Here is a 55,710-nt window from a genome sequence, read left to right on the forward strand (position 1 = left end):
ACCTCGAATTCGACAAGCACGGCACCTCCTATGACCGCGGGGTGTCGGAAACCCTTCGCGCACACGGCGTTCAGGTCGAGGACGGTCCGTTCGCGGCGGGCGAGGTCAGCTTTCACGGCGCCAATTGCTTCCACACTGCCGGCGCCAACCGCACCACCGCGGCACGCATGGTGCTCGCCAACACCTACTTCGCCGACGGCGTGCGGGTGGTGCCGAGCCCGACCATGGTGAGCGGTGACTGGCGCAAGTTCATCCCCGGCGCCGAACCGGGCCAGGTGGTGGCCAGCCCTCGTAATCCGCTGCTCGCACCCTGCGTCTAGGGTTCGGCGTCGAGCTTCTCGACGTCGGTGATGCCGGGCCCGCGGATCCCCAGGGCCCGGTTGATCGCCAGCGTGACGCCGAACAGGACGACGCCGAGTGCCACCAACGCGATCGCCAGCACGTACTGCTGCAGCGGCCGGCCAGAGAGCGGCAGCACCAGGTAGGCCGAGGCGACGAAGCCCACCCACGGCAGCCAGGTCGGAGTCCGAAAGTGCGCCTCCCGGTGAACGTCCTTGCGCAGCACCAGGACCGCGATGTTGACCACCGCGAAGACCGCGAGCAACAGCAGCGACGTCGTGCCACCGAGGGTCGAGATCGCCTTGTCGTTGGCGAACGCCGTGACGTAGAGAATCAGCGCGAACGCGATCGAGGTGGTGAACAGGATCGCCACCCACGGCGTGCGACGCGAGGCGTGGACGGTGCCCAGCACCGGCGGCAGGACGTGCTGCTTGGCCATGCCGTAGATCAACCGGCTCGCCATCAGCATGTTGATCAGCGCGGTGTTGGCGACGGCGAACATCGAGATGAAGGGCAGGATCTTCTCGATCGGCAGACCGGGCGCACCGGCCTTCACCACCTCGACCAGTGGCGTCTCGCTGGCCTCCAGCGCACCCACCGGCACCAGTGCCACCGCGACGATGGCGACCACGATGTAGACGACGCCCGCGATGCCCAGCCCGGTCAGCAGCATCTTGGGAAAGATCTTGACCGGATCCTTGGTCTCCTCGGCCATATTGACCGAATCCTCGAACCCGACCATCGCGAAGAACGCCAGCGAGGTGGCAGTCGTGACGGCAAGGAAGGCGTTCTTGTCCTCCGCGGTGTCGAATGCGATCACCCGGGAGAAGTCGACGGCCTCACCGCCCTGGGTGAACGCCCAGAACCCGACGAAGATCACCAGCATCAGCCCGGTGATCTCGACGATGGTCAGCACCACGTTGAGCTTGACGCTCTCGCCGACGCCGCGCAGGTTGACCGCGGCCACCATCAGCATGAAGAGCATTGCGACGGCGACGATTCCGGCCGTGCCCCAATCGAAGCCGAAGCCCTTGAAGAAGTTGGAGGCGAAGAAGCGCGACGCGGTGGCCGCCGAGGTGATGCCGGAGCACATGACGATGAACGCCACCAGGAACGTGACGAAGTGGATGCCGAACGCCTTGTGCGCGTAGAGCGCAGCGCCGGCGGCCTGGGGATACTTGGTGACCAGTTCCAGATAGCTGAACGCGGTGACCATCGCGATGAGGAACGCCACCAGGAACGGCAGCCACGCGGCACCACCCACCTCGGCCGCGACGTCGCCGGTCAAGGCGTAGACCCCGGTGCCGAGGATGTCTCCGACGATGAAGAGGAGCAGCAGGCCGGGACCCATCACGCGTTTCAGTTCGGGCTGGTTCTCCACGGTGGCCTGAGCCATGACGCCTCCCTGATAGTCAGCTGTGAGTCAGGGTCCAACCATTGCAGGAAAAGATCAAGCACGCAGCGCTATCCAATTGCGCGACGTGTCCGTCATGGCGGAGACCCCGTCGAGGAACGTGGCGACCACGGCGGGATCCTGCGGACGCTGCCAGCCGAACGTCGTCGGCCGTTGCGCCCGATCGTGCCAGAAGTGCGGAGACTGCGACCGGGGGCGGGTCGCCAGCAGCCAGACGGCAGTGTCGGCGCCACCGGCCGCATCGCGCAGGATCGGCCCGGTGAGTCGTTGAAACGTCGGAAGGGCTTCGGCGACACCGGGAGTCCTCGCCCACCCGGGATGCATGCTCTCCACGCGTACGTCCGTCGCCTCCAGTCGCCTGGCCCACGCGTCGGCCAGCACCACCTGCATCCTCTTGGTCTTGGCGTAGACCCGAACGCCGTCGTAGTCACCGCGGGCCGACTCGAGGTCGCCGACGGACAGCGGCGCGCTGTACATCCCCCCGGAGGAGACGAACACGACCGACGCCCCGCCGGCGTTGCGCAGCAGGGGCAGAAGGCGTTCGGTCATCAGGTGCGGACCGAGTACGTGACAGGCGAACTGCAATTCGTGGCCTTGCGGTGTCACGTCGCGTCGCTTCGGCATGGCGCCCGCGTTGTGCACCAGGCCGTGCAGGGCGTCGACGCGGCCGGACAGGTCCTCGGTCCACGCCCGCACGGCGTCCAGATCGCCGACGTCGCAGACCTCGTCGACGATCACCGAGCCGGGGACGGCGCCCCGGATCACCCCCACCGAGTGTCTGACCTTGTCGGGGTTGCGACCCAACAGGTGAACGATGGCGCCCAGCTCTGCGAACGATCGTGCCATTGCCTCGCCGAGACCAGAGGTGGCCCCGGTGACGACGACCCGCTTGCCGGCCATCGAGTTGGCGCCGGGATCGGCGGGCCACCAGAGCCGTCGTACCCCGGAGCCGATCTTCGAATAGCCCAGCAGCACCGATCGGTCCAGAGCGGCGTCGAGCAGATCGGTGACGTTCATGGCACCGAAGGTACTCAGCCGAAGGGCGCCAGCACGTCGATGACGTCGACGAGCGTCGCGCGGGCGGCGGCCCTCGGTCCGTCCCCGACACCGACGAGGGACGCGACGACCGCGCCGTCGACGGCGCAGACCAACGCCGTCATCAACTCCGACCGCACCGACCGACCGGAGCGTTCGATCACCTCGACGACGGCCTCGGTTCGCTGCTTCATGATGCGGCGCTGCACGTCTCGTAGACCGGGCTGTCGCGCGCATGCGATGTACCGCTCGTAGCGGGAGATCAACTGCTCGGAGACCCGAGTGTCGGGGCCGTCGCCGACCAGGAAGTCGACCAGGACGTCGGCGGTCGACTCGGCCCCGCGGCGGCGCCTCGGCAGGGCTGCGACCCTGGAGTCCAAGACCTCGGCGTCCCGGATGCCGACGTACTCGACGGCCCGCTCGACGAGGTCGTCGAGGGAGGAGAAGTAGTACGTCGTGGAGGCCAGCGGCAGGCCCGCCCGGCGGGCGACGGCGCGGTGCCGGACCGCGTCGAAGCCACCTTCGCACAACAGCTCGGCGGCCGCGCTGACCAGCGCGTACCGTCGCCTCTCCCCCTTGGGGGTGACCGCTGCCGTCACGTGTTGCATGCTGCCAGCAACGGCCCCACGGTATGGGGCTTTCGACCAACTACTAGGGCTCCACGACCGAAAGGCGACCGTGTTCTCACCCGCGTCGAACCCACCCGCCACATCCGCCCCGCGCGTACTCGCCAGGGTGCTGTTGGGCGCCGCCCTCGTCTTCGCCGGAGTCAGCCATCTGACCTTCGCTCGCAGGGCCTTCTACGCCCAGATTCCGCCGTGGCTGCCGCTGGACGCCACCTTCGTGATCATTGCCTCCGGCGTCGTCGAGATCGTCCTCGGCACGGCCATCGTGGTGTTGCCGCGGTACCGCGTTCCGCTTGGCTGGGCGGCCGCCGCCCTCTTCGTCGTCGTCTTTCCCGGCAACGTCTCGCAGTTCCTGACCCACAGTTCCGCCTTCGGTCTGGACTCCGACCTGTCCCGCGGCGTCCGCTTGTTGTTTCAACCGCTTCTGGTGGCATGGGCGCTGTGGTGCACCGGTGCGTGGTCCTCGCTGCGGAGGTCGCCACCCCAGACGCCAGTGGCATGATGGCCCGCATGTCTGAACTGAGCCGGCGCGCCGTGCTGCGCCTCGGCGCGGGGGTCGCCGCGGGTGCGGCCGGGGCGTACGCCCTGGGCTCGACCCCGAACCCGGCCCCGGTGACGCAGCCGCCCGTCGCGATGACGGGGATCGGCGCACCGCTGGCACCGCCGCTGCCCCTCGAGCCGACGGCCCCCGCCCCGACCTACGTCACGGGATCGTTCGTGTCCGCGGCGCGGGGCGGCGTGCCGACCAACTGGGCGATCGCGCGGCCGCCCGGCCAGACCGGTCCGCTGCGCCCGGTGATCGCCCTCCACGGCAAGGGCCAGGACGCCGCGGGCGTGATGGCAGGCGGCGTGGAGCAGGGCCTCGCCCAAGCGGTCGCGGCGGGTATTCCGCCGTTCGCCGTCGTGGCCGTCGACGGCGGCGGAAGCTACTGGCACGCACGGACCTCGGGCGAGGACTCCGGCGCGATGGTCCTGAACGAACTGATTCCACTGCTGGGCCAGCAGGGCCTGGACACCTCTCGGGTCGGGTTCCTCGGTTGGTCGATGGGCGGCTACGGCGCGCTGCTGCTCGGCTCGAGACTCGGTCCGGCCAAGACCGCGGCGATCTGCGCGGTCAGTCCGGCACTGTGGACGTCCGCGGACGCGACGGCCCCCGGTGCGTTCGACGGCGCGGCCGACTACGCCGCCAACAGCGTGTGGGGCCTGCCGAACCTGGCGTCGATCCCGATCAGGGTCGACTGCGGCGACAGCGATCCGTTCTACGCCGCCACCAAGCAGTTCATCGGGCAACTGCCCAACCCGCCTTCGGGCGGGTTCTCCCCCGGCGGCCACGACGGCGCCTTCTGGAGCTCTCAGCTTCCCGCCGAAATCGCCTGGATGGCACCGCTTCTCGTCGCCTAGCTGGCTACTGCCCCGGGTCGCTTCGCTCCTGCCCGCCGGTGAGACCGACGCGACCTTCGGCAGCAGCCAATCCGATGTCGGAGCGAAAGTGGCTTCCGGGCAGGCGGATGTCGGCCATGACGGCGTAGGCCGCCTCGCGGGCCGCCACGAGGTCGGCGCCGGTGCCGACGGCGGAGAGCACCCGGCCGCCCGAGGACATCACCGCGCCGTCCTCACGTCGGGCGGTACCCGCGTGCAGCACACCGGGCGCGTCCGACCCGGTGATGACGTCACCCACCCGAGGACGCCCCGGGTAGTTCTCGGCGGCCAGCACGACCGCCACCGCGGAACCCTCGGACCACTGCAGGGCCGGTTGGTCGGCCAGCTCACCGACGGCGGCGGCGTGCAGCAGCTGCCCAAACGGGCTCTGCAGCAGTGCCAGCACCGCCTGGGTCTCGGGATCGCCGAAACGGCAGTTGAATTCGACGACGGCCGGACCACGGGAGGTAATCGCCAGCCCGGCGTAGAGCAGTCCGGAGAACGGACATCCACGCGCGACCAGTTCCGCGGCAACGGGTGTGACGACGTCGTCGACGATGGCCGCCAGAACGTCGGACGGCAGCCACGGCAGGGGGGTGTAGGCACCCATGCCGCCGGTGTTGGGGCCGGCATCGCCGTCGCCGACTCGCTTGAAGTCCTGAGCGGGTAACAGCGGCACCACCGTCTCGCCGTCGACGATGCAGAACAGCGAGACCTCCGGGCCGTCGAGGAAGGACTCGAGCAGCACGGGATGCCCAGAATCCAGGAGGCTGGCCGCGTGCGCGCGGGCCGCGTCGCGGTCCGCGGTCACCACCACGCCCTTGCCTGCGGCCAACCCGTCGTCCTTCACGACCCAGGCTTCGTCGCCGGCGGGCGGGCCGAAGCGGTCCAGGGTGGCGTCGAGGCGGGCGGGATTGTCGACGATCTCGCTTCGCGCGGTGCGCACGCCCGCGGCGTCCATCACGTCCTTGGCGAAGGACTTCGCGCCCTCGATGCGGGCGGCGTCCTTGGACGGTCCGAAGCACGCGATTCCCGCCGCGCGCACGGCGTCGGCGACACCGAGGACCAGCGGCACCTCGGGTCCGATGACGACGAGGTCGGCTTCGACGCGCTTGGCGAGTCTCACCACCTCGTCCGCGGAGGTGACGTCGACGTCGTATTGGTCGGCGACGGACGCCGTACCGGCATTGCCGGGCGCCACCGCGAGGGCGTCCACCTCGGGGTCGCGACGCAACGCCAGTAGCAGCGCATGTTCACGGGCACCGGATCCGATCACGAGGACTCGCACGGTCGTCAACCCTAAACCTTCAGATTCGGCCATACACTTTCCAATACGGTGTATGGTCTGGCACATGGCGACCGCACCAAGCGCATGCCCCTTTGGGGCGGGGTATGACTTCACCGATCCCGACGTCCTGCTCCGGGGCATCCCGGTCACCGAGTTCGCGCAACTCCGCAAGACCGCCCCGGTCTGGTGGAACGAGCAGCAGGAGTCGATCTTCGACGACGGCGGCTACTGGGTGATCAGCAAACACGAGGACATCAAGGCCATCTCGCGCAACGGCGACCTCTGGTCGACCAACCGCAAGGGCGCGGTCATGCGGCTGCCCGACGGCGTCACCGCCGAACAGCTCGACCTGACCAAGGCGCTGCTGATCAACCACGACGCACCCGAGCACACCCGGTTGCGCAAGATCGTCTCGCGCCTGTTCACGCCACGATCGGTGGCCGCGCTCGAGGAGAAGCTGGCCGCGGCCGCCCGCCAGATCGTGGCAGAGGCGGCAGCGAAGGACGGTGGCGACTTCGTCGCCGACGTTGCCACCAGATTGCCCCTGCTGGCCATCGCCGACCTGATTGGCGTGCCGGAGTCCGATCGCGAACGGCTATTCCACTGGACCAACTGCATCATGAACACCGACGACCCCGACTTCGACTCCGATCCGACGACCGCGAATGCCGAACTGATGGCCTACGCCTACTCGATGGCCGAGGAACGCAGGCGCTGCCCGGCCGACGACATCGTCACCCGGCTCGTCCAAGCCGACGTCGAGGGCAACGCCATGGATGACATCGAGTTCGCGTTCTTCGTCATCCTGCTCGCCGTGGCCGGCAACGAGACCACCCGCAATGCCATGACCCACGGCATGAACGCGTTCTTCGACAACCCCGACCAGTGGGAGCTGTTCAAGAGGGAGCGACCGGCGACCGCGGTCGACGAGATCGTCCGCTGGGCCACCCCCGTGCACTGCTTTCAGCGCACCGCCCTGGCCGACGTGACGGTCGGCGACGTGACGATCGGAGAGGGCCAGCGGGCCGGTCTCTTCTACAGCTCCGCCAACTTCGACGAGACCGTCTTCGACCGGCCCTTCGAATTCGACGTGCTGCGCAACCCCAACCCGCACTTGGCCTTCGGCGGCAACGGCGCGCACTTCTGCATCGGCGCCAACCTGGCCCGCATGGAGATCAAGCTGATCTTCGACGAGCTCGCCGACCAGATCCCGGACATCGCCAAAGTGGCCGAGCCGCAACGGCTTCGATCGGGGTGGATCAACGGCGTCAAGGAGCTGGCGGTCTCCTACCGGGGCTGACTCGGCGTCCGGTTACGATTCCGTCGTGCGCACCCACGGCTGGTCGGGATCGGCGCCGGCGACCGACGAGGAGGCCGTGGCGCGGATCCTGGCCGCCGCGAGCAAGGCCGTCGACGAACGCGGTGCCGACGTGGGCATCGCCGACGTCGCCCGCACCCTCGGCGTCACCCGTCAAACCGTCTACCGGTACTTCGCCAGCACCGAGGCGCTCCTCGTGGCCGCCGCCGTGCACGCCGCCGACGACTTCCTGGAACGGCTGGCCGAACACCTTCGGGGCCGTAGCGACCCGGTCGACGCCGTTGCCGAAGCCATCGCGACAGCGCTGGAATGGCTGCCCGAGGACAAGCACATCGGTCTGCTGATCGCGCCGGGCCGCGCCGACGAACACACGGCCTCGGTGACCTCCGACGTCGCCCTCCGGTTCGCCAACGCCATGCTGCGGCGGTTCGACGTGGATTGGGCCGGCCGCGGCTTCTCCGAGGCAGACCTCGACGACCTCGCCGAGTATCTGCTGCGGATCATTCAGTCCTTCGTCATCGACCCCGGCCGGCCGCCCCGGACGGGTGAGGCGCTGCGGGGTTATCTGAGACGGTGGGTCGCCGGCTCGATCGTGCCGAGCACGCTCACACCACCGTGAGCGGCAACGACTTTCGTTCCTCGAAGACCCAGTTGGCACCGCCGCTGAACTTCGTCACCGCCACCTCACCGAGTTCCTTGGTCGGCGAATCGGATTCGATCACGCGCACCGTCCAGTCCGATTCGGTGCCGGAGACCTCGGCCCGCAGGTACGGGTCGACGGCGGCGGCGACGGCCTGCAGCGGCAGATCCGCCACCGGCGACACCAGTGAGATCCACGCGCCGTCCTCGTGGGCCGGTGAGCGCCGGACGTGAAGGGACTCCGAGTCGACGTCGACCGACACGTACGCCGCCGGATTCAGCAGCGGGTGTAGTTCCAGGACACGAAGTGCACCCTTGGCGTCACGCGAGATCCCCAACGCGCGGTGGATGCGCTCGGCGGCCACCCCGGCGATCCCGATCAGCTGCTTGTAGCGGATCGACTGCTCCAGCGCCACGTCGTCCTTCGCGCGAGCCTTCACCGCGAGGGTGAACGACAGCACCAGCAGGTGCATCTGCAGGCACACTTCGTCGGCGATCCGGACCAGCGCCGAATGCGAGAACGCACCGAAGTCGACGTCGGCCAGCAGCTCACCCGAGTAGTCGGCGGCACCTTCGTCGTCCGGGTCGATGGGATCCAGCTCGCAGGCATGAGCGCGGCTTGCCGCGACGACGTCCATCGCCGGGATGAACGGAACCTCTGGGTACGACTCGTCGATGATCACCGTCCACGCGCAATGCGGAGTGCGCCCGGACGGCACCCGTGGCGGCCGGTGGATCGGGCGCACCTGCGCCTTGCGGTTGGTGGCCAACGCCGTGGCATCGAAGGTCGGGTCCTCGATGTCATGGCACATGCCGTGGACGTAGTCGTCGCCCATCGGCTCCACGTCGAGCAACGCGCCGCAGTGGTCGAGGTGGAACTCACCGTGCCAACGGTCGTGCACCGTGTAGCGGAAGTCCATGAACTGCGGCGGGGCCCCGATGTCGAGCTGTAGCCCCTTGAACAGCGTGAAGATGTCGACGCCTTCGTACTTCAGCGCCTTCTGCATCCGCCTGGTGTAGAGCGGGCTCGACGCGGCCCACTCCTCGATCGCGATCTGCAGCATCTCCTCGCGTCCCCACGCGCTGATGCAATGCGCCATCCCGGACCGGTCGATCAGCTGGCCGATCAACAGCAGCTCGGGCACCAGGGTGGCGAGCTCCTCGCGCGAGAGCGCGGCATATCTACTCGTCATCGAGTGTCTTCCCCGTGCTCATCTTGACGGCAGTGTTGACGTTGCCGCGCTTGTCCTCAGGAGAACCCTTGTCTGCCGCCTTCTTTCGCTTGGCGGCCACCTTGCCCACCACCCCATTCAGACCAGCGCCTCGCGGGAAGCCGACGTATTGGGTCAGGAAGATGGCCATCTCCTTCAGCTCGTCCTCGGTTAGCTCGCCATTCGCCATGGCAGCGTTCACCTGGATTTCGGCCAGACCCTGTTCACCGAGCGCGGTCACGACGGCCAGCGTCATCAACCTCTTGTCGCGCATCGATAGGCCGGGCCTGGTCCAGATCGTGCCGAAGAGATGGTCGACGGTGAGGTCGAAGAAGGCATCGCCCTCGATGTTGGGCATCTCCCATGAATAGACCTCGTTCATCTTCTCGAGGCCCTTGCGGCGTAATTCGTCCATCGTCTAACTCCTCTCGTGCGCCACGCCGAGGCCGTCGGCCAGGTCTCTCAGCGCGATCTCGGCCAACGGCAGGTCCACGCCGGTGGCCTCGCCCAATCCCAGGGCCAGCCTCAGGTCCTTCTCGGCCAGCCCGCGGGTGTGGACGAACATGTCGTACAGAAAGTGGTCGGCTGCCAGCGGCGAGGTGTCGTCGCGCACCATGATGGCGCCCGGTCCGCCGCTCTGGGCGTCGCTGTGCCGCACCACCCGGCCGAGCTTCTGCAGATCGAGGCCCGCGGCCTCGGCCAGCTTCTGCGCCTCACACGCGGCGGCGAAGCCGATGAACGTCAACATGTTGCGAGCCAGCTTCATACGAGTTCCCGCCCCGGGCTCGCCGGCGCGGACCACCATCGACGCCCATTGCTTGAACACCGGCTTGACGAGCTCGTAGGCGTCGTCGTCGGCACCGACCATGACGGCGAGTTCACCCTTGGCAGCAGCGCCCGCACCACCACTCACCGGTGCGTCCACGACGTGGATGCCCTTGGGTCGCAGGGCCTCGGCGAGCTCGGCGGCGGTGTTCGGCTCGATGGTGGAGTGGATCGCGACGACGGTGCCGGGCCTGGCGTGCTTCGCGAGTTCGGCGACGACGTCGCGGACCTGCGCGTCGGTCAGGACGGTGACGCTGATGACGTCGGCCGCCGAGACGCCGGCGACGTCGTCGGCGAGCTTGGCTCCCAATTCCGCGAACGGCGCCATCGACTCGGCCCGCACGTCGAACACGATCAGTCCGCCGGGCCAGTCGACGAGGCGCGTGGCCATCGGGGCGCCCTGATTGCCCAGACCGATGTAGCCCAGCTTGAGCTCCGTCATCGGATGATCTGGCCGCCGTCGACGTTGAAGATTTGCCCCGTGATCCACTTCGCCTGGTCCGACAGCAGGAACAGACACATGCCGACGAGGTCTTCTGGCTCACCCATGCGCGACAACGGGATTCGCTTGACGATGTCGGCGACCATCTCCTGCGGGGTGGTGCTGCGGTTGGCCTCGGTGTCGATGGGGCCGGGCGCGATCGCGTTGATCCGGATGTTCTGCCCGCCGAGTTCGGTCGCCAACTGCTGGGTGAGCCCGTTGACGCCAACCTTCGCCAGACCGTAGAAGTTCGAGTACAGCCATGCTGCCGTGGAGGATTGGTTGACGATGGCCCCGCCCCCGCGCTTGGCCATCTTCCGGTAGACCGCCCGCGTGCACAGCAGCGCCCCGTCGAGGTTGACGCTCATGAACTTCTTGTAGTACTCCCAGTCGACGCTGACCAGGAAGTCGAGCTTCATCCCTCCGAAGATGGCGGCGTTGTTGACCAGGTAGTCGATGCCGCCGAACTCCGAGAGCGTCTGTGCGGCCATCTCCTTGGTCGACTCGGGATCGCTCACGTCGACGCGCACGGCGAGCGCAGTGCCGCCCTCGCCCTTGATGGCGTCAGCCACCTTCTGAGCACCCTCGAGATTGATGTCGGCGACCACCACGGCCGCGCCCTCGCGGGCGAGCGCCTCCGCGTAGGCCTGCCCGATGCCACCGCCCGAACCGGTGACGATGGCCACCTTCTCCGTGAACTGATCTCCGTACAGACCCATCTCAATCCCTCCTAGACGCCGACTGTGGTGTTGTTGCACGCTCTTCGGCGATTGGCGTGACATAAGTGCACACTCGGCGCACTGGCTAATTCGCTGCCGTGGCAATGGCCTTGGTCTCGAGGTACTCCTCGAAGCCGGCGATCCCCATCTCCCGGCCGATGCCGGATTGCTTGTAACCACCGAAGGGCATGTCCGCCGAATACCAGACGCCGCCGTTGACGTTGACCGTCCCGACCCGCATGCGAGCCGCCACCGCCGCGGCACGCTCCTCGTCACCGGAGAACACCGTGCCCGACAGACCGAACGGCGAGTCGTTGGCGATGCGCACCGCGTCGTCGTCACCGTCGTGCGCGATGACCGTCAGCACCGGCCCGAAGATCTCCTCGCGTGCCACTCGCGCACCGTTGTCGAGGCCCGCGATGACCGTCGGGTCGATGAAGAAACCCGTGTCGCGGTCGGCGGGACTGCCTCCGCCACACGCGACCGTGCCGCCCTCGGCGATCGCCGAGTCCAGGTACTCCTGGATGCGGTCGCGCTGGCGCGCGGAGATGACTGGGCCACAGACGGTTCCGGACTTCGTCGGATCACCCGCCTTCAGTCCGGACATGGTGCCCGCCGCCGCGTCGACGGCCTCGTCGTAACGATCCCGGGGCACCACCAGGCGGGTGGTGATCGCACACCCCTGTCCGGCGTGCATCGACGCGGTGAACGCCGCCATGGAGCATGCGCCCGCCAGATCGGCGTCGTCGAGCACCACGAAGGCCGACTTGCCACCGAGTTCGAGGAACACCTTCTTCAGGGTCGCGGCAGCGTCGGCCATCACCGCCCGGCCCGTATTCGTCGACCCGGTGAACGACACCATGTCCACGCGCGGATCCTTCGACAGCATCGCACCGACGCCGTGGTCGCTGGAGGTGACGATGTTGACCACGCCCGCGGGGAAGTCGGTGTGCTCGACGATCAGCTCCCCGAGCACCGCGGCGCACCAGGGCGTGTCGGGTGCGGGCTTGAGCACCACGGTGTTGCCCGCCGCAAGAGCCGGACCGAGCTTGGCCAGGTTGATCTGGTGGGGAAAGTTCCACGGCGTGATGGCCCCGACGACACCGACGGCCTCGCGCGCAATCGTGCGGTGCGTCTTGATGCCCATCGGCGTGGCGTAGCCGAGATCGGTGGTCCACGAGTAGTTCTCGGCGGTGTCCGCACAGAAGCTGAGGTCTTCGATCGGGCCCTCCAGTTGCGCCATGGAGGTCAGCATCACCGGGGCGCCGACTTCGGCGACGGTGATCTCCCGAAGTTCCTCCACGTGGTCGCGCATCGCCTGTTGCAGTTGACGAATGCACCGCACCCGCAACTCGACGTTGGTCGACCAGTCGGTCTCGTCGAACGCCCGCCGCGCCGCACCGATCGCAGCGTCCATGTCGGCGTCCGTGGCGTCGGCCGCGACGCCGAGCACCTCCTCGGTCGCGGGGTTGAGTGTCGGGAAGGTACCCCCGCTGCCCGTCACCAACTTGCCGTCGACGAGCAACCGGCTCTCTCGATCGCTCAGCAGCGCCATCGCGCCTCCCGTTCCCGTCCTGGACACCTGTCCGGTAATCACGGTTCGAACGATAACCGCAGGTGCGCGGCCAAGGCAAGGGCGATCCTGCCGCCGACTCCGAAAGTGCCTCTTCACGCGATGTTTTGCGCCGAAATCGCCGATCAGCTTGCCGTGCGGCGACATCGTCGGATAACTTGGACATGTGTCCAGTGATGCCGCGGCCCAGCTTGCCGACTCCACAGAGTCGGCGCACGACGAGCCGCCGCGCAACCGGCGGCAGGAGGAGACCTTTCGCAAGGTCCTCACCGCCGGAATGGAGATGTTGCGGGAATCGTCCTACGCCGACCTGACGGTGCGGGCCGTGGCGGCGCGGGCCAAGGTGGCGCCAGCCACCGCGTACACGTACTTCTCGTCCAAGAACCACCTCATCGCCGAGATCTATCTCGACCTGATGAGCAAGGTGCCCTACTACACCGACGTCAACGAGCCGATGCCGATTCGCGTCGAGAAGGCGTTGCGCAACCTCACGCTGGTGGTCGCCGACGAACCCGAGGTGGCCGCCGCCTGCACGACTGCCCTCCTCTCGGGAAACGACCCCACGGTACGTCGCGTCCGCGACCGCATTGGTTTGGAGATCCACCGCAGGATCAAGTCCGCCGCCGGACCCGACACCGATGCACGCGTCGTGTCCGCATTGGAGATGACGTACTTCGGCGCGCTCGTCAACGCCGGTAGCGGCGCCTTCACCTATCACCAGATCGCCGACCGGCTGAGCTACGTGGTCGGCCTCATCCTCGGAGAACACCCATGACCGCCAGCACCTCGGACGTCCTCCTGGACCCGTACGACTACGACTTCCACGAAGACCCCTACCCGTACTACCGACGGCTGCGCGACGAAGCGCCGCTGTACCGCAACGACGACCAGAAGTTCTGGGCGCTGTCCCGGCACTCCGACGTCGTGCAGGGTTTTCGCAACAGCACGTCGCTGTCGAACAAGCACGGCGTCTCCCTCGACCCGATCTCACGCAACGAGCATGCCCATCGGGTGATGTCGTTCCTGGCCCTCGACGATCCCGGACATCTGCGACTGCGGACGTTGGTGTCGAAGGGGTTCACGCCCAGGCGCATTCGCGAGCTCGAGTCGCGCGTCACCGAGATCGCCGTGTCGCACCTGGACGCGGCGTGTGCGTCCGACCACTTCGACTTCGTCGACGACTTCGCCGGCAAGCTGCCGATGGACGTCATCTCCGAACTCATGGGGGTGCCGGAATCGGACAGGGTCCGCATCCGGGCGCTGGCCGACGGTGTGATGCACCGCGAGGACGGCGTGAAGGACGTGCCCGCCGAGGCGATGCAAGCCTCGGCCGACCTGATGGTCTACTACGCCGACATGGTCTCCTCCCGGCGCACGAAGCGCACCGACGACCTGACCTCGGCGCTGGTCGACGCGGAGATCGACGGCGACAAGTTGACCGACGAGGAGATCATCGCCTTCCTGTTCCTCATGGTCGTCGCCGGTAACGAGACCACGACCAAACTTCTTGCCAACGCGGCATACTGGGGTTTCAAGAACCCAGATCAACTGGCGCCGGTCTTCGACGACCACTCCCTGGTCAAGCCGTGGGTCGAGGAAACGCTGCGTTACGACACCTCCAGTCAGATCCTGGCCCGCGCCGTCTCCGCAGACATCACGATGTACGACATCACCATCCCCGAGGGCGACGTGCTGTTGTTGCTACCGGGATCGGCAAACCGCGACGACCGAGTATTCGACAACCCGGACGAGTACCGAATCGATCGCGAAATCGGCTCCAAATTACTCAGTTTCGGCAGTGGCGCCCACTTCTGCCTCGGCGCCCACCTCGCCAGAATGGAGGCGCAGGTGGCCCTGACCGAATTCTTCACCCGCGTGCGCGGCTACGAGGTCGACGAAGCCAACTCGGTTCGCGTGCACTCCAGCAGCGTTCGCGGCTTCGCCCACCTGCCCATCACCGTGAAGGCCCGATAGATGCCACGTTTCGCTCCGCTCCCCGACCGCAGACCCGCCATCGTCGCGGGCGCCTCCGCAGGTATCGGAGAGGCCACCGCCATCGCGCTGGCGGCGCGTGGTTTCCCCGTCGCCCTCGGCGCACGCCGGGTCGAGAAGCTCGACGACCTCGTCGGCAAGATCCGGGCCGACGGTGGGGAGGCCGTCGGCTTCCACCTCGACGTCACCGATCCGAACTCCGTGAAGTCGTTCGTGGCCAACGCCGTCGATGCGCTCGGTGACATCGAGGTGCTCGTCGCCGGCGCTGGTGACACCTACTTCGGCAAACTGGCCGAGATCAGCACCGACGACTTCAACTCCCAGTTGCAGATCCACCTGGTGGGGGCCAATCGCCTGGCCACCGCGGTGCTCCCCGGGATGCTGGAACGGCAACGGGGCGACCTCATCTTCGTCGGCTCCGACGTCGCGCTGCGACAGCGTCCCCACATGGGCGCCTATGGGGCGGCCAAGGCGGCGCTGGTCGCCATGGTCACCAACTTTCAGATGGAGCTGGAGGGCACCGGTGTCCGCGCGTCGATCGTGCATCCCGGCCCCACCAAGACGTCGATGGGTTGGAGCCTGCCCGCCGAACTGATCGCTCCGGCGCTCGAGGATTGGGCCAAGTGGGGCCAGGCCCGCCACGACTACTTCCTCCGTGCGTCGGACTTGGCGCGCGCGATCACCTTCGTCGCGGAGACCCCGCGCGGCGGATTCATCGCCAACATGGAGCTTCAGCCCGAAGCGCCGCTCGCCACCGTCACGGACCGCCAGCAACTCAAAGTCGACGAAGAGGCCTTCAAGCCATGACCATTGCAATCGTTCCCCGCGTCTCCGGCGGTGAGGAAGAGTACGGCCATCTCGAGGAATTCCGCACGGACCCAATAGGTTTGATGCATCGCATCCGCGAGGAGTGCGGCGACGTCGGGTGGTTCCAATTGGTCGACAAGCAGGTCGTCATGCTGTCGGGGTCCGACGCCAACGAGTTCTTCTTCCGCTCCACCGACGCCGAACTCAATCAGGCCGAGGCCTACCCCTTCATGACACCGATCTTCGGCGAGGGTGTGGTGTTCGACGCCGATCCCGAGCGTCGAGCGGAGATGCTGCACAACACCGCGCTGCGCGGTGAGCAAATGAAGGGCCACGCCGCGACGATCGAGAACGAGGTCAAGAAGATCATCGCCGACTGGGGTGACGAAGGTGAGATCGAACTGCTCGACTTCTTCTCCGAGTTGACGATCTACACCTCGACCGCCTGCCTCATCGGGCTCAAGTTCCGGGAACAGCTGGACAGTCGGTTCGCGCACTACTACCACCAGTTGGAGCGCGGGACCGACCCCCTCTGCTACGTCGACCCCTATCTCGACATCGAGAGCTTCCGCATCCGCGACGAGTCCCGCGTGAAACTCGTCGCCCTGGTGCAGGAGATCATGGACGGGCGAATTGCCAACCCGCCCAGGGACAAGCAGGATCGTGACCTGCTCGACGTGCTGGTGTCGATCAAGGACGACGACGGCAACTCCCGCTTCACCGCCAACGAGGTCACCGGCATGTTCATCTCACTGATGTTCGCGGGTCACCACACCAGTTCGGGCACGTCGTCGTGGACCCTGATCGAGTTGCTGCGCCACCCCGACGTCTACGCCGAGGTCCAGCAGGAGCTCGACGAGCTCTACGCCGACGGCCAAGAGGTGAGTTTTCATGCGCTGCGCCAGATTCCGAAACTCGACAACTCCCTCAAGGAGACCCTTCGGCTGCATCCCCCGCTGATCATCCTGATGCGCGTGGCGAAGGCGGAGTTCGAAGTGGCGGGTTACCCGATCCACGAAGGCCAGATGGTGGCCGCGTCGCCGGCGATCTCGAACCGGATCGCCGAGGACTTCCCGGAACCCGACGCCTTCGACCCAAACCGCTACGACAAGCCGCGGCAGGAGGATCTGGCCAACCGCTGGACGTGGATTCCCTTCGGCGCGGGCAAGCACCGGTGCGTCGGGGCGGCGTTCGCACAGATGCAGATCAAGGCGATCTTCTCGGTGTTGTTGCGCGAGTACGAATTCGAGATGTCCCAACCCGCCGACAGCTACCAGAACGACCACTCCAAGATGGTCGTGCAGCTGGCCCAGCCTGCCAAGGTCCGCTACCGCAAACGGGCTTCCGGCGGGCAGGAGCGAAGCGACCTGGGAATGGCAGAGGCCTGACTCCGATGGGCTGCTATCGCGTCGAACTCGACGAGGACCTGTGCCAGGGTCACGCGATGTGCGAACTGGAGGCACCCGAGGTGTTCAGGGTGCCCAAGCGGGGAGTCGTGGAGATCCTCGACGAAGAGCCTCCCGACGACCTCCGCGAGGACGTCGAGCGGGCGATCGACATGTGCCCTACCCAAGCTCTTTCACTCATCGAAAAGGGAGACTGACCGTGTCTGATTCACAGGTGTCACGCGAGCAACTCGACGCGTGGGTGCAACGGTGGCTGCAGGCCAACAAGGACGCCGAAGCCGCCGGCGATTGGAAGCCGATGGCGGACTTCTACACCGAGGACGCCACCTACGGGTGGAACATCGGCCCGAAGGAGGACGTCATGTGCGTCGGGCGCGACGAGATCCGTGAGGTCGCGCTCGGCCTGGAGATGGAAGGCCTGGAGAACTGGGTCTACGAGTACCAGAAGGTGCTGGTGGACGAGAAGCTGGGCGAGATCGTCGGATTCTGGAAGCAAATCGTCTCCAAGGGCGACGGCACCCGTGACGAGATCTACGGCATCGGCGGAAGCTGGTTCCGGCTGACCGCCGGCGAAGATGGAGAGCTGCTCATCGAATGGCAGCGTGACTTCTTCGACTTCGGTCACGTGTCCAAGATGTTCATGAAGCTCATCGAATCCGGCGATTTGAGCGACGGCATGCAGAAGCGCATCGAACGCAGCATGGCCGGGAAGAAACTGCCGGGCTACTACCCGCTGGGAGACGCTCCGGTCGCCATCTGGTAACTCCACCAAGCAGTTGCTTGGGGTGGGTGTGATCCAGTTAACTAGAGGTTCTACTCTGTTGTCACTGACTCAAGTCGCAAGTCGAAAGAGGTACTCGTGAAGACAAAGGGCGCACTCATCTGGGAGTTCAACCAGCCATGGTCGATCGAGGAGATCGAGATCGGCGACCCCGTCAAGGACGAGGTCAAGATCCAGATGGAAGCCTCGGGCATGTGCCACTCCGATCACCATCTGGTGACCGGCGGCATCCCGATGATGGGCTTCCCCGTGCTCGGCGGCCACGAGGGTGCCGGCATCGTCACCGAGGTCGGACCCGGCGTCGAGGACCTCGCCCCCGGCGACCACGTCGTCTTGTCCTTCATCCCGTCGTGCGGCCGGTGCCCGTCCTGTCAGGCCGGGCTACGGAACCTGTGCGACCTGGGTGCCGGGCTGCTGGGCGGCGTCGCGGTCTCCGACGGCACCCACCGCATCACCGCCAAGGGCCAGCCGGTGTTCCCCATGACCCTGCTGGGCACGTTCAGCCCGTACATGGTGGTGCACAAGAGCTCCGTGGTGAAGATCGACCCGTCCATCCCCTTCGAGGTGGCGTGCCTCGTCGGCTGCGGCGTGACGACCGGATACGGCTCGGCCGTCAAGGCCGGTGACATCCGCCCCGGTGACGACGTCGCGATCATCGGCGTCGGTGGCGTCGGCATGTCGGCGCTGCAGGGTGCGGTCAACGCCGGCGCCCGGCACCTCTTCGTCATCGAGCCCGTGGAGTGGAAGCGCGACGCGGCGCTGAAGTTCGGTGCGACGCATGCCTATCCCGACATCGAGTCCGCGTTCGCCGGCGTTGCCGAGGTCACCCAGGGACTGATGGCCAAGCAGGTCATCGTCACCGTCGGCGAGCTGGACGGCAAGGACGTCGACAACTACGTCAACCTGACCTCCAAGGGCGGCACCACCGTGCTGACCGCGATCGGCAGCATGATGGACACCAACGTCACGCTCAACCTGGCGATGCTGACCCTGATGCAGAAGAGGTTGCAGGGCACCATCTTCGGTGGCGGCAACCCGCACTTCGACATCCCGCAGCTGCTGTCGATGTACAAGGCCGGCCGGCTCAACCTCGACGACATGGTCACCCGGCAGTACCAGCTCGAGCAGATCAACGACGGCTACACCGACATGCTCGAGGGCCGCAACATCCGCGGCGTCATCCGCTACACCGACGCCGACCGGTAGCCCCGTGTCCCAGGAGACGGTGGAGATGACGCCGGTGGTCGCCGCCTCGGAGGCGTCGTGGCGATGCGTCCAGGCCGGTGACCGCGACGGATGGCTGGCCCTGATGGCCGACGACGTGGTCGTGGAGGACCCCATTGGCGAGGCCGTCACCAACCCCGACGGGACCGGTGTTCGCGGCAAGGAGGCGCTCGCCGCCTTCTACGACGCGAACATCGGGCCCAACCGGCTGACGGTGACGCGCGAGGAGACCTTCCGGTCGAGTTCGCCGACGGAGATCGCCTACATCCTGGTGCTGCACACCGAGTTCCCCAACGGCTTCACGGCCACCGTGCGAGGCGTCTTCACCTACCGGGTCAACGACGCCGGGGCCATCACCAATCTGCGGGGCTACTGGCACATGGACGCGATGGAGTTCGGCCAGAAGACCGAGGACCAAGGCTGACCTCCGGCGCGGTCGTCGTCGGCGGCTCCCGCGGCATCGGCCTCACCGTCGCCGAACTCTTGGCGTCTCGCGGCGTCGGAGTGGTCGTCAACGGCCGTGATGCCGACGCCGTGGACGCCGCCGTGACACGCGTCGGAGAAGGCGCGGTCGGATTCGCCGGATCGCCGGCCGACCCCGCGACCGCCGATGCCCTGATCGCGTCGTGCGTCGAGCGCTTCGGCCGGATCGACGCCCTCGTCAACTGCGCCGGCACCGCGGAACCGGCCGGCTCGTCGATCCTCGACGTGACGTCGGGACAGTTTCGCGACCTCCTGGACGCGCACCTCGGCACGGTCTTCGAGACGTGCCGAGCCGCGGCTCCGAGGATGCTCGCCCAGGGCGGCGGCGCGATCGTCAACACCAGCTCGTTCGCCTTCCTCGGCGACTACGGCGGCACGGGTTACCCAGCGGGTAAGGGTGCGGTCAACGGCCTGACCCTCGCCGTCGCCGCTGAACTGAAGTCCCGGGGCGTGCGGGCGAACGTGGTGTGCCCGGGTGCGAAGACACGGTTGTCGACCGGCCCGGACTACGAGGCGCAGATCGCCGACCTCAACCGCCGGGGTCTGCTCGACGACCTGAGCATGCAGGGCGCCCTGGACGCCGCGCCGCCCGAATACGCCGCTTCCGTCTACGCCTACCTGGTCAGCGATGCGGCCAGGGACGTGACGGGCCAGATCTTCATCGCCGCAGGGGGTTTCGTCGGCCGGTTCGACCGACCCTCCCCCAGCGTCGTCGCGTACCGCGACCACCACGACTCGCCGCCGTGGACGGTCGAGGAGTTGGACGGGTTGATCCGCGGGCGTTAGCGGCGGTGCACGCCGAACACCCGGCGCAGCGCGACGAACCGGACCACGGTCGCCACCAGGTTGGCGACCACGAGGACCGACAGTTCGGCCACCTTGCCGATGGTGGGATCGAAGCGGTGCAGCGCGAACAACGATCCGCTGGTGATCGCCAGCCCGAACGCGAAGACGAACAGACCGTGCAGTTGGTGCCGCCCGGCCCCGGTGCGCCCACGCACCCCGAAGGTGAAGGCACGGTTGGCTGCGGTGTTGGCCACGGCGGTGAGCAGCAGCGCGACGAGGTTGGCCGCTTGGGCGCCGACGGCGGGATGCAGCACCAGGTACAGCAGCGCATAGGCGAGAGTGCTTGCCACGCCCACGATTCCGAACCGCACGATCTGACCCACCATGCCGGTCGGCACACCGGGCACCAGCGGCTCGCGCCCCAGCGCTGTCTGCAGTTCCCGCAGTGGCAAGGCACCGGTGGCCAATGCCCGGCCCACGCGCCAGCACCCCTTCAGGTCGTCGATCGCGGTGGCGACGACGTCGACGCGGGAGTCGGGGTCGTCGATCCAGTCGACGGGCACCTCGTGGATGCGCAGCCCGGCGCGCTCGGCGATCACCAGCAACTCGGTGTCGAAGAACCAGCCGGTGTCGACCACGAGCGGGAGCAGCTGCCGGGCCACGTCGGACCTGACGGCCTTGAACCCGCACTGGGCGTCGGAGAACCGCGCCCCAAGCGCGCTGCGGAGGATCAAGTTGTAACTGCGCGAGACGAATTCGCGCTTAGGGCCACGGACGACCCGGGACGACGCCGAGAGCCGCGACCCGATTGCGATGTCGGAGTGGCCGGACACCAGCGGCGCGACCAGAGGCATGAAAGCCCGCAGATCGGTCGACAGGTCCACGTCCATGTAGGCGACGACCTCGGCCTGCGACGCCATCCACGCCGCGCGCAACGCCCCGCCGCGCCCCTTGGCGTCGAGATGGATGACCTCGACGCGCTCGAACTCCTCGGCCAACCGTCGGGCCACGGACAGGGTGCCGTCAGTACTCGCGTTGTCGGCCACCGTGATTCGGGTGGCGTAGGGCACCTCGGCAGCAAGGAAGCGATGTAGCCGGCGGATGCTGTTCGCCAACTCGCGTTCCTCGTTGAAGACCGGGATGACGATGTCGAGGACGTAGTGGCGGGGCGCGGAGAACCTCGTCGCACCGTGCCGATCCCCGGCCGTGGGAGGGCTCACCCGCTCGGTCACGAAATCCACCGTCGTCCACTCAGCTGCCAGCGAACTGGCCCGGCGCTGTGAACCGACTGTCAGAGACCTTGCGTCGGTCACGTCGCCCGGGCACCCCGTTCTGGCATGCTCGACCCATGGCCTCCGTGTTCACCATGATCATCAACCGGGAGATCCCCGGCCGTTTCGTCTACGAGGACGACGAGGTCGTCGCGTTCCTCACCATCGAGCCGATGACCCAGGGACACACCCTCGTCGTCCCCCGCGCAGAGATCGACGACTGGCAGGACGTCGAGCCGGCCGTATTCGCCAAGGTGATGGCCGTGGCGCAGCGCATCGGCAAGGCTCAGTCGAAGGCCTTCGGCGTCGAGCGCACCGGCCTGATCATCGCCGGCCTGGAGGTTCCGCACCTACACGTGCACGTCTTCCCCGCCCGTCAGCTGTCCGACTTCGGCTTCGCAGGTGTCGACCGCAACCCCTCACCTGAGTCCCTCGACGAGGCGCAGGCCAAGATCACCGCCGCGCTGGCCGACCTCGACTAGACCGTCGCGGGCTCGTCGGCGCCGGGATCGCTGACCACCGGAGCCTCGGCGATCCGGGGCAGCGCCACCGTGAAGCGGCACCCCTGACCGGGCGCCGTGGTCACGCTGACCGTGCCGCCGTGGGCGTAGACCAACGAGTCGACGATGGACAACCCCAGCCCGGTCCCACCGCTGGCCCGCGCCCGCGAGGAATCGGTGCGGTAGAACCGCTCGAAGACCCGGTGCGCATCTTCGCGACTCATGCCGGGACCTTCGTCGGCAACTTCCAGGATCGCGTTGTCCTGCCTGGTGCCGACGCGAATCGCGATGCTCGCGGACTCCGGGGTGTGCTGCAGCGCGTTGGCCACGAGATTACCCATCACCTGCCGGAGCCGAGCTTCGTCGCCAAGCACCTCCGGCGTTCCCGGGCCGTCGAGAACCTCCATGGTGACCGTCCGCCTCGGTGCCACCGACCGCGCATCGTGAACCGCGTCGCTCGCCAGGGACAACAGGTCGACCCGACGCTGCTCCATCGGGCGCTGAGCGTCCAGCCGTGCCAACAGCAGCAGATCCTCGACGAGCAGACCCATCCGCTGGGACTCGCTTTCGATGCGGCTCATCAACAGCTCGACGTCGCGCGCGGCGCCCTGGCGATACAGCTCGGCGAAACCGCGAATGGTGGTCAGCGGGGTGCGGAGTTCGTGGCTGGCGTCGGTGATGAAGCGCCGCATCCGGTCCTCGGAGGTACGCGCCTTCTCGGCCGAGGCCTCCGATGAGGCGACCGCCCGTTGAATCTGGGTGAGCATTCCGTTGAGCGCCAGCGACAGTCGGCCCACCTCGGTGCGCGTGTCGCGTTCCGGAATGCGGCGGTCGAGCTCACCGGCGGCGATGGCCGCCGCGGTCTGCTCCACCTCGACCAGCGGACGAAGACTGCGATGCACCACGGCGAACCCGGCGATGCCGAGAACCAGCAGCACCGCGACGCCGATGCCCACCTGCGACCACGTCAGCGCACGAACGGTCGACGACACGTTCGACAGGTCGATGGCCACCGTGGTCAGCTCGCCGTGCAGGCCGCGCACCGTCATCGCACGCCACTGCACGTTGGAGTGGTCGATCGAGCCGACGGTGACGGGCACCGGTCCGACGTCGTTGCTGTCGGGCAGCGCGGGCTCGGCGTCGCGGTCGTTGACCGCCATCCAGATGCGACCGTCGGAGTCGATGCCCCGGACGTAGAAGTCCGACGGCGGCCGGGCGGGGTTTGGATCCTCCAGCGGCGTGGCCGGCATCCGACGGGGGGCCTGAGCCCAGCCGCGCGAGGCGTCCAGCAGGGTCTCGTCGACCCGGTTGATCAGGGTGTGCCTGATGATGGAGGTGACGGCGACCCCCGAGGCGAGCAAACCGCACGCCACCAGGACGAGCGTCGCGGCCACCAGTCCGACCCGCAACGGGATACCGCGCCTCCGAAGACCCGTCATCCCCACATTGTGCAGAAAGCGCGGCCGTCGACGGGCGAACTCACGCATGTGGGGGCATTAGCGCGGTTCGCGCAGAACGTATCCCACGCCTCGCAGCGTGTGCAGCAGTCGCTTCTCACCGGTGTCGATCTTGCGGCGCAGATACGAGACGTAGGACTCGACGACGTTGACGTCACCACCGAAGTCGTACCGCCACACGTGGTCCAGGATCTTCGGCTTGGACAGCACCGTGCCCGCGTTGATGATGAAGTAGCGAAGCAGCGTGAACTCGGTCGGCGACAGCGAGACGGGCTCGCCGGCCTTCCACACCTCGTGGGTGTCCTCGTCGAGCTCGATGTCGGCGAAGGTAAGACGCGCGCTTCGCGGCTCCTCGACGCCGCGGCCGGAGCGGCGCAGGATGACCCGCAGTCGCGCCACGACCTCTTCGAGGCTGAACGGCTTGGTGACGTAGTCGTCGCCGCCGAGGGTCAGGCCGGCGATCTTGTCCTGGAGCGAGTCGCGCGCGGTGAGGAACAGCGCGGGCGCGTCGATGCCGTCGGCACGCAGACGACGCAGTACGCCGAAGCCGTCCATCCCGGGCATCATCACGTCGAGGATCACGGCGTCCGGACGGATCTCACGGGCCTTGTCCAGCGCCGCGGGTCCGCTGGAGGCGGTGTGCACCTCGAAGCCCTGGAACTTCAGACTCACCGAGAGAAGTTCGACGATGTTGGTTTCGTCGTCGACGACGAGGATTCTCGCTTCGGGAATGAATTCCGGAATTGCAGCCATGGCCATGTGAACAATGTCCTCCCATTCCCATGTCTTGACGCTGCCGAGGCGCTGTGAGATTCCTGTGAGTTGATTCCCAGACTCCTCCGTGTGACGGTCGCCATAGGATGAGCACCATGAATCTCGGCAAAGCCCTCGTCGACGTGGTGACCGCACCGGCGCGAATCGGGCTCGCCGTCGCCGACATGGGCCTCGGGATCGCCGGCGAGACGCTGGCCGTCGTCCAGAGGAGCCTCGACGACGGTCGCGCACCTGCCGGCCGCTCGTCGCTGGCGCAGATGCTGGGACTCGAGGATGCCGTCGAACGCGCCAACCGCCTCGCCCATCTGATGGACGACGACGCACCGCTCGGACGCGCGCTCGCCCCCGACGGACCCGTCAACAGAATGCTGCGGCCGGGTGGGCTCGTCGACCAGCTCACCGCCGAGGGCGGCCTCCTCGATCGGCTGACGGCCGACAACGGACCCGTCGCCCGCGCGGTGGCGCCCGGCGGCCTCATCGACCAGCTGACCGCAGAGGGCGGCCTGGTCGACCGGCTCACCACCGACGACGGGGCCGTGTCCCGAGTGATCGCGCCCGGCGGGCTCGCCGACCAGTTGCTCGCCAACGACGGTCTGATCGAACGCATCTTGCGGGAGGACGGCGTCGCCGACAAGCTGCTCGCCGAGGGCGGCCTCCTCGACACCCTCACCGCCGAACAGGGCGCGCTGATGAAGCTCGCCGACGTGGCCGACACCCTCAACCGGCTCGCGCCGGGGCTGGAGGCGCTGACCCCGACGATCGACGCGCTGCACGAAGCCGTCATCACCCTGAGCCAGGTGGTCAATCCCTTGAGCAACATCGCCGGCCGGATCCCGCTGCCGCGCGGCCGGGGACGACGCCCCATTACGCAGCCCATTCCCGCCCCACGGGTCGTCGACGCCGACGAGTGAGCCGATAAGCTAGCCGCGCATACGCCTCCTTAGCTCAGTGGTAGAGCTCCCGCCTTGTAAGCGGAAGGTCATCGGTTCAATCCCGATAGGGGGCTCCACGTTCGACCGGGTTCGCTGTCGGTGGGCGGCCCTAGCCTCGGGCCCGTGAGGCAATGTCGTCATTGCGGTTCCGCGCTCTACAGGCCTAGCCAGAAGGTGTACTGCGGTAACGCGTGTCAAGCCGCGGCCCGCCGAGACACCGGCATCAAGCGTTGGCTCGAGACCGGCGAGGCCTTCATCGACGGTCGCCGGACGCACTACATCCGGCAATATCTCTCCGACGCTCAAGACGGTTGCTGCGCGATCTGCGGTGGAGCGAACACGTGGCTGGGCGCGCACCTCGCCCTGGTGCTCGACCACGTCGACGGGAACCCCACCAACAACCGTCGGGACAACCTCCGGCTGGTGTGTCCGAACTGCGATTCTCAGCTCGTGACCTACAAGAGTCGCAACCGCGGCAAGGGCAGACACTCTCGGCGGCAGCGATACGCCGATGGCCAGTCGTACTAGATACTCACAGGCGCGGGCGTCACGCCCGCTCGTCAGCCGAGGAGGAATCGATGTCCGAAGCCGGAGTGTGGATTGCGTGGGGAATCCCCGCCCGCGGACGGGAACCGCAGGCGCTGGCGCTGCTCAAGTCGTCGCTGACCGGTTACCTCGAACAACTGTCGAGCGAAGGCCGCATCGAACGTTACGACGCGGCAGTGCTCAAGCCCCAGAGCACCGAACTGGGCGGGTTCATCCTCATCCAGGGCACCCACGGCCAGATCGACGCACTGCGCACCGACCAGGGCTTTCAGGAGTGGGTCACCCAGATTCAACTGGTGGCCGACAAGGTCGGCATCGTCGACGCGTGGGTCGGCGGCGGGCTGTCCGAAGCCTTCGCGCTCTACGAGAAGGCCCTCGAGAAACTGAAGTGACGCCTCCGCCCGGTAACGCGCCCGACCCCTGGGACGAAGGGCAACAGGAGTGACGGTCGTGAAAGTCGGCTTTCGCCTGTGAGCCCGGAGATAGTGCGATTCAATTGCTCTGCTCCAGCGGGGAAGAGCAGTTCAGCGCATCGGAAGGGCCAACATGGGAGCCTCCAGATACATCGGTCGAGTGGGCGGGCTGGCCGTGGCCCTGGGAGTCGGCACCGCAGTCGCGACGGGCTACGGCGTCGCAGCCGCCGACGACGGGCCTGCCACCACCTCGAGCAGCCAGTCGTCGAACCCAGCCGGCACCTCCGCGAGCACGGCGTCGACGCCGTCGTCTGGCACCACGGCAGACGCACCGACGCAACCCACGACGACTTCCACCCCCACGAAGAACGACGACACGCCCACCGGCACCCCGGCCGCGTCCGGCCCGGCAGCCAGCGGAGTCGTCAGCGCCCAGACCAACACCGGCAGTTCCGGCAGCACGCCCTCCCCCAAGCCCACCGAGTCACCCGAGCCCACGGCCACTTCGGCGTCCACGGAGACGCCCACGGAGACGCCCAAGCCGACGATCCCCGAATCGTCGACGCCGGACGTCCCGCACGACGGCCCGACGGCCACCGCCGTCCCGCCCACCCCTGCCCCCACCAAGAAGGCGAAGGCGAACGACGTGCCCGCGGCCGTCTCAGCCCCGGCACTCAGCACCGCCACCACCCCTGACGCCGCCACCGCAACCGTCACCAAGACGGTCGCCGATCCAACCCCGAAGGCGGCCGCGAAACTCGCCGTCGTCTCGGCCCCAGCCACGCCGGCCGCGTCGCTACTGGCCGCCGCCGTCGCGGTGACGCCGACCGCCCCACCCGTACTCGCGCCGCAGAATCCGCTGGCCGTCGTGGGCACCATGGTGTCCAGCGTCGTCAATTGGATGCTGGCGCCTTTCATGGGCGCGGGCTCGCCGACGCCAGCCGGGCCACCCCTGGCATGGTCGCTGCTGGCCTACGCGCGCCGTGAGTTCGACGACTTCGTCAACGCCGTGACCGGCCGCGCCACCGCCGCGCCGACCGTCACCACCGATGCCACCAGCCTGTCGCTGGCCGCGGCCACCACCGCGTTCGCCCAAGCGGCGGTCGCCGCTCCCGCGGCAGCGGCGGTCAACATTCCCGGCTTCCCGCTCCCCGGTGCGCAATTGAGCCCGTCCACCCAATTCGTGCAGTGGGTCACGGGTAACTACCAGACCGGCAACCCCCTGATCGCCGACACCCTCAACCGCTTCGGCATCACGGGGACCGACGTCGGTGTCATCTGGGACAACGGCATAGTCGACGACCCCACCACTGCGTACAACGAGCACCAGGTGCTGATGGCATTCGGCGACACGTTCAGTGGCGCCAACATGACCGGCAACTGGCGCTTCAACGTCCTGCTCCGCAGTGCTGACACGGTGCTCTCCGACGGGATCACCATCCCCAACGGAGAATGGTTCAACGGCAACATGTTTGGCGGCACGCCACTGAGCAGCCCGACGACCGCTCGCCAGATCATCCATCCCGACGGCCTGCCCGCCGGCGTCACCTTGATTCCCACCGCGGGCATTTCGATTCCGACACCGGGCACGCAGTTCGGGGTCACCCAATACGTCAACTTCATGTCGGTGACCAACTGGGGTGCGGCCGGCACGTGGACCACCAACTACTCGGCCGTCGCCTACTCCACCGACAACGGCGAGAACTGGACCGTCGCACCGACGTCGGTCCGGTACAACGACCCGTGGAGCGGCAACGCCAACTTTCAGCAGGGCGCCTACGTCAGACCCGGCGACGGCTACGTGTACGACTACGGCACCCCGAACGGCCGCCAGGGCGCGGCCTACGTCTCGCGCGTCGCCGAGAAGGACATCCTCGACGCCAGCAAGTACGAGTACTACAGCGCTGGTACCGCGGGCGGTTGGTTCGGCTGGGGCGCCACCCCGGCGGGTTGGTACAAGAATCAGCCCGCCAAGGCCTCGGCGGTCTTCGGACAGGACACCGGCGCGTGCGGCGTCGCCAATCCCGGCAACCAGGTCAGCGAGATGTCGGTCCAGTACAACAAGCAGCTCAAGAAGTACGTCGTCCTCTACGGCGACCAGTTCAACAACATCGTGATGCGCACCTCGGATACCCCGCAAGGCGGCTGGTCGGGGGCCAAGGTGCTGATGGCTCAGCAGCCCGGCGGCATCTACGCACCGATGATGCATCCGTGGTCGCCGTCGACCATGGGCACCGGCACCGACCTGTACTGGAACCTCTCACTGTGGTCTCAGTACAACGTGATGCTGATGAAGACCGACCTCACGAAGGTGTAGGTCGGCTCGTGCTGCGCAGAATTCTGGTGGCGGTGGTCGCGGCATTCGCCCTGTCACCGACAGCCGCGGCGACCGCCGATCCCGCTGCGCCACAAGGCAACCCCCCGTGTGGCGTGGAGACCAAGGACGCGTTGACGCTGCCGGCCGACGCCTCGGCGCCCCTGGTCTGCGACGGCACGGGCTGGCAATCGGTCACCGACCCCTATCCGATGAGCGACGAGTGGGCGAGCCCCGGGCCGACGATGACGTTGCACGGGCAGGGTCGGCGCAACCCGATGCTGGAGTCCGGCCAATGGACGGCCACCCCGCTCTCGCCGGAGACCGCCTGTGGCGCAACGCAGTTCGCGGTGATCTCTGGAACGCCCACGCTGACCCCGCCACAGGTCGACCGTGGCGAACCCGGCCGGCCACTGACCCTCGAGATGGTGCCCCGGCTCTTCACCGTGGAACTCACCGGCGACTGCCTGTGGCGGCGATCGTCCTAGTGGGCACCACCGACGTCGACCCCGCCACCGTCAACAGGACTCGAGATCGCGAAACGTTCATGGCTTGTCCTCCCCGTGTTGCTGAATCCGTCAAATTAGCACCCCGGGGTGGCGTTTGACGGGGCTTTTGATTTTGCCCGCTAGGGCGTGAAGAAGACCGAGTCCTCCGAGCACCCGGTCACCGCATGCCCAGGTGGAAACGACTGGGGATCGGCGTCGACGATGACGTCGTCGCGGTAGTAGGCGTGCGTGTCGTCGGCGGAACACTCGAAGGCCGCATTCAGCACGCCGAACGTGGCGCCGTCGGCGCCCGGGACCGGCTTGCCCATCCAGAATCCGCGGTGAGCGTCGCGCGCGAAGGGGCCTTCGAGCACCTCGAAGGACGCGACGTCGGCGGCGTCGATCCGATCGGCGAAGTAGTAGACACCGGCGTCGTCGCGCGAATAACCGCCCCCGAGCACTCGAAAGGTGGCGGGGTCGGCACCGGCGACGCGGTTGCCGTTGACCTGTACGAAGCGGTCGTCCTTGGTGAACAGGTAGTAGTCCGAATCCGAGACGATGGCGAAGTGGGCGGGATCGTCGGACAACACCCGACCGTCGGACCAGTACACCGCCCTGGAGTCCTTGGTCAGATTGCCCTCGAGCAATTCGAAGCCGTCGGGGTCGTCGCTGAGCACCGTGTCGCGCTGGTAGACGTGAGCGTCATCCTTGGCGAAGTCCGGCCGGTCCAGCAGTTCGAAGGTGGCGGGGTCGGCCTCGGGGAGCGCGCGCCCGTCGACGTATACCGTCGTGTCGTCCTTGGCGAACGTCCGGTCGAGTGGCTCGAAGGATCCGGCGTCGGCGCCGCCGACCTCGACCGCTCTGCCCGGGAAGGCTTGTAGGTAGAAGACCGAGTCGCTGCGAACGTGATAGCCGGCGGAGTCGAACAGCGGGTTGGGTGACCCGCCCCGGTCACAACCCGCCAGCGCCGTCATGACGGCGACGCATACGGCGGCAGTCAGCCGACGCATCGCCGTACCCGACGGGGCGATCCTGTCATGGGGCAACGGTACTCGGGTCGACCTAGACTCGGGACGTGCGCGACGTTCTCGACGAGCTTCTCTCGGTGTGGCGCGCCGGTGAGACGGCGGGGCTGGCCACCGTGGTTCGCACCATGAAGTCCGCACCACGTGCGGCGGGGGCGGCCATGGTCGTCTCCCCCGACGGCTCGGTCGCGGGATCGGTCTCCGGCGGGTGCGTGGAATCTGCGGTCTACGAACTGGCCGGCGAGGTCGTCCAGACGGGCCGCCCCCGGCTCCAGCGCTACGGCATCACCGACGACGACGCCTTCGCGGTGGGTCTGACGTGTGGCGGAATCATCGACATCTTCGCCGAACCCCTGTCCCGCAACACGTTTCCGCAACTGGATGCCGTCGCCGACGCGATCGGCTCGCATCGCCCGGTGGCGGTGGCCACGGTGATCGCGCACCCCGACGTGGAGTGGACCGGGCGACGGCTGGTCGTCGGGGAGACGACCGCCGAGGGATCGCTGGGTTCGGCTCGCGCCGACGACGCAGTCGCCGACGACGTCCGCGGGCTACTCGCCGCGGGGCGAACGGCGGTGCTGACCTACGGTCCCGACGGTCAACGCCAGGGCGAGGGCATGGAGGTCTTCGTCTCCAGCCACGCGCCGCGGCCCAGGATGATCGTCTTCGGCGCCATCGACTTCGCCGCGGCGCTGACCCGCCAGGCGGCGCTCCTGGGCTACCGCGTCACCGTCTGCGACGCGCGGCCCATCTTCGCGACGCCCGCCCGGTTTCCCGCCGCCGACGAGGTAGTCGTCGACTGGCCCCACCGGTACCTCGCCGGCCAACAAGAGTTGGGCGCGGTCGACGCCAGAACCGTCATCTGCGTGCTGACCCATGATCCCAAGTTCGACGTGCCGGTGCTCGCGGTGGCCCTGCGGCTGCCACGGGTCGGCTACGTGGGCGCGATGGGCTCACGCCAGACCCACGTCGACAGGCTCGAGCGGCTTCGAGAAGTCGGCCTGACCGAGGACGCGATGGCCCGGCTGTCGAGCCCCATCGGGCTCGATCTCGGTGCGCGGACTCCCGAGGAGACCGCGGTGTCGATCACCGCCGAGATCATCGCCCGGCGATGGGGCGGCGGGGGCCGTCCCCTCGCCGAGCTGGGGTCCCGTATTCATCACGACGGGATCGAGGCTCGGCGGTAACACCGCCTGAGGACTCGGCGATACCCCGGTGAGGCTTTGCTGGCGTAAGGTCGCCGGTGGATTTCCTACCGACCAGGGGTGGCACATGAGAGCAAGGAACTTCAGCGCTGCGTTGCTCGTCGCAGTCTCGACGACGGCGGCCCTGGCGGCCGCGGTCCCGGCCCAGGCCGACCCGACTGGCGACACCGGCTCACAACAGGTCGACGCCGCGTTCCTGAACGCTCTCAAGGACAAGAACCTCAAGCTGTCCTCGGACGCCGTGGCGGTCGACCTCGCCCACTCGACGTGCGACGTGCTGACCCGTACCGAGTCGGTCGAGACCGCGTTGCGGCACGTGCAGAACGCCACCAAGTGGACGAACCTCAAGAACATCCAGAACTTCGGCGGCCTTGCCGTGCAGGCTTATTGCCCGTCGTCGATGCCGAAGCAGTAGCGCTAGCCGACCACTCCGCGCAGTCCGTCGGCGCCGAAGACCGGCTCGAGCATCGCCGAGTAGTCGGGGCCCCGACGCACCAGCTGTCCACCGTCGACGTTGATGACCTGACCGGTGATCCAGCTTGCGGCGTCACTGAGCAGGAACACCGAGGCGTTGGCGATGTCTTCGACCTCGCCGACCCGGGGCAACGGCGTGCTGATGCGGTAATCCTCGCTTAGCTCCGGCGAATCCAGCACCAACGCAACGAGTTCGGTGCGGATGAGCCCCGGCCGAATCGAGTTGACCCGAACCCACGACGCGCCGAGCTCGTCGGCCCCGAGCTGCATCAGGTGGTCGATCGCCGACTTGCTCACGCCGTAGGCGCCGAACCATCGGTGCGTGTTGCTCGCCGCGACCGAGGAGATGCCGACGAACGATCCGCCACCACCGCGGACCATCTCCCGGGCGGTGTGCTTGAGCACGTACATCGTTCCGTTGACGTTGAGGTCCACGGTGCGCCGCCACGCCTCCGAGTCGACCTGCGTGATCGGCCCGATCGTCTCCGACCCGCCCGCGCAGTGCACGACGCCGTTCAGCCGACCGTTCCACGCGACGGCGGCGTCCACCGTGCGGGAGACCTCGTCCTCGTTGGTCACGTCGGCGGGCTCGTACCTGACCCCACCCGAGCCCTGACCGGCCGTCGAGGTGATTTCCTCCTGCGCGGCGGCGAGGCGGTCGGCGTTGCGTCCGACCAACACCACGTCTCCGCCGGCCGCCACGATCGCAATGGCCACGCCCTTGCCGATGCCGCTGCCGCCACCGGTGACGACGAAGGTCCGATCCGCCAGTGAAAGCTGCACCATTGCCCCTGTCGACGAAAACTAGAACACGTTCTCGTCATGTAACCACATCCTCGCGCGCACGCGACACAGCCAACGGCAAGCCGGTCCACAGAATCCGTACGCCCGCACCACTTCTGCGGCCAATAAGCGCCAGCTGGGCCCCTGGTCGGCGTATCCTCACGGGGACGGACGGCTCCCGCGCACGACGGGCCCACCTACAGAAAGCGTGGCGATGACGACCCAACAGCTCTCAGCACGACGACTGCTCGTCGCCGGCGGATTCGCCGTCGCGATCGCCGCCGCCCCGGCGGTGGCCACCTTCGCCGGTCCGGCAGTCGCACCGTCGTTCGGAGCGTCGTGCTCGAACGGCGAGACCGAAGACGTCTACACCAACGCGTGCACGCCGGACCTGGTGCCGAACTCGCCGGCCGTCCAGAGCTCGCCTGGTTCCCTGCCCTCGGTCGACGGCGTGCCCTGCACCGGAGGCAACTCGGGTCAGTGCATCGGGCTGTCCGAGGACGCCCCGCAGTACGTTCCGCCGACGTCGTCGGTCGGGTCGGATCCGACGATCACGGGTTCCACCAACTGACACCCGATCCAGCGGCGTCGAAGACACCTCGCAGTATGTGAGCAGATTTCTGCCAGCTTCCATACAATCCACGCATGCCGCACTTCGAATCGTCCGCACGCCGTCTCATCATCGCCGGCGGGTTCGCCCTGGCCGTGGCCGCAGCGCCAGCCGTGGCCGCCTTTGCGGTTCCGTTGACCGCCCCCGGTGTTCACTTGGCCGACGACTGCGCCGCGGGCGAGGACACCGACGAGTTCACCGGCTCCTGCGTCCCCTTCGCGGTGCCCAATTCGCCGTTGCCGCCGGCCTTCACCACCCCCGCCGGCAACCCCGACATCCCCGAGATCGACGGCGTCCCGTGCACCGGTCGCGACTCGGGTGCGTGCATCGGTCTGGCCGAGGATGCCCCGCAGTACGTTCCGCCCACGTCGTCGGTGGGTTCTGATCCCACGATCACCGGCTCCACCAACTGAGGGCGGGTCCTCCGGAGGGAACGCACGGAACTCGTGCAGTTTCTCCGGGGCTTCCCTACAATTCCTGCGACGCACCGTCAATTAACAGAAAGCGTGATCATGCCGCACCTCGACTTCTCTGCACGACGAATCATCCTCGCCGGCGGATTCGCGCTCGCCTTCGCCGCCGCTCCCGCGGTGGCCGCCTTCACCGTTCCCGTCGCCGCGAACGCCGCGCCATCGGCATCGTGCCCGGCCGGGGAGGACGAGGACCTGTACACCGGTTCGTGCCTGCCCCACACCGTGCCCAACTCGCCGACCAACAACGGCTACCCGGAGTCGAACGTCGACCAGTCCCCCGGCGGTCTGCCGTCCGTCGACGGCGTCCCCTGCACCGGTGGCAACACCGGTCAGTGCATCGGCTTGCAGGAGAACGCACCGAAGTTCGTGCAGCCGCCGACGAGCATCGACGGCGGGTAACACCCATGATGCTCTGGGCGGCTCGTCGAGTCGCCTAGAGTTGGGCCATGGCTGCAAAACCTGATCCTGCCGAAATCGGTGACGTCGAGCCCCTGGCCGACAGCACCGCCCGCATGGCGAGGCGTGTCGTCGCCGCCTACGCCACCGACGCCGACGAGTGCCGCGTGTTCCTGTCGATGCTGGGCATTGGACCGGCGAAGCTCGAGGCGTAGGTGAGCTCAGGAGGAGGCCACCCAGCCGACTCCGGGCACCCCGAGCTCGTGGAGGGCGAGTCCGACTTCGTCGTCGTGGCCAACCGGCTGCCGATCGACATGGAGCGCCGGGCGGACGGCTCCACGTCCTACAAGCGAAGCCCCGGCGGTCTCGTCACGGCCTTGGAACCCCTGCTGCGCCGACGGCGCGGGGCCTGGGTGGGGTGGCCCGGCATCACCGACGGTGACGAGGAACCGATCTACGAGGACGACCTCGAGATGCGGCCGGTGGCGCTGTCCGCCGACGACTTCGCCGACTACTACGAGGGTTTCTCCAACGCCACCCTGTGGCCGCTGTACCACGACGTCATCGTCAAGCCGATCTACCACCGCCAGTGGTGGGACCGCTACGTCGAGGTGAACCGCCGCTTCGCCGAGGCGACGGCCAAGGCTGCGGCCCACGGCGCGACGGTGTGGATTCAGGACTACCAGCTGCAGCTGGTGCCGAAGATGCTTCGGATGCTGCGGCCCGATCTGACCATCGGCTTCTTCCTCCACATCCCGTTTCCCCCCGTCGAACTGTTCATGCAGATGCCGTGGCGCACCGAGATCATCGAGGGGCTGCTCGGCGCCGACCTCGTCGGGTTTCACCTGCCCGGCGGCGCGCAGAACTTCATGATCCTGGCGCGACGGCTGCTCGGGGCCAACACCTCGCGGGCCAACGTCGGGGTGCGCTCCCGCTTCGGCGAGATTCAGGTGGGCTTTCGCACCGTCAAGGTGGGTGCCTTTCCCATCTCCATCGACTCCGAGGATCTCGACACCAAGGCCCGCCACCGCGAAGCCCGCCAGCGCGCGAAGGAGCTGCGCACTCAGCTCGGCAATCCGCGCAAGATCCTGCTCGGCGTGGACCGGCTGGACTACACCAAGGGCATCGACGTCCGACTGCGCGCCTTCTCGGAGTTGCTCGACGAGGGCAGGATCGACCCGGAGGACACGGTGCTGATCCAGCTGGCGACACCCAGCCGCGAACGGGTGCAGAGCTACAAGGTGATGCGCGAGGACATCGAGCGCCAGGTCGGCCACATCAACGGCGAATACGGCAGAGTCGGACATCCGATCGTGCACTACCTGCACCAGGCGTTGCCGCGCGACGAGCTGATCGCGTTCTTCGTCGCCGCCGACGTCATGTTGGTCACGCCCTTGCGCGACGGCATGAACCTCGTCGCCAAGGAGTACGTCGCCTGCCGCAGCGATCTCGGCGGCGCGCTGGTGCTGAGCGAATTCACCGGTGCCGCAGCCGAACTCCGACAGGCCTACCTGACCAACCCGCACCACATCGACGGCGTCAAGGATGCGATCGAGGCAGCCCTGGCGCAGACGCCCGACGAGGGCCGTCGCCGCATGCGGGCCTTGCGCAGGCAGGTGCTGGCCCACGACGTGGACCGCTGGGCCCGCTCGTTCCTCGACGCCCTGGCTGGCACCGGGGACGGCGACGACTCCTAGATCGGAGTGATGTCCTTGATGCGCCAGTCCGTGCCGACCTTCTGGTAGTCGACGCGCAACCGGCTGCCGTCGTAGAGCGGCTGCTTGGTCTTGTCGGTGAGCACCCGGTTCATGAAGACCATCACCGAACCCGAATCACGGCGCGCGTCGAGCATTCCGACGCCCACCACGTTGACCTGGCTGATGAGTTGGCGTTGGCGTGCCGCGGGGATCACGTTCTTCGTGGTGTCGTCTTCGTACTCACGCCGGAAGTCCGGCGTCAACAGCTGGTAGGCGTCGGTGCGACTGCGCTCGATCGTCTGGTAGTCGAAGCCGAGGATGACCGGGATCTGTTGGGCCGCTAGCTGGGGCAGCTCGGCTCTGGCCTCTTGCTCGCCCGTCCGCTCGACGCGGTTCCAGTACAGCGTGCCCCCGAACCCGGCCAGCGCGACGAAGGCGGCCGAGAACAGCACACCGACGAGCACCGCGATCCTGGAACTCCAGCGGCTCATCAATTGCCCCCGTCGGGATACTTCAGGTCGTATCCGGTCATGCGGCCGTTGTCGTCCTCGTGGACGATCACCCGCAGCCGGTACGGCTTGGACGGGGCGTTGACGCCGTCCAGATTGGTCACCGTCACGCGCACCGACACCAGGACCGACGCGTTGTCGGCGGTCTCGTCGATCTTCTCCAACGCGGAGCCGTTGACGACGGCCTCCGAAGTCGCATTGGTATCACGGAAGATGGCCTTGAGGTTTTCGACGTTGTTGCCCTGGCTCATCATGTCCCGCAGTGGGCCGCTGATGCCGTTGACGAACCGGTTCACGCTGTCGTCGATGTCGTTCTGGGTGTAGCTGAACATGTTGACGACGGTCTGCGACGCGGTGTCGACGAATCTCTGATCCCGCTCCGCCTCGGCATTGGCACGACTCTGCTGATGGAACAGTAGTGCGACCACCCCGGCCATTGCGGCGACCAGGACGGCGGTCACGCCCAGCGCGAGCCCTGCGACGAGGGCGCGATGTGGCTGGCGTCGCGGCGGCGGACCGACCGGCGAGCTGGGCCGGGCCTTGGGTGCAGCCGAAGCGTCGACCACGACGTGCGGGGGCGCCTCGGGGGCTGTGCCGGATGCCGGCCCCGCCGCCCGCGACGCACGTCGGCGCGTAGCGCCCTTCTTCGCCGACTCCGGTGTCTGCGTTGCCGATTCACCGGAAGTCGTGTCGTTCGTACTCAACTACGCCTTCCTCGGATCCAACATCAGGTCCACCCACGTCTCCGCGGTGTCGACCTCGTCCATGCCGGCGGCGTAGACCCCGGTGCCCCCGGCGGGGTCGACGAAGACGCCGTTCTTCGAATCGTACGTGGCCGCGGCCGGACCGCTCGCCTGCGGCGGCACCGCCTCCGAGGGCAGCAGCGGCCCCTGGCCTGGCGGAAGCTCGGCGGGCGGCGGTGCATCTACCGGTGGCGGTGCATCCGGTGGCGGCGGCAGCGTCCTGCCGTACGGCGGAACGATCTGGTCCGGCGGCGCGTAGTACGGCAGCGGCGGTGGTGGCCCGTTGTCGTTGGGCGGCACGGGCAGCGGGAACGGTGCGTTGGGCGCGGGGCCCGGCCCCGGCGGCACCCCGGGCGGCAGTTGGACGACCGGTGGCCCCGGGTCGTAGTCCGCCCCCGGCGGGATGTTGGGGAACTTATTGGGCGGCGTGATGTTCCGGTCGTTGGTGACCGGGGTGTCATAGGGTACCGGCGGACCGCGCCACGGATTGCTGCCGATGGGTACGTAACCGCGCGGGTCACGGCACAACTGGACGGTCGGCGCCCGCTTGCCGGGGAACTCCTGGCACGGGTAGTTGCGCGCGCCGCGGACCACGGACGGTTCGTTCTGCGCGGTCTTGCAGTACAGGTCCGTCGGCAGCTCGCGCAGTGTGGTGTCGGCGGGGGTTCTAATCAACTGTGGCGGAATGAAACCCGTCAAACAGGGTGGCGGATCGCCGAGGTCGACCTTGAAGTCCAGCTTGCCACCCTCGTCGGCGGGCACCCCGCCCGCAACCGTGTTCAACGCGGCAATCAGCGGCGGAAATATCACCAGCGCCTGTTCGATCGACTTGCGGTAGATGACGCCGATCCGGCCGAAATTCGCCAGGTTCGCGGCCAGCATCGGGAAGTTCGGGCGGATGCCGTCGAAGGTGGTGTTGACGTCCTGCGCGGCATCGGGCGCGGTCTGCAGCACCGAGCGCAGTTGCGGGTCGGCCTTGGCCACCTGGGTGGTGAATCTGGCGAGACCGTCGGCGAGCGACTTGATGTCGTCGCCGCTGCGGATCTGCGAGTCGAGGAACGGGCCCGCCTGGTCGATCAGCTGCGAGATCTGGCCGTAGTTGTTGTTGGCCTCGTCGACGAGCAGGCGCGAGGACTGAATCATCCGGGCCAGCTCCGGCCCGGATCCGTTGAACGCCTTGAAGGTCTCGCGCAGCAGATCCTTCACGCGGGCGTCGCCGATGCTGTTGACCAACGACTCGGCCTGGGCCAGCAACTGGGCGATGTCCTGCCCCACGGCGGTGCGGTCGAGGCCGATCTTGGCCCCGTCGTGCAGGAGGTTCGACGACGGGTCCTTCGGCGGCACCAGGTCGACGTACTGCTCACCGACGGCCGAGACGCTCTTCACGGTCGCCGTCACGTTGTCGGGCACGTCGGTGTCGGTGTTGAGCCGCATCGTGGCGACCACGCCCGTGTCGTTGAGGCCGACGTCCTCCACCCGGCCGATCGTGACGCCCCGGTAGGTGACGTTGGCGTTCTGGTACAGCCCGCCACCGGCCTTGAACTCGGCGGTGACGTGGTAGGCGCCGATGCCCACCGCTGCGGGCAGGTGCAGGTAGAACGCCGAGATGGAGCCGACGCAAATGACCGTGACGATCGAGAAGATCGTCAGCTGCACGCGGGTGAGGCGATCCAGCATCAGGGCGTCCCCCCGTCGTGCTGAGTCGCCGATCCCGGCGGAATCTTGAACGGGTCGGCGGCTTGCCCCGACAGGTTGGCCATCGCGCCGACGAGGAAGTCCGGCGGATTGAGGACCTCGGACATGTGCCTCATGTTGGGGTCCAGACCCTTGGAGGTCGTGAACACCGACTCACCCGTGCGACGCAGGGTCAGGTCGAACGTCACGAACACGTTCAGATAGTCACCGCGGACCGCGTTGCGCAGGTACTTGTAGTGGAACGGGAACGTCGGCAGGAACTCGAGGTCCTTGATGAGGTCGTCGGCGTTGTCGTTGACTGCCTTGAGGACCGGATAGAGGTCCTTGAAGTCGGCGACGAGGTCGACCTTGGTCTCCGACAGCACGTGCGACGCCACTCCGGCGAACGTCCGAAGAGCCGTGAAGGCGTCGACGATGTTGCTTCGGTTGTCGTTGAGCACCTTCAGCGCGGCGGGCAGCGAGTCCAATGCGCGCCCGAGGCTGTCCCTGCCGTTGGCGAGAATCCCCGCGAATCGGTTCAGGCCGTCGAGCGCCGAGATGATGTCGCCGGTCTGCTGCTCGAGCGACGAGGTCAGCTCGGCCAGCCTCGGGATCAGGTCGGCGAACTGACCGGTCCGGCCCGCCACCGCGGCGTAGAACTCGTCGGTGATGTCCTGCAACGCCCCGAGGTTGCCCTTGTTGACCACCACACCGAGGGAGGACAGCACCTCTTCGGTGGTGGGATAGCGGCCGGCACGCGACAGCGGAATGTTGGAGCCCTCGCGCAGCTTGCCCTGACCCGCCTGGTCCACCGGCGGGGCGAGGTCGATGTGCTGCGAACCGAGCAACGAGGTCTGGGCGACCTTGGCCGTCGCGTTCTCCGGCAGGTCGACGCCACCCTCGAGCGACACCTTGACTGCGGCGTAGAACGTGCCGTCGGGACGCTGCACCGCCTCGATTCCGGACACGCTCCCGACGGTCACGTCGTCGACCATCACCGGGGAGTTCTGCGGCAACGTGGCTACGTCGGGCAACTCCACCGTGATGGTGTACGCCCCGCTGCCGTGACCCGCGGTACCGGGCATGTCGAGTGAGTTCAGGCCGCCGAAGGCACAGCCCGACATCAGCATGGCACCCGAGCCGACCGCCACGGACGTGAGCCCGAAACGCAACGCCTTGCGCGACAAGGACATTCGATCGCGACTCACGGCTAACCACCCCCCGCTTCGGCTGGCAACGGTGGACCTGGCGCGGGCGCGGGCGCCGGTCCGGGCAGCGGACCGCTGCCGTCCGGCGGAACGCCGTATCCCTCGGCGGGAGCACCGACCTGTGACACCTGTCCGGGCACCGGCGGCGGCGGCAGCAGGAGATCGGTGAGCCTGCCGTCGGGTCCTACGGTCGGGGGCGTCACGCCCGGCGCGGGTTGCCACTGTAGGTACGGCACCGGGGTCTGGGCCTTGGCCTCCGTTTCCGGTGTGTCGTAGATGATCTGACCCTTGTAGGCCGTGATGCTGTTGATCGGGTGGAACAGGATCGGCGGGTAATTGACCGCGAGGCGCTTGAGCACCGGGCCCATCCGTTGGCGGCAGATCTCCGCGCGCTTGAAGTTGTCTGGTGTAGCGCCGACATCATAGGTGCCGCCGCAGATGAATTGCACCGGGTTGGCGAAGTTGGGCAGGGACAGCAACCCGCCGACGGTGCCCTGGGCGGGGTTGTAGATGTTGTAGAAGTTGGCGAGGCCGTTGGGCGTGACATGCAGGATCTGCTCGATGTCGTCGCTGTGCTCGGTCAGCAGGTTGGTGAAGTCGGTCAGCTTGCTGATTTGGGCAATCAGCGCCGGGTTGTTGTCGTTGAGGAAGCCCTTGACGTCCGACAGCGCCTGGTTGAGCGCCCCGAGGGTCTGGTCGAGGTCCTTCGAGCTGTCGGCGAGCACCTGCGACACCGAGGCCACGTGGTTGGAGAACTGGACGATCTGCTCGTTGCTGTTGGCCAACGCGTTCACCAGCACCTGCAGGTTGCGCACGGTGCCGAACAAGTCGGTGCGCGAATCCCCGAGCCGGCCCGCCGTCTGCGACAGTTCGCGCAATGCGTTGCGGAACGAGTCGCCGTTGCCGTCGAAGGTGTCGGCCGCCTGGTTGACGAATGCGGCCAGTGGCCCCTGCATGTCGCCCTGCTTGGCTCCCAGCGAGGCACTTAGCTGGGTGAGCTGGGTCTTGACGTCGTCCCACTCGATGGGCACGCCGGTGCGGTCGACGCCGATCTGGGCGCCGTCGGCCAGCGTCGCACCGCCGGTGTAGGCCGGGGTGAACTGAATGAATCTGGCCGACACCAGGTTCGGCGCGATGATGATGGCGCGCGCGTCGGCGGGCAGCTTGACGCCGCCGTCGACGGTCATCGTGACCTTGACGTCGTCGGCGCGGGGCTGGATGGACTTGATCGTGCCGATGGGGACACCGACCACGCGGACGTCGTCACCGGGGTACAAGCCGACGGTGGACGGGAAGTAGGCGACGACCTCGTGTCCCTTGGCCGACGGCCACACCACGTACACGCCGCCGATGAGGGCGACCACCAGCATCGCGACGACTGCGAATCGCAGCCATCGGTTACGGGAAGCCGTCGGACTCTGATGCGTCATGGCGACTTCGGCCTAATGATAGCTCGCTCGGAGATGAACCCGCGCAGATAGTCGGCCAGGCTGTCCGGCAGCTTGCCCGGCTGGAAGTACGTGTCGAGCAACACCTCGGACAGGCTCGCGGGCGGCAGGCCGTAGAGGTTGATCTGGAAACCGGATCCGGAGCCGACGACCTCACCGAGTGTGGTGGCATAGGGCGGCAACCTGCGCAGCGCCTCGCCGATGTGCTCCTTGCGTTCCAGCAGGTTGTCGAGGACGGCGTTCAATTTCTGCAGCGCCGGCCCGAACTCACGCTTGTTGTCCGCGACGAAGCCCGAGAGCTGCTCGGAGACGGCCTGAATGCCACCGATCAGGTTGCTCAGCGCCTGCCGGCGGTCGTCGAGTTCGGCGAACAGCAGGTTGCCGTCGGTGATCAACTGGTTGACCTGGCCGGCGCGCTGAGCGAGCGTGTCGGACACCCTCTTGGCGTGGGCGAGGAGCTGCTCTAGAGCCTCGTCGCGCTTGTTGATGCTGCGGGACAGGCTGGCGACGCCGTCGAGGGCGCCGCGGAGCTGCGGGGTGGCGTCGCGCAGCGTGTCCGTCAGCACCTGTAGCGCCTGCTCGAACTTGGGCTTGTCGAGCTCGCCCGCATTCTGGCCGAGATCTTGCAGGGCGGTGTTCAGGGTGTAGGGAGTCGTGGTGCGGCCCAACGGAATCATCGTCGTGCTGCCGCCACCCTTGGGAGTCACGGCGAGCGACTTCTGACCGAGCACCGTGTCGGTCTTGATTGCCACCAGGGACTGATCGCCGACCCGCACCTTCCGGCCGACGGTGAACTTCACCAGAGCCGAGTCCCCGGCGAGCTCGACCGAGTCCACCTTGCCGACCTTGATACCCGACACGCTGACGTCGTTGCCCGGGGTGATCCCACCGGCGTCGGTGAAGTACGCCTCGTAGTTCTTGCCCTGGGGCCAGAACGGCAGTCCGGTGTACCCGAAGGACACCAGCACCAGGCATGTCACCAGCGCGATGCCGAAGACACCGGTGCGCACGGGATTGCTCTCGCCGGGCCTAGCCATTCTCCGAGCACCTCCCCTTGGTCGGATCCGACGGGCCGCCGAACGGGATCAGGATGTCGCTGCCCGCGGGGCCGTTGATCTTCATGCGGATCGAGCAGTAGTAGATGTTGAAGAACGCTCCGTACGCACCAAGGGCGTTGAGCCGCAAATAGTTCTCGGCGAGGGGTTCGATGACCTTGTTGACGTCACCCTTGCGCTCGTCGAGTCGCTGCGCCAGCGGCCGGAGATTCTCCACGACGCCCTGGATGGGCCGTCGTCCGGTCTGCAGCAGCTCGGTCAGGTCGTTGGTGGCCGAGGCCAGCGGCGGGATGGCCCCGGCGATCGGATCGCGGTTCTGAGCCAGTCCGGTGATGAGCTGCTGCAACTGGTCGACCGCGGTGTTGAACTGGGTGCCCTTATCGTCGACGGTGCCCAGCACGGCGTTGAGATTGTCGATGGTGTCGCCGATCAGCTGGTCGCGCGCGGCGAGGTCCTGAGTGAAGCTCGACGTGCTGGCGAGCAACGTCGAGAGCGATCCGCCTTGCCCCTGCAGCAGTTCGATGACGGCGTTGCTGACCTCGTTGACCTTGCTACCGTCGAGGCCCTTGAGCACCGGGCGCAGCCCGCCGAGCAGAGCGTCGAGGTCCAGCGCGGGTTGGGTGTTCTCCTTGGAGATCGTGGCACCGGCCGGCAACTTTCGCAGTTCCCCTGGGCCCGAGGTGATTTCGAGATAACGATCGCCGACCAGGTTCAGGTAGCGCACGACGGCCCTGGTCGAGGTGTACAGCTGGTAGCGACCGTCGACGTCGAATGCGACGTCGACGGTGTTGTCGGGATTGAGTTCGACGTCCTTCACCGAGCCCACCGGCACACCGGCGATCCGGACGTCCTGGCCGGCCTTGAGTCGCGACGCCTCGGTGAACGTGGCGTGGAAGGTGTTGCCCGATCCGAAGCGGAACTGACCGAAGACGACCACCAGACCCGCCGCCACCAGGAGCATGGCAACGGTGAAGATGCTGACGTAGACGACGGTCTTGTCGCGCTTCATCGTTAGAAGTCATCCCTTTCCGCGTACGCGCCGTGGAACAGGAACTGCAGTGTCGACGGCGCGTCGAACTGCAACTCGGTGTTCGGCTGGTACGGAATGTACGCGTTGTCGGTGACCAGGAACGGTGGGCGATACCAGGAACCGCCGTACTGCTTGGACGGGATATCCGGAAGTCCGCGGCAATTCGGCCCGCCGGACGCATTGACGATGGGCAGGCTTTCCGGATAGGTGTAGGCAGGGGCGCCGGGCAGGAAGTTGGACGAGACGAATAGTCCCGGCCGGATCCCTCCGATGATCGGCGCAAATCGCTCGACCGCGATTCTGACTGCTTTCAGCACACATCCGTATTCCGGGGAGTAGTCCCCGAGGACCTTCAGCGGGGCGCGCAGTCGCTGGACCGCGGCGATGAGGTCCTCGGCACCGGGCTGCAGGGTCGCGGTGCCGTTGTTGGCCAGCCCCGTGGCAGCCAGCAGCGTTGCGTTGAGGTTGTCCTGCTGGTCGACGAGGGTGTTGCTGATCGTCGGGGTGTTGTCGAACACGGTGACCAGGTCGGGTGCGGCGTCGGCGTAGATGTTGCCGACGACGCCGGTCTTCTGGAACACCTGCTGCAGCTGCGGCAACTTCGGATTGAACTGCTGGAGGTAGTAGTTCAGGCCCGACAGCGTGGCACCGAGGTCGTCGCCGTGGCCGCGGAGGCCCTCGCCCAAAGCACTCAGCGTGGCGTTGAGGTTGATCGGGTCGACCTTCTGCAGCGTGTCGGTCAGCGACTGGAAGAGGGTGTTCACCTCGAGTTGCACGTCGGGGGCGTTCACCTGGGCGCCGGGCCGCAACGAGCCGCCCGTGGGCTCATCGGGTGTCAGGAATTCGACGGCCTTGGCGCCGAAGACCGTCGTACCCGCGATGCGCACCTTCGCGTTGGACGGCACGAACTTCATCTGGCTGCTGTCCATGGCCAGCGTCAGCTTGGCTTGGTCGCCGGCGTACTCGATGGACTCGACCTTGCCAATCTGGATACCGCGGTACTTAACCTTGGCGTCGGTCTCCATCACCAGGCCGGCGCGCGGTGCGGTGACCGTCACCGTGTCGGTGCGGGTGAACGCCGCCGTGTACGACAGGTAGGTGAACACGACCGCAGCCAGCAGGACAGCCGCGAGGATCGCCGCAGCGATCCTGACGTGACTGCGCTTGGCATCGCCCATGATTCGACCCGCCTATCCGGACAAGTTGAAGTTGCCCGACGCGCCGTAGGCGGCCAGGGAGATGAACAGGGTAATCGTCACCACGACGATCAGCGAGGTCCGGACGGCCTGACCGACGGCGATCCCGACGCCGACCGGACCACCGGATGCGTTGTAGCCGTAGTAGGTGTGCACCAGCATCACCGCCACCGACATCACGATGGCTTGCAGGAACGACCACAGCAGGTCCGTTGGCACCAGGAACGTGTTGAAGTAGTGGTCGTATAGGCCTGCCGACTGCCCGTTGATGAACACCGTCGTGAAGCGCGCGGCGAAGAACGCCGCCAGCACCGACAGCGAGTACAGCGGGATGATGGCGATCAAGCCGGCGATGATGCGCGTCGACACCAGGTAGGACACCGAGTGCACCGCCATCGCCTCGACGGCGTCGATCTCCTCGGCCACGCGCATGGCGCCTAGTTGCGCGGTGGTACCCGCGCCAATCGTCGCGGCCAGGGCGATGCCCGCGATGACGGGTGCCACGATGCGGACGTTCAGGAACGCCGAGAGGAAGCCGGTCAGCGCCTCGATGCCGATGTTGCCCAGCGACGAATAGCCTTGGACGGCAATCACACCGCCGGAGGCCAGCGTCAGGAATGCGGCCACGCCGACGGTGCCGCCGATCATCACCAGGGCGCCGGCGCCCATGGTCATCTCGGCGATCAGGCGGATGGTCTCCCTGCGGTACCGGGTCAGGGCGTTGGGGATGTAGCGCACCGACTCGCCGTAGAAGAGCGCCTGCTCGCCCACCGTGTCGATCGCCTTCGGCACGCCCCGGAAGAACCGGCGGATGCGCAGTGTCGCGTCGTAACTCATCGCGCCAACACCCGAACCCCGACCGCGGTCAGGATCACGTTGATGACGAACAGGCAGATGAACGCGTAGACCACCGTCTCGTTCACCGCGACGCCGACGCCCTTGGGACCACCCTTGACGGTGAGCCCGCGGTAGCACCCGACCAGCCCCGCCATCAGGCCGAACAGCAACGCCTTGAACATGGCGAGCACCAGCTCGCCGAGCCCGGTGAGGATGGTCAACCCATTGATGAAGGCGCCCGGGTTGACGCCCTGCAGGAACACCGAGAAGACGTAACCGCCGGCGATGCCGATGGCGCACACGAGACCGTTGAGCAGAAGCGCCACCAGGGTCGACGCCAGCACCCGGGGTACGACGAGGCGCTGGATCGGGTCGATGCCCAGCACGCGCATCGCGTCGATTTCCTCGCGGATGGTGCGGGCGCCGAGGTCGGCACAGATTGCCGTGGCGCCGGCACCGGCGACCACCAGCACCGTCACCACGGGACCGAGCTGCGTGATGGTGCCGAACGCGGTGCCCGCGCCGGAGAGGTCGGCAGCGCCGAGTTCGCGAAGGAGGATGTTGAGCGTGAACGCCACCAGGACGGTGAAGGGAATGGCGACCAACAGCGTCGGGACCAGCGAGACACGGGCGATCATCCACGTCTGCTCGAGGAACTCACGGAACTGAAAGGGCCGACGGAAGATCTTGACGAAGGTGTCCAGGGACATCTCGAAGAATCCGCCGACGGCCCGCGCCGGAGCCGTCAGCTGTTCCTTCAACCTGGACTCCGTTCTCGGGTCGGGGGTCGAAATGCGATGACGGCGAATAGTTCGAAACTACGAGCCGCGACGCACTTCCCACCACTGCGTGCAACGCCGCTCTTAGTGAGCCGGCTCATATTAACTAGAACACGTTCACAGTGTCAAAGAACGGTGGAATTCCCTCAAATTGGGGTATCTTCGCAGGTCAGAGCCACTGTGACGTAGGTCATTCTGGAACGTGTTCTAGTCGTCCTCAGCGCGTGACAACCGAGACTGTCAGTCTCGCGACGACATCAGCGCGTTGGCCGAGAATCCCAGTTCGGGATCACGATCAGCAAAGTACGCGCTCATCGTCGAGCCGAGGTCGTCTACGGCCCAGGCGTCCGATCCCGCGGTGAACTGCTTCTCGGCCGTCGGTGCCGCCACCAGCGTCACGGTTGGACCATAGACGATGAAGAGCTGTCCGTTCACGCCTTCCGACGCCGGCGAGGACAGGTACTGCACGAGCGTGACCACGTGCTCTGGGGAGAGCCCGTCGATCTGCCCCTCGGCCAGCGGTGGAGCATCGCCGAAGACGTCGGCCGTCATCGCCGTCCTGGCGCGTGGCGCGATCGCATTGGCGCGGACGCCGTAACGCGCGAGGCCGCGTGCCGCGGTCAACGTCAGCGAGGTGATGCCCGCCTTGGCCGCGCCGTAGTTGGCCTGCCCGACCGGACCCGCCAGACCCGCCTCCGACGACGTGTTGACCAGGCGGCCGTAGACCGTGCCGCCGTTGTCCTTGGCCTTGGCCCGCCAGTAGGTCGCGGCATTGCGGGTCAGCAGGAAGTGGCCGCGCAGGTGCACGGCGATGACGGCATCCCAGTCCTCGTCGGTCATGTTGAACAACATGCGGTCACGCGTGATCCCCGCGTTGTTCACGACGATCGACAGACCGCCGAGCCCGTCGGCGGTCGCGACCAGTTCGTCGGCGGTGCTACGGGCACTGATGTCGCCGGCGACCGCGACGCCCTTGGACCCCGCGGCGGCGATCTCGTCGAGCACGTCGGATCGGTCCAGCGCGCCGGCGACGTCGTTGACGACCACGGTCGCGCCGACCCTGGCCAAGCCGATCGCCTCGGCTCGGCCGAGCCCCGCAGCCGCGCCGGTCACCACCGCAACCAATCCGGACAGATCCGTGGACTTACTCTGCGTGCTCAATTTACGAATACCTCTAGTCTTTGCGGATCAGGGCGGCGCGCGGGCATTCGGCCACCGATTGCTCGGCGAGGTCCTCCCGGCCGGACGGCACCGGGTCGGCCTTGATCACCGCATAGTCCTCGTCGTCCAAATCGAACAGGTCCGGGGCGATCCCCACGCATACCGCGTTGCCCTCACAGCGATCACGATCGACTTCGACTCGCATTGACTACCTCCTCGAAACCCGGTGCGCACCCCGCCCGGCGTCGGATCAGGATAACCATGCCTGGATTCCAAGACTAGAACGTGTTACAACCGGAGAGGGCCATGGGTCCCCAGACCAGTGCGGGAACCCGCGCGGAGACAGTGAGGACGGCGACGATGCGGATCGGCTATAGCCCCGAGCAGGAGGAGTTGCGCCGCGAGTTGCGCTCGTACTTCACCAAGTTGATGACACCCGAGCGGGCCGAGGCACTCAGTGCGGGCGACGGTGGCGAGATGGGCCGCGGCAGCGTCTACCGCGACACCGTCAAGCAAATGGGCACGGACGGGTGGCTGACCCTCAGTTGGCCCAAGGAGTACGGCGGGCAGGAACGATCTCCCATGGACGGGCTGATCTTCAACGACGAGGCGTCGATCGCGAACGTGCCGGTGCCGTTCCTGACGATCAACAGCGTCGCGCCGACGATCATGCACTTCGGCTCCGACGAGCAGAAGCAGTTCTTCCTGCCGAAGATCGCCGCCGGTGAGTTGCACTTCTCCATCGGCTATTCCGAACCCGGCGCCGGCACCGACCTGGCCGCTCTGCGTACCACCGCGGTGCGCGATGGTGACGACTACGTGATCAACGGCCAAAAGATGTGGACCAGCCTGATCGCCTACGCGGACTACGTGTGGCTTGCCGTCAGGACGAACCCCGAGGCCAAGAAGCACCGCGGCATCTCGATGCTGATCATGCCCACGACGGCCGAGGGCTTTTCGTGGACCCCCGTTCACACCATGTCCGGCGTGGACACCAGCGCCACCTACTACCAGGACGTCCGCGTGCCGACGTCGGCCTTGGTCGGCGAGGAGAACGCCGGCTGGAAGCTCGTCACCAATCAGCTCAACCACGAACGCGTCGCCCTGGTGTCGGCTCAGCCGATCTTCGCCGCGCTCGGAGCGGTTCGCGAGTGGGCACAGAACACCAAGGACGCCCGGGGCAACCGGTTGATCGATTCGGAATGGGTGCAGCTCAACCTCGCTCGCGTGCACGCCAAGGGCGAAGTCCTCAAACTGATCAACTGGGAGCTCGCCTCCTCCACCGACGAGGCGCCGTCCCCCGCCGACGCCTCGGCTGCCAAGGTGTACGGCACCGAGATGGCCACCGAGGCCTATCGGCTCCTGATGGAGGTGATGGGGACGGCCGCGACGCTGCGCACCGACTCCCCCGGCGCGCAATTGCGCGGGCGCATCGAGCGGATGCACCGGTCGTGCCTGATCCTGACCTTCGGCGGCGGCACCAACGAGATCCAGCGCGACATCATCGGCATGGTCGCCCTCGGCCTGCCCCGAGTGAACCGTTAAGGGAGCGAAGACCTCACATGGATTTCTCGACAACTGAGGCGGCGACCGATCTCGGTGGCCTGGCACGTTCGATCGTCGACGCGGTCTGCACGCCCGAGCGTCAGCGCGAACTCGACAAGCAGGACGAGCGGTTCGACCGCGAGCTGTGGGCCAAGCTCACCGATGCCGACGTCCTGTCCACTACGGCGCCGGAGTCATTGGGCGGCGGCGGTTTTGGCGCTCTCGAGGAGACTGCGGTTCTCGTCGCACTCGGTCGTCAGCTCGCGGCCGTCCCCTACCTGGAGTCCGTCGTGCTCGGCGCGGGCGCGCTCGCGAGGTTCGGATCTGAGTCGTTGCAGCGCGATTGGGCCGTACCCGCGGTCGGCGGTGAGAAGATCCTGACCGTCGCGCTGGACGGCGACATGGGCGAGGGACCGGTCCAGGCCCAGTCGGTCGGCACCGGGTACCGGCTCACCGGATCGCGGGCACTGGTCGCCTACGGACCGGTCGCCGACGCCTTCCTGGTACCCGCCGAGACCGAGGCCGGCACCCGGGTGTTCCTCGTCTCCGCCTCCGACGCGGGCGCATCGGTGACGTCGCTGGACACCACCGGCCACGGCAGCGTCGGTCATCTCGACCTGCAGGCCACCGAACTGGACGCCGACCGGGTCGTCGGCGGCGACGAGGTCGCATCCTGGCTGGTCACCCGAGCCACTCTGGGACGCAGCGCCTTCCAGCTTGGCGTCCTCGAACGCGCGCTAGAACTGACCGCGCAGTACGCGCGTGAGCGTGAGCAGTTCGACCGACCCATCGGCAGCTTCCAGGCGGTGGGCCAGCGGCTCGCCGACGGCTACATCGACGTCAAGGGTCTCCGGCTGACGGTGACTCAGGCGGCGTGGCGGCTGTCGGAGGACCTGTCCGCCGACCTCGAAGTCGGCACGGCTGCGTTCTGGGCGGCCGAGGCAGGCCACCGGGTCGCGCACACCGCGGTCCACGTGCACGGTGGCGTGGGCATCGACGTCGACCATCCCGTGCATCGGTACTTCCTCGCCGCCAAGCAGGGTGAGTTCGCCGTGGGCGGGGCGACCGGGCAGCTGTTGCGCATCGGTCGCGAACTGGCCGAGACCCCCGCCTAACAGGTGCCCGACGAGTCCTACCCCACCGTCACCGATCTGCTCGCGCCACTGGCGGCCGTCACCGATCGCGGGGTGTACGACGGCGATTCCTTCGTCAGCTGGCGCGATCATCTTCGCGACGGTGCTCGGGTCGCCCAGGCGCTGTCCGCGCGCATGGATCCGGCGAAGCCGATGCACGTCGGGGTCATGCTGGGCAACACGACCTCCTTCTCGTCGGTGCTGGTGGCGGCCGGTCTCTCCGGTCTGGTCACGGTGGGCCTTAACCCCACCCGGCGGGGGTCGGCGTTCGCCCGCGACGTCGCCCGCTCCGACTGTCAACTCGTGCTGACCGACGACCTGGCGGCCTTGGGTGACGCGGTTCCCGACGGGGTTCCAGTCATCGACGTCGAATCATCCTCGTGGGCAGAGGAGTTGGCATCGTGTGGGGACGCGCCCGTCACGTTCGCCGACACCGGCCCCGATGATCTGTTCATGCTCATCTTCACCTCGGGCACCAGTGGCGAGCCCAAGGCAGTACGGGTGACGCACGACAAGGTCGCGTTCCCGGGTTCGATGCTGGCCGAGCGGTTCGGGCTGGGCCCCGAGGACACGTTCTATCTCGCGATGCCGCTGTTCCACTCCAACGCCATCATGGCGGGTTGGGCCGTGGCCGTCGCCGCCGGAGGCTCGATTGCCCTGCGGCGCAAGTTCTCCGCCTCTCAGTTCATTCCCGACGTCCGTCGCTACCGTGCTACGTACGCCAACTACGTCGGCAAACCGCTCTCCTACGTCCTGGCCACCCCACCCCGCGACGACGACGCGGACAACCCGCTGCGATTCATGTACGGCAACGAGGGCGCACCACGGGACCTGCCGCGCTTCGCGGCCCGATTCGGCGCCTACGTCGTCGACGGATTCGGCTCGACGGAGGGCGGCATCGCCGTCGCCCGCACGCCGGACACGCCCGAGGGCTCCCTGGGTCCGCTGACCGACGAGGTCGCCGTCGTCGACGTCGAGACCGGCGAACCGTGCCCGCCCGGCAAGGTCGGGGAACTCGTCAACCCCCGGGGCCGCGGCTGGTTCCGCGGCTACTACGGCGACGAGGCCGCCGAGCGGGACCGCATGCGCGACGGGATGTACCACAGCGGTGACCTCGCCTACCGTGACGACGCCGGGTTCCTGTACTTCGCGGGTCGCCTCGGTGATTGGATGCGCGTCGACGGCGAGAATCTCGGAACGGCGCCGATCGAGCGAATCCTGTTGCGATACCCCGATGTTCTCGAGGTCGCCGTGTACCCCATCCCCGACCCCGCCGTCGGCGATCGGGTGATGGCAGCACTGGTCCTCGTCGACGGCGCGGTGTTCGACCCCGAGGCCTTCGCGGCCTTCCTGGCCGAGCAACCCGACCTCGGCCCGAAGCAGTGGCCGTCCTTCGTGCGCGTGGGCAGGACGCTCCCACGCACGGAGACGTTCAAGGTGATCAAGCGCGTGCTGTCAGCCCAGGGCCTCGATTGCGACGACCCCGTGTACGCCATCCGCCGCTGACACCGTTCGAGCAAATGCCCGTCAGCGACTGACGCCGTCGGCCAGGACCTCGCCGTCGACGCCGCGCGGAAGCTACGCTTCGCTCCGGACAGCCACCTCGCCTACCAGCAGTCTCCACGAGTGAAGTATCCGAATACGAGGAGTCAACGCATGAGATCTTCGGCGCTCACCGGTGTGGCCGCGGCCGTCACCGCCCTTTCCGTCGTCCTGTCCGGTTGCGGCTCGGACTCCAAGACGGCTGCCTCCAGTAGCTCCGCGACGAGCACGTCGTCGTCCACCTCGAGCACCTCCGCGACGCCCAAGGCCACCGGGACCCCTGGTCAGATGGCAGGTACGAATCCGACGATCGCCGACTACATCAAGGAGAACGGCATTCAGGAATCGGGCGTCAAGATGGGCGATCCGAACGCTCCCGCGGTCAACCTCCCCGTTCCGGACGGGTGGCGGCCGCTCAAGCCAGAGGAGGCTCCTGACTACGCCTACGGTGCGATCGTCTACAGCGGACCGGAATTCGAGGCCGATCCGCCCAACATCGTCGCCCTGATGTCGAAACTCAGCGGCGACGTCGACCCCCAGAAGATCATCGACCTGGCGCCCGGCGAGCTGAACAACCTGCCGGACTACAAGCCTGGCAACGAAGGCGAGACCAGCACGCTGGGTGACTACCCGGCCTACGTCCTCGGCGGTACCTACACCCGCGACGGCGCAACGCGTTTCATCGCCCAGAAGACCGTCGTGATCCCCGCCGCCGACGGGCTGTACGTGTTGCAACTCAACGTCGACGGGCCCGACGCGGCTGGTGACGTGCTGGCCTCGGCGACCGAGAAGATCGACAGCGACACCACGATCGGCTGACCGAACAGGAAACGTCTCAGCCGCGAATGCCGTCCAGGCGCCGGGTGGTCTCCTCGAAGCCACTCACCAGTTCTGCCATGATGTCGGCAACCGGCCGAATCTCGTTCATCCGCCCCACGATCTGACCCACGGGCATCGCGACCGCAGTGGGGTCCTTGGCCTCGTTCATACGCTGGTGGGCTTCGCTGACCAGGATGTTCTGCAGCGGCATCGGCAGCGGTTCGGGCGCGCCCTCGGCGTCCCATGCCTCGGTCCACCGCGACTTCAAGAGCCGAGCGGGCTTGCCGGTGTAGATCTTTCGGCGCACGGTGTCGCCGGAGGTCGCGGCGAGCATCGCCTCCTGGATCACCGAGACGCCTGACGCGCCGCGCACGCCGAGGTCGTACTCGGCCGCGGTGAGGAACGCCGAACCCATCCACACGCCCTGGGCGCCGAGTGCCAGCGACGCGGCCACCTGTCGGCCGGTTCCGATGCCGCCCGCGGCGAGCACCGCGGCCTTGCCGCCGAGAGCGTCGACCACCTCGGGCACCAGGACCATCGACGCGATCTCGCCGGTGTGACCACCCGCCTCGTGCCCCTGGGCGACGACGACGTCGACGCCAATGTCGAGATGGCGAAGGGCGTGCTTGGCGCTGCCCGCCAACGCGGCCACCGGAACGCCGGCCGCGTGCACCTGGTCGATGACGTCCTTGGGCGGGGTGCCCAACGCGTTGGCGATCAGCTTGATCGGGTGCTTGAGCGCCACCTCCACGTGCGACCTGGCGACCGAATGCAGCCACCCCAGAACGCCTTCGGACTTCTCCTCGTCGTCGGGCAGCGGTGGCACCCCGAGGTCGGCGAGCGTCTTGTCGACGAATTCCCGGTGCGTCTGCGGAATGAGCTTGTCGATGTCGACCGCCGTGCCCTCCGTCGGCACCTTGGCGGGCATCACGATGTCCACGCCGTACGGCTTACCGTCGGTGTTCTCGTCCATCCACTGCAGGACCCGCTCGAGGTCGTCGGCCTGGTTGAAGCGCACGCAGCCGAGCACGCCGAGACCGCCGGCTCGGGTGACCGCGGCGGCTACCTTCTCCGACGGCGTGAAGACGAAGATCGGGTACTCGACGCCGAAGCGTTCACACAGTTCGGTCTTCATGTCGTGGCTCCCGCATGCTTGGCGTGAACGTCGTCGGCCGGACGTTCCTCGGTGGTGTCCTTGGCCCAGCGGTAGTCGGGTTTCCCAGCAGGGGAACGCTTCACCTCGTCGACGAGCCACAGGCTGCGCGGCACCTTGTATCCGGCGATCTCGGTGCGCACGAAGGCGTCGAGTTCGGCGAGCGTCGGCCGCGTGCCCTCCCTGGGGTGCACGACCGCCGCGACGTGCTGACCGAAGCGCGGGTCGGGCACGCCCACCACCAGCGCGTCGAACACGTCGGGATGTCCCTTCAGTGCGGCTTCGACCTCTTCGGGGTAGATCTTCTCGCCACCGCTGTTGATGGACACCGAGCCGCGGCCCAGCATCGTCACACTGCCATCGGCATCCACCTCGGCGTAGTCGCCCGGAATGGCATAGCGCACACCGTTGATCGTCTGGAACGTCTCGGCGGTCTTCTTCTCGTCCTTGAAGTAGCCGACGGGGATGTGCCCGCGCTTGGCGATGATGCCGCGCTTGCCCGATCCGGGGACGACCTCGTTGCCGTCCTCGTCGAGCACCACGGTGTTCTTGTCGATGGTGACGCGCGGACCGCCGGTGTGCGACTGGCCCTTCGCGACGACGCTGGTGCCGCCGAAGCCGGTCTCCGAGGACCCGATCGAGTCGGTGATGATCCGGTTGGGCAGCAGTTCGAGGAACTTCTCCTTGATGCTGATGGAGAACAGCGCCGCGGTGCTGGCGAGCAGGAACAACGAGCTGAGGTCGTATTCGGTCCCCTTCTCCTGGTGGGCAAGCAGGGCGTCCAGCAGCGGCCGGGCCATCGCGTCACCGGTGAAGAACAGCAGGTTGACCTTGTGCTCGTGGATCATCCGCCAGACCTCGTCGGCGTCGAATTCCGGTGCCAGCACCACGGTTTGACCGGAGAACAGCGACATCCACGTGGCCGACTGGGTGGCGCCGTGGATCATCGGCGGAATGGGCAGCCGGATCATCGGCGGGTTCGCCGCCGCGGCCTTGGCCAGGTCGTACTCGTCGGCGACGGGCTCACCGGTGGCGAAGTCGGTGCCGCCGAACAGAACTCGGTAGATGTCCTCGTGGCGCCACATGACACCCTTGGGAAAACCGGTCGTGCCACCGGTGTAGAGCAGGTAGATGTCGTCGGCGCTGCGTGGGCCAAAGTCGCGCTCGGGTGAGCCTTGCTCCAGTGCCGAGTAGAACTCGACGCCGCCGTAGCGCTGGAAGTCGTCATCGCTACCGTCCTCCACCACCAGGATGGTCTTCACCTTCGGCGTCTCGGGCAGCACGTTGGCGACGCGGTCGGCATAGCGCCGCTCGTGCACCAGCGCGACCATGTCGGAGTTGTCGAACAGGTACTTGAGTTCACCCTCGACATAGCGGAAGTTGACGTTGACGAGGATCGCGCCCGCCTTCACGATGCCGAGCATCGCGATGACGATCTCGATGCGGTTGCGGCAGTAGAGACCGACCTTGTCGTCCTTCTCCACGCCCTGGTCGATCAGGTAGTGCGCGAAACGGTTGGCCTTGCCCTCCAACTCGGCGTACGTCAGCTGTTGGTCGCCGGAGATCAGGGCGACGCGGTCTGGCACGGCATCGATTGCGTGCTCGGCGAGATCGGCGATATTCAGGGCCACGGAACCTAAACTAGAACGTGTTACATTTCGTGACAAGTCTGTGGCAATGATGGCGAAGGGCGGATATCGGTGACCGAGTCGGAAAAGGGGCCCGACGCCCTCATCGAGCAGCGCGGACACACGCTGATCCTGACGCTGAACCGGCCGGAGGCGCGCAACGCGCTGTCGACCGAGATGCTCTCGATCATGGTCGAGGCCTGGGACCGCGTCGACTCCGATCCCGAGATCCGTTCGTGCATCCTCACCGGGGCGGGCGGCTACTTCTGCGCCGGCATGGATCTCAAGGCCGCGACCAAGGCGCCACCCGGCGACTCCTTCAAGAGCGGTGGCTTCGACCCCACCCGCATCGACGGACTGCTCAAGGGCCGACGGCTGACCAAGCCGTTGATCGCCGCAGTCGAGGGCCCCGCGATCGCCGGTGGCACGGAGATCCTGCAGGGCACCGACATCCGCATCGCCGGCGAGAGCGCCAAGTTCGGCATCTCCGAGGCGAAGTGGAGTCTGTATCCGATGGGCGGCTCCG

At 67.3% G+C, this 55,710-nt stretch carries 61 protein-coding genes and 1 tRNA gene (2 of these 62 cut by a window edge); 33 read left to right on the forward strand and 29 right to left on the reverse strand.

What is annotated here, in order from left to right:
- Positions 1-320, forward strand: partial view of a phytanoyl-CoA dioxygenase family protein gene (locus ABZ195_RS05655; RefSeq protein ID WP_355215634.1) — the 3' portion only. 655 nt of this gene lie to the left of the window's left edge; the window shows 320 of its 975 coding nt (coding positions 656-975); the start codon falls outside the window, past its left edge; its stop codon occupies positions 318-320.
- On the opposite strand, the gene ABZ195_RS05660 is transcribed toward ABZ195_RS05655, so the two are convergent.
- The 3 genes from ABZ195_RS05660 to ABZ195_RS05670 are packed head-to-tail and all read right to left on the reverse strand — an operon-like array spanning position 317 to position 3,396.
- Positions 317-1,735, reverse strand: a complete 1,419-nt coding sequence (locus ABZ195_RS05660) for an APC family permease (protein ID WP_355215635.1) — start codon at positions 1,733-1,735, stop codon at positions 317-319. The two genes, ABZ195_RS05655 and ABZ195_RS05660, sit on opposite strands and share 4 nt — an antisense overlap.
- 54 nt (positions 1,736-1,789) lie before the next feature.
- Positions 1,790-2,770 (reverse strand): SDR family NAD(P)-dependent oxidoreductase, encoded by a 981-nt coding sequence (locus ABZ195_RS05665; protein WP_355215637.1) that lies wholly within the window; start codon positions 2,768-2,770, stop codon positions 1,790-1,792.
- A gap of 14 nt (positions 2,771-2,784) precedes the next feature.
- Positions 2,785-3,396 (reverse strand): TetR family transcriptional regulator, encoded by a 612-nt coding sequence (locus tag ABZ195_RS05670; RefSeq protein ID WP_355215638.1) that lies wholly within the window; start codon positions 3,394-3,396, stop codon positions 2,785-2,787.
- Positions 3,397-3,466: 70 nt separating this feature from the next.
- On the opposite strand from ABZ195_RS05670, the gene ABZ195_RS05675 reads away from it, so the two are divergent.
- Positions 3,467-3,916: a hypothetical protein gene (locus tag ABZ195_RS05675; protein ID WP_355215640.1), complete on the forward strand. Its 450-nt coding sequence runs from the start codon at positions 3,467-3,469 to the stop codon at positions 3,914-3,916.
- A complete protein-coding gene (locus ABZ195_RS05680) occupies positions 3,913-4,815 on the forward strand; it encodes an alpha/beta hydrolase-fold protein (protein WP_355216095.1) in 903 nt (300 codons plus the stop codon). Before ABZ195_RS05675 ends, ABZ195_RS05680 begins: the two co-directional genes overlap by 4 nt.
- Positions 4,816-4,819: 4 nt before the next feature.
- Here the strand turns inward: ABZ195_RS05680 and purD are convergent, their stop codons facing one another.
- The gene (gene purD, locus ABZ195_RS05685) at positions 4,820-6,121 is read right to left on the reverse strand and encodes a phosphoribosylamine--glycine ligase (RefSeq protein WP_355216097.1); all 1,302 of its coding nucleotides are present in this window, start codon (positions 6,119-6,121) and stop codon (positions 4,820-4,822) included.
- Between the two features lie 64 nt (positions 6,122-6,185).
- Here purD and ABZ195_RS05690 point away from each other — a divergent pair, with 64 nt between their 5' ends.
- Positions 6,186-7,421 (forward strand): cytochrome P450, encoded by a 1,236-nt coding sequence (locus ABZ195_RS05690; RefSeq protein WP_355215642.1) that lies wholly within the window; start codon positions 6,186-6,188, stop codon positions 7,419-7,421.
- Between the two features lie 25 nt (positions 7,422-7,446).
- Positions 7,447-8,058: a TetR/AcrR family transcriptional regulator gene (locus tag ABZ195_RS05695; protein ID WP_355215644.1), complete on the forward strand. Its 612-nt coding sequence runs from the start codon at positions 7,447-7,449 to the stop codon at positions 8,056-8,058.
- Here ABZ195_RS05695 and ABZ195_RS05700 read toward each other — a convergent pair.
- From ABZ195_RS05700 to ABZ195_RS05720, 5 genes are all read right to left on the reverse strand, one after another.
- Complete coding sequence (locus ABZ195_RS05700) at positions 8,045-9,271, reverse strand: hypothetical protein (RefSeq protein ID WP_355215646.1); 1,227 nt, start codon at positions 9,269-9,271, stop codon at positions 8,045-8,047. The genes ABZ195_RS05695 and ABZ195_RS05700 overlap by 14 nt on opposite strands.
- Positions 9,261-9,704, reverse strand: coding sequence for a carboxymuconolactone decarboxylase family protein (locus ABZ195_RS05705; protein ID WP_355215648.1), 444 nt, complete (start codon positions 9,702-9,704; stop codon positions 9,261-9,263). The genes ABZ195_RS05700 and ABZ195_RS05705 overlap by 11 nt, the downstream gene beginning before the upstream one ends.
- Positions 9,705-9,707: 3 nt before the next feature.
- Positions 9,708-10,556: an NAD(P)-dependent oxidoreductase gene (locus ABZ195_RS05710; RefSeq protein WP_355215650.1), complete on the reverse strand. Its 849-nt coding sequence runs from the start codon at positions 10,554-10,556 to the stop codon at positions 9,708-9,710.
- Positions 10,553-11,314 (reverse strand): SDR family oxidoreductase, encoded by a 762-nt coding sequence (locus ABZ195_RS05715; protein WP_355215652.1) that lies wholly within the window; start codon positions 11,312-11,314, stop codon positions 10,553-10,555. The genes ABZ195_RS05710 and ABZ195_RS05715 overlap by 4 nt, the downstream gene beginning before the upstream one ends.
- Positions 11,315-11,399: 85 nt before the next feature.
- Complete coding sequence (locus ABZ195_RS05720) at positions 11,400-12,869, reverse strand: aldehyde dehydrogenase (protein WP_355216098.1); 1,470 nt, start codon at positions 12,867-12,869, stop codon at positions 11,400-11,402.
- Positions 12,870-13,053: 184 nt separating this feature from the next.
- On the opposite strand from ABZ195_RS05720, the gene ABZ195_RS05725 reads away from it, so the two are divergent.
- The 9 genes from ABZ195_RS05725 (at position 13,054) to ABZ195_RS05765 (ending at position 20,366) form a co-directional block, all read left to right on the forward strand.
- Positions 13,054-13,662 (forward strand): TetR family transcriptional regulator, encoded by a 609-nt coding sequence (locus tag ABZ195_RS05725; protein WP_355215654.1) that lies wholly within the window; start codon positions 13,054-13,056, stop codon positions 13,660-13,662.
- On the forward strand, positions 13,659-14,861 hold the full coding sequence (locus ABZ195_RS05730) for a cytochrome P450 (protein ID WP_355215655.1): 1,203 nt from the start codon (positions 13,659-13,661) through the stop codon (positions 14,859-14,861). The genes ABZ195_RS05725 and ABZ195_RS05730 overlap by 4 nt, the downstream gene beginning before the upstream one ends.
- Positions 14,862-15,686 (forward strand): SDR family oxidoreductase, encoded by an 825-nt coding sequence (locus tag ABZ195_RS05735; protein WP_355215657.1) that lies wholly within the window; start codon positions 14,862-14,864, stop codon positions 15,684-15,686.
- A complete protein-coding gene (locus tag ABZ195_RS05740) occupies positions 15,683-17,074 on the forward strand; it encodes a cytochrome P450 (RefSeq protein WP_355215659.1) in 1,392 nt (463 codons plus the stop codon). Before ABZ195_RS05735 ends, ABZ195_RS05740 begins: the two co-directional genes overlap by 4 nt.
- A gap of 5 nt (positions 17,075-17,079) precedes the next feature.
- On the forward strand, positions 17,080-17,289 hold the full coding sequence (locus ABZ195_RS05745) for a ferredoxin (protein WP_355215660.1): 210 nt from the start codon (positions 17,080-17,082) through the stop codon (positions 17,287-17,289).
- A gap of 2 nt (positions 17,290-17,291) precedes the next feature.
- Positions 17,292-17,855, forward strand: coding sequence for a nuclear transport factor 2 family protein (locus ABZ195_RS05750; RefSeq protein ID WP_355215662.1), 564 nt, complete (start codon positions 17,292-17,294; stop codon positions 17,853-17,855).
- Positions 17,856-17,951: 96 nt separating this feature from the next.
- Positions 17,952-19,079 (forward strand): NDMA-dependent alcohol dehydrogenase, encoded by a 1,128-nt coding sequence (locus tag ABZ195_RS05755; protein WP_355215664.1) that lies wholly within the window; start codon positions 17,952-17,954, stop codon positions 19,077-19,079.
- A gap of 4 nt (positions 19,080-19,083) precedes the next feature.
- The gene (locus tag ABZ195_RS05760) at positions 19,084-19,521 is read left to right on the forward strand and encodes a nuclear transport factor 2 family protein (protein ID WP_355215665.1); all 438 of its coding nucleotides are present in this window, start codon (positions 19,084-19,086) and stop codon (positions 19,519-19,521) included.
- Positions 19,518-20,366 carry an SDR family oxidoreductase gene (locus ABZ195_RS05765; RefSeq protein WP_355216100.1) on the forward strand — a complete coding sequence of 283 codons (849 nt, stop codon included), beginning with the start codon at positions 19,518-19,520 and terminating at the stop codon, positions 20,364-20,366. Before ABZ195_RS05760 ends, ABZ195_RS05765 begins: the two co-directional genes overlap by 4 nt.
- Here ABZ195_RS05765 and ABZ195_RS05770 read toward each other — a convergent pair.
- On the reverse strand, positions 20,363-21,514 hold the full coding sequence (locus ABZ195_RS05770; RefSeq protein ID WP_355216102.1) for a bifunctional glycosyltransferase family 2/GtrA family protein: 1,152 nt from the start codon (positions 21,512-21,514) through the stop codon (positions 20,363-20,365). The two genes, ABZ195_RS05765 and ABZ195_RS05770, sit on opposite strands and share 4 nt — an antisense overlap.
- Positions 21,515-21,714: 200 nt before the next feature.
- Here ABZ195_RS05770 and ABZ195_RS05775 point away from each other — a divergent pair, with 200 nt between their 5' ends.
- Positions 21,715-22,119 carry an HIT family protein gene (locus ABZ195_RS05775; RefSeq protein ID WP_355215666.1) on the forward strand — a complete coding sequence of 135 codons (405 nt, stop codon included), beginning with the start codon at positions 21,715-21,717 and terminating at the stop codon, positions 22,117-22,119.
- Here the strand turns inward: ABZ195_RS05775 and ABZ195_RS05780 are convergent.
- Both ABZ195_RS05780 and ABZ195_RS05785 read right to left on the reverse strand, forming a co-directional pair.
- Entirely contained in the window at positions 22,116-23,576 is a 1,461-nt protein-coding gene (locus ABZ195_RS05780) for a HAMP domain-containing sensor histidine kinase (protein WP_355215667.1), read from the reverse strand. The two genes, ABZ195_RS05775 and ABZ195_RS05780, sit on opposite strands and share 4 nt — an antisense overlap.
- A 57-nt stretch (positions 23,577-23,633) precedes the next feature.
- The gene (locus ABZ195_RS05785) at positions 23,634-24,353 is read right to left on the reverse strand and encodes a response regulator transcription factor (protein ID WP_056560436.1); all 720 of its coding nucleotides are present in this window, start codon (positions 24,351-24,353) and stop codon (positions 23,634-23,636) included.
- A gap of 110 nt (positions 24,354-24,463) precedes the next feature.
- On the opposite strand from ABZ195_RS05785, the gene ABZ195_RS05790 reads away from it, so the two are divergent.
- The 4 genes from ABZ195_RS05790 (at position 24,464) to ABZ195_RS05805 (ending at position 26,238) form a co-directional block, all read left to right on the forward strand.
- Positions 24,464-25,279 carry a hypothetical protein gene (locus ABZ195_RS05790; RefSeq protein ID WP_355215669.1) on the forward strand — a complete coding sequence of 272 codons (816 nt, stop codon included), beginning with the start codon at positions 24,464-24,466 and terminating at the stop codon, positions 25,277-25,279.
- Positions 25,280-25,302: 23 nt separating this feature from the next.
- Positions 25,303-25,377: transfer RNA gene (locus tag ABZ195_RS05795), tRNA-Thr, on the forward strand.
- Between the two features lie 46 nt (positions 25,378-25,423).
- Positions 25,424-25,828, forward strand: coding sequence for an HNH endonuclease (locus ABZ195_RS05800; RefSeq protein ID WP_355215671.1), 405 nt, complete (start codon positions 25,424-25,426; stop codon positions 25,826-25,828).
- Positions 25,829-25,878: 50 nt separating this feature from the next.
- Positions 25,879-26,238, forward strand: coding sequence for a hypothetical protein (locus ABZ195_RS05805; RefSeq protein ID WP_355215672.1), 360 nt, complete (start codon positions 25,879-25,881; stop codon positions 26,236-26,238).
- A gap of 231 nt (positions 26,239-26,469) precedes the next feature.
- Here the strand turns inward: ABZ195_RS05805 and ABZ195_RS05810 are convergent, their stop codons facing one another.
- Positions 26,470-26,940, reverse strand: coding sequence for a hypothetical protein (locus ABZ195_RS05810; protein WP_355215674.1), 471 nt, complete (start codon positions 26,938-26,940; stop codon positions 26,470-26,472).
- Here ABZ195_RS05810 and ABZ195_RS05815 point away from each other — a divergent pair.
- A complete protein-coding gene (locus ABZ195_RS05815; protein ID WP_355215675.1) occupies positions 26,906-28,576 on the forward strand; it encodes a DUF4185 domain-containing protein in 1,671 nt (556 codons plus the stop codon). The two genes, ABZ195_RS05810 and ABZ195_RS05815, sit on opposite strands and share 35 nt — an antisense overlap.
- Positions 28,577-28,584: 8 nt before the next feature.
- Positions 28,585-29,061 carry a hypothetical protein gene (locus ABZ195_RS05820; protein ID WP_355215677.1) on the forward strand — a complete coding sequence of 159 codons (477 nt, stop codon included), beginning with the start codon at positions 28,585-28,587 and terminating at the stop codon, positions 29,059-29,061.
- Positions 29,062-29,201: 140 nt separating this feature from the next.
- On the opposite strand, the gene ABZ195_RS05825 is transcribed toward ABZ195_RS05820, so the two are convergent.
- Entirely contained in the window at positions 29,202-30,071 is an 870-nt protein-coding gene (locus ABZ195_RS05825) for a DKNYY domain-containing protein (protein ID WP_355215679.1), read from the reverse strand.
- Positions 30,072-30,136: 65 nt separating this feature from the next.
- Here ABZ195_RS05825 and ABZ195_RS05830 point away from each other — a divergent pair, with 65 nt between their 5' ends.
- Complete coding sequence (locus ABZ195_RS05830; protein WP_355215680.1) at positions 30,137-31,273, forward strand: XdhC/CoxI family protein; 1,137 nt, start codon at positions 30,137-30,139, stop codon at positions 31,271-31,273.
- An 85-nt stretch (positions 31,274-31,358) separates the two neighbouring features.
- A complete protein-coding gene (locus tag ABZ195_RS05835) occupies positions 31,359-31,706 on the forward strand; it encodes a DUF732 domain-containing protein (RefSeq protein ID WP_355215682.1) in 348 nt (115 codons plus the stop codon).
- 2 nt (positions 31,707-31,708) lie between these two features.
- Here the strand turns inward: ABZ195_RS05835 and ABZ195_RS05840 are convergent, their stop codons facing one another.
- Complete coding sequence (locus ABZ195_RS05840) at positions 31,709-32,548, reverse strand: SDR family oxidoreductase (protein ID WP_355216104.1); 840 nt, start codon at positions 32,546-32,548, stop codon at positions 31,709-31,711.
- 214 nt (positions 32,549-32,762) lie between these two features.
- Between ABZ195_RS05840 and ABZ195_RS05845 the strand changes: the two genes are divergently transcribed.
- From ABZ195_RS05845 to ABZ195_RS05865, 5 genes are all read left to right on the forward strand, one after another.
- Positions 32,763-33,119 (forward strand): intersectin-EH binding protein Ibp1, encoded by a 357-nt coding sequence (locus tag ABZ195_RS05845; RefSeq protein ID WP_355215683.1) that lies wholly within the window; start codon positions 32,763-32,765, stop codon positions 33,117-33,119.
- Between the two features lie 74 nt (positions 33,120-33,193).
- Positions 33,194-33,571, forward strand: a complete 378-nt coding sequence (locus ABZ195_RS05850; RefSeq protein WP_355215685.1) for an intersectin-EH binding protein Ibp1 — start codon at positions 33,194-33,196, stop codon at positions 33,569-33,571.
- A 99-nt stretch (positions 33,572-33,670) separates the two neighbouring features.
- On the forward strand, positions 33,671-34,030 hold the full coding sequence (locus tag ABZ195_RS05855; protein ID WP_355215687.1) for an intersectin-EH binding protein Ibp1: 360 nt from the start codon (positions 33,671-33,673) through the stop codon (positions 34,028-34,030).
- A gap of 47 nt (positions 34,031-34,077) precedes the next feature.
- Complete coding sequence (locus tag ABZ195_RS05860) at positions 34,078-34,242, forward strand: hypothetical protein (RefSeq protein WP_170220004.1); 165 nt, start codon at positions 34,078-34,080, stop codon at positions 34,240-34,242.
- Positions 34,243-35,724 (forward strand): trehalose-6-phosphate synthase, encoded by a 1,482-nt coding sequence (locus tag ABZ195_RS05865; RefSeq protein WP_355215689.1) that lies wholly within the window; start codon positions 34,243-34,245, stop codon positions 35,722-35,724.
- Here the strand turns inward: ABZ195_RS05865 and ABZ195_RS05870 are convergent.
- From ABZ195_RS05870 to ABZ195_RS05925, 12 genes are all read right to left on the reverse strand, one after another.
- Positions 35,721-36,215, reverse strand: coding sequence for a mammalian cell entry protein (locus tag ABZ195_RS05870; RefSeq protein WP_355215691.1), 495 nt, complete (start codon positions 36,213-36,215; stop codon positions 35,721-35,723). The two genes, ABZ195_RS05865 and ABZ195_RS05870, sit on opposite strands and share 4 nt — an antisense overlap.
- Positions 36,215-36,937, reverse strand: coding sequence for a mammalian cell entry protein (locus tag ABZ195_RS05875; RefSeq protein WP_355215693.1), 723 nt, complete (start codon positions 36,935-36,937; stop codon positions 36,215-36,217). Before ABZ195_RS05875 ends, ABZ195_RS05870 begins: the two co-directional genes overlap by 1 nt.
- Positions 36,938-38,653: a virulence factor Mce family protein gene (locus ABZ195_RS05880; RefSeq protein ID WP_355215694.1), complete on the reverse strand. Its 1,716-nt coding sequence runs from the start codon at positions 38,651-38,653 to the stop codon at positions 36,938-36,940.
- Positions 38,653-39,780 carry an MCE family protein gene (locus tag ABZ195_RS05885; protein ID WP_355216106.1) on the reverse strand — a complete coding sequence of 376 codons (1,128 nt, stop codon included), beginning with the start codon at positions 39,778-39,780 and terminating at the stop codon, positions 38,653-38,655. Before ABZ195_RS05885 ends, ABZ195_RS05880 begins: the two co-directional genes overlap by 1 nt.
- Positions 39,781-39,860: 80 nt before the next feature.
- Positions 39,861-41,288: an MCE family protein gene (locus ABZ195_RS05890; protein WP_355215696.1), complete on the reverse strand. Its 1,428-nt coding sequence runs from the start codon at positions 41,286-41,288 to the stop codon at positions 39,861-39,863.
- Positions 41,285-42,343 (reverse strand): virulence factor Mce family protein, encoded by a 1,059-nt coding sequence (locus ABZ195_RS05895; RefSeq protein ID WP_355215698.1) that lies wholly within the window; start codon positions 42,341-42,343, stop codon positions 41,285-41,287. Before ABZ195_RS05895 ends, ABZ195_RS05890 begins: the two co-directional genes overlap by 4 nt.
- Complete coding sequence (locus tag ABZ195_RS05900; protein ID WP_355215700.1) at positions 42,336-43,370, reverse strand: MCE family protein; 1,035 nt, start codon at positions 43,368-43,370, stop codon at positions 42,336-42,338. The genes ABZ195_RS05895 and ABZ195_RS05900 overlap by 8 nt, the downstream gene beginning before the upstream one ends.
- A gap of 2 nt (positions 43,371-43,372) precedes the next feature.
- The gene (locus ABZ195_RS05905) at positions 43,373-44,569 is read right to left on the reverse strand and encodes an MCE family protein (protein WP_355215702.1); all 1,197 of its coding nucleotides are present in this window, start codon (positions 44,567-44,569) and stop codon (positions 43,373-43,375) included.
- A 12-nt stretch (positions 44,570-44,581) separates the two neighbouring features.
- On the reverse strand, positions 44,582-45,424 hold the full coding sequence (locus ABZ195_RS05910; protein WP_355215704.1) for an ABC transporter permease: 843 nt from the start codon (positions 45,422-45,424) through the stop codon (positions 44,582-44,584).
- The gene (locus tag ABZ195_RS05915) at positions 45,421-46,185 is read right to left on the reverse strand and encodes an ABC transporter permease (protein WP_263993733.1); all 765 of its coding nucleotides are present in this window, start codon (positions 46,183-46,185) and stop codon (positions 45,421-45,423) included. Before ABZ195_RS05915 ends, ABZ195_RS05910 begins: the two co-directional genes overlap by 4 nt.
- A 258-nt stretch (positions 46,186-46,443) precedes the next feature.
- Positions 46,444-47,364 (reverse strand): 3-oxoacyl-ACP reductase, encoded by a 921-nt coding sequence (locus ABZ195_RS05920; protein WP_355215706.1) that lies wholly within the window; start codon positions 47,362-47,364, stop codon positions 46,444-46,446.
- Positions 47,365-47,377: 13 nt separating this feature from the next.
- Complete coding sequence (locus ABZ195_RS05925) at positions 47,378-47,569, reverse strand: ferredoxin (protein ID WP_355215708.1); 192 nt, start codon at positions 47,567-47,569, stop codon at positions 47,378-47,380.
- Positions 47,570-47,724: 155 nt separating this feature from the next.
- Here ABZ195_RS05925 and ABZ195_RS05930 point away from each other — a divergent pair, with 155 nt between their 5' ends.
- The 4 genes from ABZ195_RS05930 (at position 47,725) to ABZ195_RS05945 (ending at position 52,403) form a co-directional block, all read left to right on the forward strand.
- On the forward strand, positions 47,725-48,909 hold the full coding sequence (locus ABZ195_RS05930; protein WP_355215710.1) for an acyl-CoA dehydrogenase family protein: 1,185 nt from the start codon (positions 47,725-47,727) through the stop codon (positions 48,907-48,909).
- A 17-nt stretch (positions 48,910-48,926) separates the two neighbouring features.
- Entirely contained in the window at positions 48,927-50,024 is a 1,098-nt protein-coding gene (locus ABZ195_RS05935; protein WP_355215712.1) for an acyl-CoA dehydrogenase family protein, read from the forward strand.
- Between the two features lie 3 nt (positions 50,025-50,027).
- The gene (fadD17, locus tag ABZ195_RS05940) at positions 50,028-51,548 is read left to right on the forward strand and encodes a long-chain-fatty-acid--CoA ligase FadD17 (RefSeq protein WP_355215713.1); all 1,521 of its coding nucleotides are present in this window, start codon (positions 50,028-50,030) and stop codon (positions 51,546-51,548) included.
- Positions 51,549-51,698: 150 nt separating this feature from the next.
- Positions 51,699-52,403: an LpqN/LpqT family lipoprotein gene (locus tag ABZ195_RS05945; RefSeq protein ID WP_355215715.1), complete on the forward strand. Its 705-nt coding sequence runs from the start codon at positions 51,699-51,701 to the stop codon at positions 52,401-52,403.
- Between the two features lie 16 nt (positions 52,404-52,419).
- On the opposite strand, the gene ABZ195_RS05950 is transcribed toward ABZ195_RS05945, so the two are convergent.
- A complete protein-coding gene (locus ABZ195_RS05950) occupies positions 52,420-53,538 on the reverse strand; it encodes a nitronate monooxygenase family protein (RefSeq protein ID WP_355215717.1) in 1,119 nt (372 codons plus the stop codon).
- Positions 53,535-55,223, reverse strand: a complete 1,689-nt coding sequence (locus ABZ195_RS05955) for an acyl-CoA synthetase (RefSeq protein ID WP_355215719.1) — start codon at positions 55,221-55,223, stop codon at positions 53,535-53,537. The genes ABZ195_RS05950 and ABZ195_RS05955 overlap by 4 nt, the downstream gene beginning before the upstream one ends.
- 33 nt (positions 55,224-55,256) lie before the next feature.
- Here ABZ195_RS05955 and ABZ195_RS05960 point away from each other — a divergent pair, with 33 nt between their 5' ends.
- Positions 55,257-55,710, forward strand: partial view of a crotonase/enoyl-CoA hydratase family protein gene (locus tag ABZ195_RS05960; protein ID WP_355215721.1) — the 5' portion only. The gene runs 347 nt beyond the window's last position; 454 of the gene's 801 nt are visible here — the first part of the coding sequence; its start codon is at positions 55,257-55,259; its stop codon lies off the right edge, out of view.

It is taken from the genome of Mycobacterium sp. NPDC006124 (assembly GCF_040614235.1).
Taxonomy (GTDB): domain Bacteria; phylum Actinomycetota; class Actinomycetes; order Mycobacteriales; family Mycobacteriaceae; genus Mycobacterium.

What these genes read in the sequence shown, in the direction of transcription:
- ABZ195_RS05660 (WP_355215635.1), bottom strand. Translation starts at nt 1,735, where the DNA reads ATGGCTCAGGCCACCGTGGAGAACCAGCCCGAACTGAAACGCGTGATG.
- ABZ195_RS05665 (WP_355215637.1), bottom strand. Translation starts at nt 2,770, where the DNA reads ATGAACGTCACCGATCTGCTCGACGCCGCTCTGGACCGATCGGTGCTG.
- ABZ195_RS05670 (WP_355215638.1), bottom strand. Translation starts at nt 3,396, where the DNA reads ATGCAACACGTGACGGCAGCGGTCACCCCCAAGGGGGAGAGGCGACGG.
- ABZ195_RS05680 (WP_355216095.1), top strand. Translation starts at nt 3,913, where the DNA reads ATGATGGCCCGCATGTCTGAACTGAGCCGGCGCGCCGTGCTGCGCCTC.
- ABZ195_RS05690 (WP_355215642.1), top strand. Translation starts at nt 6,186, where the DNA reads ATGGCGACCGCACCAAGCGCATGCCCCTTTGGGGCGGGGTATGACTTC.
- ABZ195_RS05700 (WP_355215646.1), bottom strand. Translation starts at nt 9,271, where the DNA reads ATGACGAGTAGATATGCCGCGCTCTCGCGCGAGGAGCTCGCCACCCTG.
- ABZ195_RS05705 (WP_355215648.1), bottom strand. Translation starts at nt 9,704, where the DNA reads ATGGACGAATTACGCCGCAAGGGCCTCGAGAAGATGAACGAGGTCTAT.
- ABZ195_RS05710 (WP_355215650.1), bottom strand. Translation starts at nt 10,556, where the DNA reads ATGACGGAGCTCAAGCTGGGCTACATCGGTCTGGGCAATCAGGGCGCC.
- ABZ195_RS05715 (WP_355215652.1), bottom strand. Translation starts at nt 11,314, where the DNA reads ATGGGTCTGTACGGAGATCAGTTCACGGAGAAGGTGGCCATCGTCACC.
- ABZ195_RS05720 (WP_355216098.1), bottom strand. Translation starts at nt 12,869, where the DNA reads ATGGCGCTGCTGAGCGATCGAGAGAGCCGGTTGCTCGTCGACGGCAAG.
- ABZ195_RS05730 (WP_355215655.1), top strand. Translation starts at nt 13,659, where the DNA reads ATGACCGCCAGCACCTCGGACGTCCTCCTGGACCCGTACGACTACGAC.
- ABZ195_RS05735 (WP_355215657.1), top strand. Translation starts at nt 14,862, where the DNA reads ATGCCACGTTTCGCTCCGCTCCCCGACCGCAGACCCGCCATCGTCGCG.
- ABZ195_RS05740 (WP_355215659.1), top strand. Translation starts at nt 15,683, where the DNA reads ATGACCATTGCAATCGTTCCCCGCGTCTCCGGCGGTGAGGAAGAGTAC.
- ABZ195_RS05745 (WP_355215660.1), top strand. Translation starts at nt 17,080, where the DNA reads ATGGGCTGCTATCGCGTCGAACTCGACGAGGACCTGTGCCAGGGTCAC.
- ABZ195_RS05775 (WP_355215666.1), top strand. Translation starts at nt 21,715, where the DNA reads ATGGCCTCCGTGTTCACCATGATCATCAACCGGGAGATCCCCGGCCGT.
- ABZ195_RS05780 (WP_355215667.1), bottom strand. Translation starts at nt 23,576, where the DNA reads ATGACGGGTCTTCGGAGGCGCGGTATCCCGTTGCGGGTCGGACTGGTG.
- ABZ195_RS05785 (WP_056560436.1), bottom strand. Translation starts at nt 24,353, where the DNA reads ATGGCCATGGCTGCAATTCCGGAATTCATTCCCGAAGCGAGAATCCTC.
- ABZ195_RS05790 (WP_355215669.1), top strand. Translation starts at nt 24,464, where the DNA reads ATGAATCTCGGCAAAGCCCTCGTCGACGTGGTGACCGCACCGGCGCGA.
- ABZ195_RS05805 (WP_355215672.1), top strand. Translation starts at nt 25,879, where the DNA reads ATGTCCGAAGCCGGAGTGTGGATTGCGTGGGGAATCCCCGCCCGCGGA.
- ABZ195_RS05825 (WP_355215679.1), bottom strand. Translation starts at nt 30,071, where the DNA reads ATGCGTCGGCTGACTGCCGCCGTATGCGTCGCCGTCATGACGGCGCTG.
- ABZ195_RS05835 (WP_355215682.1), top strand. Translation starts at nt 31,359, where the DNA reads ATGAGAGCAAGGAACTTCAGCGCTGCGTTGCTCGTCGCAGTCTCGACG.
- ABZ195_RS05845 (WP_355215683.1), top strand. Translation starts at nt 32,763, where the DNA reads ATGACGACCCAACAGCTCTCAGCACGACGACTGCTCGTCGCCGGCGGA.
- ABZ195_RS05850 (WP_355215685.1), top strand. Translation starts at nt 33,194, where the DNA reads ATGCCGCACTTCGAATCGTCCGCACGCCGTCTCATCATCGCCGGCGGG.
- ABZ195_RS05855 (WP_355215687.1), top strand. Translation starts at nt 33,671, where the DNA reads ATGCCGCACCTCGACTTCTCTGCACGACGAATCATCCTCGCCGGCGGA.
- ABZ195_RS05860 (WP_170220004.1), top strand. Translation starts at nt 34,078, where the DNA reads ATGGCTGCAAAACCTGATCCTGCCGAAATCGGTGACGTCGAGCCCCTG.
- ABZ195_RS05870 (WP_355215691.1), bottom strand. Translation starts at nt 36,215, where the DNA reads ATGAGCCGCTGGAGTTCCAGGATCGCGGTGCTCGTCGGTGTGCTGTTC.
- ABZ195_RS05880 (WP_355215694.1), bottom strand. Translation starts at nt 38,653, where the DNA reads ATGCTGGATCGCCTCACCCGCGTGCAGCTGACGATCTTCTCGATCGTC.
- ABZ195_RS05885 (WP_355216106.1), bottom strand. Translation starts at nt 39,780, where the DNA reads ATGCTGATGTCGGGCTGTGCCTTCGGCGGCCTGAACTCACTCGACATG.
- ABZ195_RS05890 (WP_355215696.1), bottom strand. Translation starts at nt 41,288, where the DNA reads ATGACGCATCAGAGTCCGACGGCTTCCCGTAACCGATGGCTGCGATTC.
- ABZ195_RS05895 (WP_355215698.1), bottom strand. Translation starts at nt 42,343, where the DNA reads ATGGCTAGGCCCGGCGAGAGCAATCCCGTGCGCACCGGTGTCTTCGGC.
- ABZ195_RS05900 (WP_355215700.1), bottom strand. Translation starts at nt 43,370, where the DNA reads ATGAAGCGCGACAAGACCGTCGTCTACGTCAGCATCTTCACCGTTGCC.
- ABZ195_RS05905 (WP_355215702.1), bottom strand. Translation starts at nt 44,569, where the DNA reads ATGGGCGATGCCAAGCGCAGTCACGTCAGGATCGCTGCGGCGATCCTC.
- ABZ195_RS05910 (WP_355215704.1), bottom strand. Translation starts at nt 45,424, where the DNA reads ATGAGTTACGACGCGACACTGCGCATCCGCCGGTTCTTCCGGGGCGTG.
- ABZ195_RS05925 (WP_355215708.1), bottom strand. Translation starts at nt 47,569, where the DNA reads ATGCGAGTCGAAGTCGATCGTGATCGCTGTGAGGGCAACGCGGTATGC.
- ABZ195_RS05930 (WP_355215710.1), top strand. Translation starts at nt 47,725, where the DNA reads ATGCGGATCGGCTATAGCCCCGAGCAGGAGGAGTTGCGCCGCGAGTTG.
- ABZ195_RS05935 (WP_355215712.1), top strand. Translation starts at nt 48,927, where the DNA reads ATGGATTTCTCGACAACTGAGGCGGCGACCGATCTCGGTGGCCTGGCA.
- ABZ195_RS05945 (WP_355215715.1), top strand. Translation starts at nt 51,699, where the DNA reads ATGAGATCTTCGGCGCTCACCGGTGTGGCCGCGGCCGTCACCGCCCTT.
- ABZ195_RS05950 (WP_355215717.1), bottom strand. Translation starts at nt 53,538, where the DNA reads ATGAAGACCGAACTGTGTGAACGCTTCGGCGTCGAGTACCCGATCTTC.